Below are 42,847 nucleotides of genomic sequence, written 5' to 3'. Positions count from 1 at the left end.
TAAAACCCTATCCGAACCGGATGGGGTTTTCTGTTTTATATGTCTTTCTAGAAGTATCCTGCTCTTCTGAAATCCCAAAATTAGACCTTATTCAATGCCGCGCTGCGTTAGGGATGCAAACGGCATCTCCCGATTTGGAAAAAACAAGGCTTTTTAGCCGCAGTTTTTGCTAATCGGGAATCAGCGGACAGCCCGGCCCGTAGGGAACGTCATAATTATAAATAGAATGTTTTTGTGTTATTGATAATGAGTTCTTTATGTTTTTTTTTTGTTTAGAATTTTTTACTGTCAACGTCATTAATAAACTGAATTACGCCATTCATAAATACTTTTTGATCGTCCCACATGGCTAAATGACTACCGTTTGGACAGTATAAATAATGCCCGTTTTTTACTAATTTACTTTGTTCTTCCATTGCTTTTGGATCCATAGTGTCATATTTTGCACCTATCATTAGGGTTGGAATTGTAATTTCGTGTAATCTGTTTTTGATATTCCATTTTGCTAAGCGACCGCTGATACCAAATTCACTTGGTCCTTGCATAAGGGTGTAGATTTCTCCGTTTACATGTTTACTTGCTCGGTTCAATCCATCTGGCCATTCTTTTAATCGGCATAAATGCTCTTTATAAAAGTTTGGCAGTAGTAACTCCATATAGCGTGGATTAGCAAAATCTTTTTTGGCTTCTAAATCTCTTATTTCATTTAATACTTCAGGTTTCATTTGTTTAGCCAAAACCTCATCAGCATATTTTCCATACTCTGGCGCGCTTGCCATCATATTCGCGACAAGCAAACCTTTCATATTTTGCTGGTATTTTAGAGCATATTCCATAGCTAGAATTCCGTCCCAAGAGTTTCCTAGAACATAAAAATTATCTTTATCAGCATTGATTGCTTTTCTAACTTGCTCAACCTCATCTACAAATCTGTCGATTGTCCATAGTGAACTGTCTTTTGGCTGATCGCTGTAATAGGAACCAAGCTGATCATATTCATAAAATTCAAATTCTTCTCGTTGAAAAAAGGTTTCGAAACATTCCATGTATTCATGTGTCATTGCTGGTCCTCCATGCAGGAGAAGAACTTTTATTTTTGGATTATTTCCAAAACGTTTGGTCCAAACTTTAAATTCTCCGATTGGCGTTTTTATGGGAATCATTTTAACTCCTCCCGATTCGACACTCTCATTATTATAGGTAAAATAGTTTGAAAGTGTTGATTTTTGATTTTCGTTTTTGCACGAAACCATTAGTAAGAGTATTGCGCAAGCAGTAATAAGTTTCATCTAGTTTACAATTAAGGGTTTAAACTAAATTACAAATTATTATTAAATGGATAGCATGTCTGTTTTTTTAGAACATAAATAACTAGAAGTTTAATTTTTCAAATGCAAAAATCACTATTTATAGTGATGTGTGAATTTTTCTTCAAATATATTTTTGCCACTTATTAAAGGCTTAAAATATATTTGGATGAATAGTTTTAAAAATGCATTAGAAAACAAAACAAAGGTTTTTATTTTTTTCTTTCTGTTTACGGGAATATTTGTTTGTTATGGTCAGGATAAAGGAATTATTGCTGATGCTAGTTTAAAATATTCAATTGAGAAAGGAGTAGTTTATTCTAATACAGAGAAATCTGTTGTTTTAAAACATTTAAATTCGAGTAAAAAAAGCTCGAAGACATTAAAAATGGCGGCTGATATAACGCCTCCTTCGATAACTTGCCTGTCTAATAAGCAGCTCGCATGCGGAAGTTTAGTACCCAATTATTTAGACGAGTTAATTGTTACTGATGATTCGGGTGGAGATATTTATTTGACACAATCGACTGGAGGCACGAAGTTTTATGATGGTATGAGCATTGTCTTTACTGCTAAAGATGAAGCTGGGAACGAAAGCAGCTGTTCTATAATTATTACAGCCTTGACTCCAGATGTTACGCCGCCAACATTTAACTGCCCAACGAATCTGACCTTAAATTGTGGAGATGTATTACCAAACTATGCAACTAATCCAATGATGAATCTTCAGGATGATTGCAGTATCTCGGTTTCTTGGGAAATGACACCTGCTCCCGGAACTCCTTTTTATAATGGAATTCCTGTTCAGATTAAATATACAGACCCATCCGGAAATTCTTCGTTTTGTAATTTTAATGTAACACAGGTAACACCTGATAATATTCCGCCCACATTAACCTGTCCTAGCAATCAAATTCAAAATTGTGGATCTTTTTTGGCAGATTATAGAACTTTAGTAACTGGATACGATAATTGTTTGGGCAATTTAACTGTTTCGCAAAGTCCACTTCCAGGAACTATTTTTACTTCTGGTATGACAGTAACCTTGACTGTAAGAGACGTTTCTAATAATGCTTCAACTTGCAGTTTTATTGTAAATGCTTCGGCAGATACTTCAAATCCTATAATAACTAATTGCCCGGGTAGTCAGACATTAGCAATTGGGGATGCTATTCCTGATTATTCGGGCTTAATTAATGTCACCGATAATTGTGACTTAAATCCTAGTATAGTACAAACACCTGTAGCTGGAACAATTTTTTCAGCAGGATTAACGGTTGTCTTGACTGCTAATGATATTTCTGGAAATACAACATCTTGTACTTTTCCTCTAATTGCTTCTGGAGGAGATCTTCCTCCTGTATTATCTTGTCCGTCAAATATGCAATTGTACGCAAATTCAACATTACCCAATTATGTTTCTTATTTAACGGCTTTGAGTGATGATAATACTGATAATTTTGATTTAGTTTTTACCCAAACTCCCCCCCAAGGAACACTTTTTACAGGAGATACTAATGTTACTATTACTGCCAAAGATGCTTCAGGAAATACAAATTCCTGCACTTTTTTAGTTAAACTAAAAAACATCAAACAAGATATTGATTGTAAATCAACTTCTATTAATGTTAATAATTTATATGGAGGCAATGGATTTTCTATTTATGGTGAAATATTAGCCAGAGAAGCAGGTTCTAGTGTCAAAAATGCTGGAGATGTAAATGGAGACGGAATTCCAGATTTAATAATTGGTGCTCCCGGAAATTATACTACTAATTATGGCTCTTCGATGGTTTATAAAACCATACCCGGTGCTGCTTATGTGGTATTTGGAAAGGCCTCTGGAGTTAGCCCTAACATAGATTTGGGTTTATTGGATGGTACAAATGGTTTTGTAATAAGAAACGATACCCCTTGGACAAATTTTCCTCTTACGGGATATGATGTAAGCAGTGCTGGAGATATAAATGGAGATGGAATAGGAGATTTTATGATTAGTGATCCTTATCGTTCGTCTTCTTATGGACCCGAAGTAGGGCATATTTATGTCATTTTTGGAACTAGTGCTGGTTTTCCGGCTGAATTTAAAATTTCGTCATTAAACGGATCCAATGGCTTTTCTTTCATAGGAAATGAAAATTATGCGGGTATGGGAGTCAGTATCGATATCGTGGGTGATATTAATTCTGATGGTTTTCAGGATATCGGAATTGTGACTAGTGGCTCTGGTGCAGGAAATGGCAAATGCTATGTAATTTATGGTAAGGCAGGTGGATTTCCCGCAATATTAAGAAATTACGAACTTAATGGTGCGAATGGTTTTAAAATTGAAGGTGATGCAACTGTTGGTAAAGTAGGCAGATCGGTTTCAGGGTTGGGAGACGTTAATGGAGATGGAATTCCTGACTTTGCTTTAGGCTCTTATAACGGATCAGATCAAAAGCGCAAGTTTGTTATTTTTGGACGTTCAACTAATTTTCCAGCTAGTTTTAATGTTACTGCTCTAAATGGATCAAACGGATTTATTATAGAAAATTCTTTGGAACCTTTGGACAGTTCCACTACAGTAAAAAAAGCAGGTGATTTGAATGATGATGGCATGAATGATCTTTCTATAACAGGAAGATATGTTTTATTTGGAAGAAATTCTTTCCCTGCTATAGTAGACTTAAAAGACCTTAACGGAAGCAATGGCTTTAAAAATGATACAGGAAGTGAAAATCTTCATGGATATGCCGGTGATTTTAATGGTGATGGTATTGATGATTATTTTGTGCATATTTTTTCGCAAACATGCATTTTTTTTGGGAAAAAGATTTGGCCAGCCAATGTGAGTCAAACTACAGATAAGAATTTGAAAATTGTATCTGATTTTCTTTCTGAATACAGTGCCAGTTATGCGGGAGATCTTAATAATGATGGAGTTAGTGATTTTGGCATCGGAAATTCTTACGATTCTTACGGCTCTAATTTTAAAGTAAATTACAATCCTGGAAAAGCTTATGTTATTTTTGGTAAAAATACCATAGATACTGAAGATCCCGTAATTACCAATTGTCCTGCCGATCAAAAATTAAGTATTGGGGATTTAATTCCTGATTATGCAAAATCTATAACCGTTACAGATAATTGTGATACTAAACCGGTAATTATGCAATCGCCGGCTGCTGGTTCTGTATTTGATGGCACAACCCTAGAAATAGTTTTAAAAGCAACTGATACAAGCGGGAATGCTTCAGAATGTAAATTTAAAATAGAATTGTTGACTACTGGAAGTCCTGTAATTGTTTGTCCGACAAATCAGGAGTTATATGCCAATTCGTTTTTGCCCAATTATGTGCCCTTTTTAGAAGATGTTAGTGATGATGTCACGCCAAGTCATGAATTAACTTTTACGCAGACACCTCCTGTAGGAACCGTATTTACCACAGATACTGATGTTACAATAACCGTTAAAGATAAATCTGGAAACGAAAGTTCCTGCACTTTTTTAGTAAAATTAAAAACTAAAACCTTTGATTTAGATTGTAATACAACCGAAATTGATGTAACAGAATTAAATGGAAGCAACGGCGTAATTATCTACGGAGATAAAGGTGGTAAAAAAGCGGGTTTTACGACTAGTAATGCAGGAGATATTAATGGAGATGGAATTCAGGATTTTCTTATTGGTGCAATAAATGAGGGATGTTATGTCATATTCGGAACTTCGTTGGGATTTCCTCCTAATATAAATTTAGGGAAACTGAATGGGATTGACGGATTCAAAATTTTTGATGATGCCGTTACTCCGCCTTCAGAATTTGCTTATGATGTCAGCTCTACAGGAGATATAAATGGAGACGGCATTGATGATTTGATGCTTAGTGACCGTCAGAAAAGAAACGAAGCGAAGAATTTTACTGGGGCAATCTATGTTATTTACGGAAAAAAGACAGCGTTTTCAGCACAATTCCCTATTTCAGTTATAGATGGAAATAACGGATTTAAAATTCTCGGGGACACTAAAGATGAATTTCTGGGATCAGCTTTAGTTAATATTGGTGATTTCAATAATGATTCATATAGCGATATAGCCATTTTATCTGCCAATGAAGGATCGGGGGGAATTAAAAAATGCTATGTGATTTTTGGGCGCAGTTCTAATTTTCCTGCTTCCGCTACAATTGATCAGCTTATAACTTCTCCTTCCTTTGTAATTGAAGGTGATGTTGGACAAACAGTCGAAGCTTCAGGCGACATCAATGGTGACGGTATAGCCGATCTAATTTTTTCAGGAGATTATACAAAGTATCGTTATGTGGTTTTTGGGTCTTCTAGCTTACCTTCAAAAATAAATACTTCAAGTTTAAACGGATCAAATGGTTTTAGAATAGAAAATTCGGCAACTACACTCAACACAAGTCAGTATTATCAGGTTAAGGCATTAGGAGATTTAAATGGAGATACTTTTAAAGATTTAGCCATCGATAATTATATTTTATTTGGAAAAGCTTCTTTTTCATCGACTGTTGATTTAAAAGATCTAGATGGAACAAATGGTTTTAAAATTGATGCCTTCATGTTAGATTATCTTGATTTCTACACAGGATATGGCGATTTTAATGCAGATGGTTTGGATGATATGGCAGTCGTTTATATTAACAATATTTATATTGTGTATGGTAAAAAAATCTGGAGCCCTAGCATTAAAATTCAAGACTTAAACGCAGCAGAAGCATTAAAAATAAAAATTCGTTATGCAGCAAATTACAGTATAAGCTATTTAAAAGATATAAATAAAGATGGAATTGATGATCTTTTAATTGGAAGTACCAATCAAACCTATACATCTGATCCAAATGAAGAACCTGGCATTTCGTATTTGATTTTTGGAAGTAAATATACAGATCTAACACCTCCGGTAATTAGTAATTGTCCGACCAGTCAAGTTTTGAATTCAGGAGATTTAATTCCGGATTTTACAAAGATTATTACAGTTAAAGACAATTGTGACGTCAAACCTCAAATTACACAAACCCCAGTGGCAGGTTCAGTTTTTGACGCAAGTGATGTAGAAGTGCTTTTAACAGCAGTTGATGCAACAGGAAACCAATCAGAATGTAAGTTCATTATTTCGAGTACAGCAGATACAACACCGCCAGTAATAACTTGTATTGTAGATCAGACAACTGCCTGCAATACAAAAGTAATTCCTGATTTCACAAATCTTATTGCAGTTACTGATGCACAAGATGCAAATCCTTCACTAACACAAAATCCAATTGCGGGAAGTCCGTTCACAGAAGGAATTACTATTTCAGTTACAGCAAAAGACATTTCGAATAACGAATCATCTTGCAGTTTTAAAGTTAACGCTTCCGCGGATGTTACAGCGCCTGTCATAACCTGCATCGGAGATCAGAGTTTATCATGCGGAGCTGTAATTCCAGATTATACCGCTTTAATTACGGTAACGGATAATTGCGATTCTTCGCCAATTCTAACACAAAATCCAATTGCGGGAAGTGCTTTTACAGACGGAATGACCGTAACCATAATAGCAAAAGACATTTCGAATAACGAATCGTCTTGCAGTTTTAAAGTTAACGCTTCCGCGGATGTTACGGCGCCTTTAATAACCTGTATCGGAGATCAGAATTTATCATGCGGAGCTGTAATTCCAGATTATACCGCTTTGATTACGGTAACGGATAATTGCGATTCATCGCCAACTTTAACTCAAAATCCAATTGTGGGAAGTGCTTTTACAGACGGAATGACCGTAACCATAATAGCAAAAGACATTTCGAATAATGAATCATCTTGCAGTTTTAAAGTTAACGCTTCCGCGGATGTTACAGCGCCTGTCATAACCTGCATCGGAGATCAGAGCTTATCATGCGGAGCAGTAATTCCAGATTATAGCACTTTGATTACGGTAACGGATAATTGCGATTCATCACCAATTCTGACACAAAATCCAATTGCGGGAAGTCCGTTCACAGAAGGAATTACTATTACAGTCACAGCAAAAGACATTTCGAATAATGAATCATCTTGCAGTTTTAAAGTCAACGCTTCCGCGGATGTTACAGCGCCTCTAATAACCTGTATCGGAGATCAGAATTTATCATGCGGAGCTGTAATTTCAGATTATACGGCATTAATTACTGTAACAGATAATTGCGATGCATTGCCAATTCTAACACAAAATCCAATTGCGGGAAGTGCTTTCACAGAAGGAATGACCATTACAATTACAGCAAAAGATATTTCAAACAACGAATCGTCTTGCAGTTTTAAAGTTAACGCTTCCGCGGATGTTACAGCGCCCGTCATAACCTGCATCGGAGATCAGAGCTTATCATGCGGATCAGTAATTCCAGATTATAGCACTTTGATTACGGTAACGGATAATTGCGATTCATCACCAATTCTGACACAAAATCCAATTGCGGGAAGTGCGTTCACAGACGGAATGACAATAACCATAACAGCAAAAGATGTTTCCAATAATAGTTCAATTTGTAGTTTTAAAGTAAACACTTCCGCAGATGTAAGCGCGCCAGTAATTACTTGTATCGGAGATCAAACATTATCATGTGGCACTATAATTCCAGATTATACGCCTTTAGTTACAGCAAATGATAATTGCGACACTTCGCCAATAATTACCCAGACACCAGCTGCGGGAAGTGCTTTTACAAACGGAATGGCGATAACCATAACTGCCAAAGACGCATCAAACAACGAGTCGTATTGCACATTTAAAATCAATGTTTCTGCGGATGTTATAGCACCTCAAATGACTTGTATTGAAGATCAAAATGTCAGTCTAGGAGCGGTTTTATCAGATTATCGTTCGCAGATTACTGCAACAGACAATTGTGATTCAAATGTAACGATCACACAAACACCAGTCGCAGGAACAAATGTTACAGATGGAATGAGTGTTACGATGAATGTTTCTGATAACAGTGGAAATTCTGCCTCTTGTTCGTTTAAAATCAACCTAATGCAAGACACAGAAGCACCAGTTTTTGCCTGCATTGAAGATCAAGTTTTTGATTGCAACGTCAGTACAGTTCCAGATTACACCAAAATGATTTTTGCAACAGACAATACCGATCCAAATCCAGTAATTATGCAGACACCAACTCCAGGAAGTGCATTTTCTGATGGAATGTCGATTACTATAAAAGTTTCAGATAAAAGCAATAACAGTTCTAGCTGTTCTTTTCTACTGTATACCAACCCCGTTTTAGTGGATCTTGGAGACGATTTACAAATTAAAGAAGGCGAATCGACTCTGCTTTATGCTTTGGCATTACAAAACGGAACTTTCTCTTGGTCGCCTTCAACGGGTTTGAACAATAGCAAAATAGGAAATCCAATTGCAAAACCTACAGAAACTACAACGTATAAAGTGATTTTTACCAATGAAGACGGCTGTCAGGCAGAAGATTTTATTACCATAACAGTTATTCCAACAGCAAAAGACGAAACAAAATATGGTTTTTCTCCAAACGGAGATGGCATCAATGATTTTTGGGAAATTGACGGTATAACCGATTATCCAGAAAACGAAGTGCTGATTTACAGCCGTTGGGGAGATTTGGTTTTCCAAACTAAAGGTTACGATAATGCAACAAATGTTTTTAGCGGAATCGCCAATAAGAGTAGAAATTTAGGCGCCAGCCAGCTACCAGAGGGAACTTATTTCTTCGAAATCCGCACAGAACAGCCCAATCATTTTAAGAAAACCAAGGGATATCTTGTTTTAAAACGTTAATTCATGAAAAGTAAAATCAATATAATCTTAGCTTTATTTATACTAATCATTTTTTTAGAAAGGGCTTACGGACAGCAAACTCCAGTTTTTTCCAGTTATAATTACAACGCCGTTCTCATCAATCCTGCACACGCTGGCTATTATAATGATATTGATATGGTTATGACTACAAATGGCTATTTTAATTCAGTTGACGGAAGTCCAAAAAACTTTGATCTTTCGGTAAATAAATTAACTTGGGGCGAGAAAATCGGTTTGGCAGCAGGAATTTCATACGACGAGATAGGAGTAACGAATACCACAACTTTCTTCACATCTTATTCCTATAAAATCTATTACGATTCTGAATATAAAAACGGAAAATGGTGGGCGTATGATCCATCTATAATTTCATTTGGAGTTACAGCAGGAGGAATGCTTTACAACGAAAACCTGACAAGACTGGGAATAGAAAACGATCCAGAATTTCAGGAAAATGTAAATAGTTTTACACCCACTTTTGGAGTCGGATTTTTATACAACCGCGATCAAATCTATTTCGGATTATCATCGCCAAATCTATTGAGTTCTGCATTTAATTCAAATAACAATACGAACTTAAAAAACGTGTATTACAGTTATTTCGGTTATAAATTCTTTACCAACCGTTTTGAAGAAATCTTGGTCAACCCAAGCGTTTTGTTCAAATATGTAGAAGGAGCGCCCTTTCAGGCCGATTTGAATCTTTTAATCAATTACAAAAATAAAGTAGAATTTGGCGGCGGTTACAGAACATCGCAAACGTTGAACTTTCTGGCCGGTTTTCATCTTTCAGATAATTTTAGGGTCATCTGCACGTACAATAAATCAATTGACAATGTAGTGATTCCAGACACTTTTGGATTAGTTTTAAATTACAGATTGGGAAAAGGATTTGAGTAATTAATCGACCAAACCATTTTCAACTGCGTATTTTACAAGACCCGCCGTATTTTTAGCATTCAATTTCGATAATAAATTACGGCGGTGCGTATTTACGGTATTCAAACTAATAAAGGTTTTTTCGGCAATCTCAGCCGTATTATATTCTTGGGCAATCAAAACCAAAATCTCTTTTTCACGCGAACTCAATTCAGTCAAATTTGAAACCTGTTTTTCAATTTTTGAACTATTCAAAAGATATTTTTCTTCGAGTTCTTCAGCAAAATAATTCTCACCCGATGCAATTGTATTGATCGCTTTCAGAAGTTCCTCTTTTTCGGCATTTTTCAATAAATAACCATTCACGCCAATTCGAATTAATCTCGAAACAATCATCACATTACTATGTGTGCTTACAATCAGGATTTTTACATCAGGATGCTGTTTTTTTAGAATCTTACTCAATTCAATACCATCCATTTCTGGCATACTGATATCCAAAATAATAAAATCGACAACGCCTTTTTTCACAATTTCAAGCGCCTCGATTCCGTTTACCGCTTTGTCAACAATTGTAATATTCGGTTCTTGTTCCAGCAGTGAAATAATTCCCTGCAAAAACATGGTGTGATCGTCGGCAATAAGTAGGTTAATACTATTCATTCAACAAATATATTAGTTGCTTTTCAATTCGTCAAGCTGATTTTTTAAATCAATTCCTTTTACTTTGGCTTTAATTTTCTGTTCCAAAACCGGGATTTCGATATTCACAATCGTACCGCGTTTCAATTTAGAATCAATTACAAATGAGCCTTTTAATTTATGAATTCGGCTTTCGAGATTGATAAAACCAATTCCTTTCGAATGATTTTCGGTTTCAAAACCAATTCCATTATCTTCAAACAAAAGATTTAAAATATTCTCAATATAATTCAGCTGAATTTCAACTTCAGAAGCTTTGGCGTGTTTAATTGTATTCGTCAAAAGTTCCTGAATCATTTTAAAAACTTCAATTTGAATATCCTCATTCAATTCATTAATTTCCTTTTTTGGATATGGAATAAATGCAATTTTGAGCTGACTCGCTTCGCTGATATTTTTCAAATACGAATCAACCACTTCCAAAAACTTATTTTGGCTGAATTTCTTCGGAAGAAGCGAATGCGAAATACTGCGAACCTGCTGATACGTCTCGTCAAGCTGTAAGCTAATTTTTTGAACATTAGAAAAATCAGAAGCACTTAAATGATTTACTTGCAGTTTTATAGCCGCCAAATTCCCGCCAATACTGTCATGAAGTTCCTGCGAAATGCGCTGTCTTTCATTATCCTGCCCGCTGATCGAAGCTTTTATCAATTCCAATTCCTGTTCTTTTAAAATGCCGTCGATTTTTTGCGAACTAATTTCAGCTTGTTTGATATTCAGCAAACGCTGTGCTTTAAGACGTTTATAATATTGAAATAAAAGTCCCGTAATCGGAATCAGGAAAACTAGAAATCCAGCAATAGTAAAAAATCTAATTTTCTTCTGCTGATCAATTTCCAAAGTTTTCAACTGTTGATCTTTCTTTAAAAGCGAAATCTCATTTCGTTTTTTATTCGATGAATTCTGAAAAGCCAGAATCGTATTTTCATTGTTTTTCTTCGAAATTTCCTCTTGAAGCAACATATTTTCCAAAGCTTCTTCCTGATTCGCCAAAGCTAATTTTTTGGCTTCATTTTCAAATTTCAAAACCTCAATTTCTTTCTGTTTCTGTGCTGTTTTGTATTTGACTTCAAGTTCGTTGATTTCTTTTATTTTTTGAAGATTATAAATCGAATCTTTTACACGGGTTGATTTTTCGAAAAACGAATACGCACTTTTATAATCATCTTGTAGAATGGCAATTTTTCGCAATTCATCATAAATGGAACTCTGATTTTGAAGCAGTCCGAAATGAACCGACTTTTGAAGCGCTTCAGAAAATATCAATTTGGCATCTTGGTATTTTTTCTGCGAAATATAAACATCACCAATACTGCTTCGCGAAACAATCGATAACTGATTTAGTTCACTTTTATCAGCAATGGAAAGCGCTTCTTGAAACATTTTTAACGCTTCCTGGGATTTGTTCTGAAGCTGATAATTCTCGCCAAGTCCCAATAAAACAATAACTCGTCCCTGATTATTATTTGTTTTTTCGCAGAGTATTTTTCCTTTTTTATAAAAAATATTCGCATTTTCATAATCCTTTAGCTTCGAATAAAGATCACCAATATTAATATAACTGCCCAAAATGATTTCGGTATCCGCTTTGTATTCCAGACATTGTTTAAACAATTTCAAAGCATTATTATAATCGCCCAATTCGCTGTACGTTTGCGCTAATCCGTGTGTATGCGTATAGAAAAGATTTTGTTCGTTATACTTTTGCGAAACTTCAATGCCTTTAATATGCCATTTTTTACTTTCGTTAAGCAATCCTCTTTTTTTATAATTGATTGCCAATAAATTATAGCCGAGTGAAAAAAGTCGATTCTTCAAAGAATCATTAATAGCCGTATTGTATTTTAAAGCCTGATTGGTATAAAAAATAGAAGAATCGATTACCGCCCTTTTATTAAAATAATAAGCCAAGAGCAAATTGGTTCGGGCAAGAGCTCGGTTGTCTACTTTCGATTTGAGAATTAAATGCGCTTTTTTATAAGCCTTTTTCTCTTCGCCTTTATTGTACAAATCGTAAAGCGCAAGCGTGTTTTTATCTTCTCTAATGGGAACTGGCTTTTTGGAAACGAAAGCTTTCTTCTTACCTTCAATCTGAGCTTGCAGAGCGAATGATAAAAAGAGGAAGAGCAATAAAAAAAGTCTTCTGAACCAGATTTCCATAACATTTGTTTTCTACTCAAACAGAAGAGATGAGTAATTTAAAGTCTTGTAAATTTGGGATTTATAAGATTAAATCAGTTTTTGAATAAGCGATAAAAGTACTACAAAAGAATTGAAAAATCTTTTCTAAAAATAAAATTTTTGAATGAAGTTGTGATATTATGAATCGTTTTGAAATGATTTCAATTTGCTGTAAATTAAGTAATTATCTGTGTTTCGAAATTCTAAAAGTTTCTTAAATAGATTTGAATGTATTTTTTCTTGTCGTAAATTAGTGAGAGTATACTTAAAAATTTAAACGATGAAAAACAGAATATTTTTAGCCATTGCATTGTTATCGTTAACAATCTCGGCCAGCGCACAAAAGAAAATCGAAGTCACGGAACTGCCAAAACCGGCACAGGAATTTCTGCAAAAACACTTTAGCGATGTTGCTGTAGAAAGTGCTCAAAAAGACGCAGAACATGGAGAAAAAGGATACGAAGTAAAACTAAAAGACGGCACAGAAGTAGAATTCTGGAAAGACGGTTCGTACCGTGAAGTTGATGGAGACGATAAACCAATTCCGACTGCATTTATTCCGAAAGAAGTAAAAGATTATGTGGCGAAAAATTATCCAAACGAAAAAATCACCCACATTGATTACGGACACAAAGATCTCGATGTAGATTTAACCAACGACATCGATTTGGAATTTACCAAAGATGGCAAAATCCTAAAAGACAAGAAAAATAACATTGGTAAAAAATAGTATAAGATTAACTGTTACTATAAAATTTTTAACACATAGATACATAGTTTTTTTGGAGCTTAAGAAAGGCGTTTCACTTTTATTAATTCACATAGCTATGTGTTAGAAACTAGTTTCTTTCAATCATCTTTTTAAATTGGTAAAAAAAATCTATGTTTCTATGTGTTGAAATTATACATTTTGAATAGTTACGCAACGCATTGAAAAAAATAGAAATGTCCTCAATACTTCGTTGAGGACATTTTGTTTTTTTAGCCAATTTTCGAAAAGATCATCTTGAGAGAAAATAGTTTATATTTACATCTTCTATTTATTTGATTTATGGAAGAAAATAAACATGTCACGATTTACGATATAGCCGAAAGACTTAATTTGGCTACGTCTACGATTTCAAGAGCTTTAAAAGACCATCACACCATAAGTGATAAAACCATAAAAAAAGTCAAGAAAACTGCTGAAGAAATGGGATTTGTTCCGAACACTTTAGCGGCAGGATTGCGTGGCAACAAAACCAAAACAATTGGAGTTTTAATTCCGACTGTTACACAGCCTTTTTTGTCATCGCTTATTAGCGGCATCGAAATTACAGCCCAAAAATCAGATTATACGGTAATCATTATGCAGTCGCACGACTCGTATGAAGAAGAAGTGAATATGGCAAAATCCTTGTACAGCAATCGTGTAAGTGGTGTCATTTGTTCGCTGGCAATGGAAACGCGTGATACGTCACATTTTCATCAATTCTCAAATAACAATATTCCATTAGTTTTTGTCGATCGTGTGCCTAAAGATTATAATACTTTTAGAGTCGTAATCGACAATTATACAGCAGGTTACAAAGCCACGAAACACTTGATTGAGCAAGGCTGTATTCGAATTGCACACATTACAGCAGGATCAGAATTAGGAAATTTATATAACGAAAGAAAAAGAGGTTATATAGAAGCTTTAAAAGACCATAACGTTGATATTGACGAAAAACTGATTATCAATTTAAATTCAGTTACCTACGAAGATGGTGTAAAAGCAAGCAATGCTTTGTTTGACTTAGATCCAATTCCCGACGGACTTTTTGCTCCTGGAGATATTCTGGCCGTAAGTGCCGTGCAGACCGCTAAAAAACGCGGTATAAAAGTACCGGAAGAATTTAAAGTAATTGGTTTTAACAACGACCCAATTTCGCAGATCATCGATCCAAATTTATCGACAATCACGCATCCCGCAGAAAAAATGGGGAAAGCTGCGGCAGAAATCATAATCAAAAACCTAAAATCGGCTAAAAATGACGACGCCAAAGAAATTACTTTTTTAAACACAGAAGTACTGGCGAGAGAATCTACGCAGAAGTAAAATCTTATTAACTGTGATAATCGCATAGAGTAGAATCTAAAATCGATACTCAAAAATCTAAAATTGAACCTTACTATAGGCAGGATAGTTTTTATAATTATCCTGCCTTTATTTGTTAAATGGAATTATTTTTTGAAAAAAACAGAGCTAAAATTTTTTTCTTCAATAACAATCCTATATTTTTACGCAACCGATTGCAATTATTGTTTTATTTCGAATAATTTATTTTTTAAATTAAAAATTTATCAAATATTTTTAAATGGAAATAAAACGCTATAGATGTAAAAATGAGAATTAATAAAACCAACATGGCTTCATTACGATTTGTTTTCCTTTTTCTTTTGATTTCCTTTTCAGCTTCGGCACAAAAGGATTATAAACTGTGGTTGCAGTATAATTCTGTTACGAATGCTTCAATGGCAAAAGAATACAAAGACAATCTACAAGGATTGGTAGTTTTAGGAAATTCAGAAACCATAAAAATTGCCGAGAAAGAACTTAAAACAGCATTTTTGGAAATGCTCGGAAATACACCTGAAATTAAACGTGATTTAAAAGAAGAAAATAATCTAATTGTAGGTTCTCAATCTAATTTAAATTCCGAAATCAAAAAACAGTTGGAATCTGATTTTGATAAAGTAAACCATGAAGGTTTTATCATAAAATCGATTTCTCTTCAAAATAAAAAACAAATCATTATTACAGGAAAAAATGACATTGCGGTTTTATACGGCGTTTTCAATTTTATCAGAATTCTACAAACCAATAAATCAATTAAAAATTTAAACGTAACCGATTCTCCAAAAACAAACATTAGAATCCTGAATCATTGGGATAATCTGGACAGAACAGTAGAAAGAGGTTACGCAGGATTTTCGCTTTGGAACTGGCAGAAACTTCCCGATTTTATAGACCAGCGTTATATTGATTACGCTAGAGCGAATGCCTCAATCGGAATTAACGGAACGGTTTTGACGAATGTAAATGCCAATGCACTGATTCTAACCCCGCAATATTTAGAAAAAGTCGAAGCTTTAGCAAATGTTTTCAGACCTTACGGAATCAAAGTGTATTTAACTGCAAGATTTTCTGCGCCAATCGAAATTGGAAACTTAAAAACTGCCGATCCAAAAGATCCAGAAGTGATGAATTGGTGGAAAAATAAAGCAGCAGAAATCTACAAACGTATTCCAGATTTTGGTGGATTTTTGGTGAAAGCCAATTCTGAAGGTCAGCCAGGACCGCAAAATTATGGTCGTGATCATGTCGACGGAGCCAATATGCTGGCCGATGCAGTTGCGCCTTTTAATGGAATTGTAATGTGGAGGGCTTTTGTATATTCGGAGCACGATGCCAACGACCGCGCTAAACAAGCTTATGCCGAATTTCAGCCGTATGACGGAAAATTTAAAGACAATGTAATCGTTCAGGTTAAAAATGGAGCAATCGATTTTCAGCCCCGCGAACCTTTTCATCCGCTATTTGGAGCGATGCCGAAAACACCTCTAATGATGGAATTTCAAATTACTCAAGAATATTTAGGATTCAGCACGCATTTAGTTTTTCTGCCTAAATTATTTCAGGAAGTTTTAGAAGCCGATACCTATCAAAAAGGAAAAGGCTCAACTGTTGCCAAAGTCGTTGACGGTTCTTTATTTCAAAATAAAATTACCGGAATTGCAGGCGTTGCCAATATTGGAAACGACCTCAACTGGACAGGACATCCTTTTGCGCAGGCCAATTGGTATGGCTTCGGAAGACTGGCTTGGAATCCGTATTTGGATTCTGAAATTATTGCAGATGAATGGTTGAGAAGTACTTTTTCAAACGATGAAAATTTCATTAAACCCGTAAAAACTATGATGATGGAATCGCGTGAAGCTGTTGTCAATTATATGACACCGCTTGGTTTGCATCATATTATGGACACGGGACATCATTACGGTCCTGGGCCGTGGGTTTCCGATTTGTCAAGACCAGAATGGAATCCGACGTATTATCATAAAGCAGATAAAAACGGAATTGGTTTCGACCGTTCTAAATCGGGAACAAATGCGATTTCGCAATATGCACCAGAAGTTGCTAAACTCTTTTCTACTTTAGAAACTTGTCCAGAAAAAGACCTTTTATGGTTTCATCACGTTCCGTGGAATTACAAACTAAAAAACGGTCAAACACTTTGGAATGGTTTGGCATTAAAATATCAAGAAGGCGTTAATCAAGTTGAAAACATGCAGAATGTCTGGAAAAAAACCGAAAAATATATAGACGCCGAACGTTTTCACGAAGTCGAAATGTTATTGCAAATTCAGTACAAAGAAGCAAAATGGTGGCGCGATGCCTGCCTGCTGTATTTTCAGCAGTTTTCGGGAAAAGAACTTCCGACGGGAGTCGAAAAACCAACGCAGACTTTAGAGTATTTTAAATCATTAAAATTTCCCTTTGCACCGGGAAATGGATAAATTATTAAAAATTGAACGCAGATGACGCGGATTCGCTTTCGCGAAGACACAGAAAAAGACGGATTTTTTTAATTAATAAAAATAAAAAAATCCGTGTAAATCAGCGCTTTCGCGATAGCGAATCAGTGTCATCCGCGTACCAAAAAACAAATTATGAGCAAAAAAACGGCAATTGTAACCGGAGGAAATTCGGGATTGGGCTTTGCAACCGCAAAAAAACTGTGTGACAACGGAATCACAACCTACATCATCGGAAGATCAAAAGAAAAAACAGAAGATGCCTGTAAAGAAATTGGAGAAAATGCTATTCCAGTAATTTTCGATTTAAATAATCTGAGCGGAATTCCTGCTATGATCGAAAGCATAACGCAAAATGGCTCAATCGATATTTTGGTAAACAATGCAGGAATCAATATGAAAAAAGAGATTCCAGACGTGACCGATGAAGATTTTCTTTCGATTATTCACATCAATTTATTGAGCGTTTTTGCCGTAAGCCGTGAAGTAATCAAAAACATGAAAGCCAACGGAAGCGGCAGTATCATCAACATCAGTTCGATGGCATCTCAATACGGAATTCCGAAAGTGATTGCCTATTCGGCAAGTAAAGGCGCAATCGAATCTATGACGCGAGCCATGGCAACAGAACTGGCTCCAGCGGGAATTCGAGTAAACTGTATCGCTCCAGGATTTATAAAAACCAAAATGTCAGCGGCAGCTTTGGACAATGATCCGGAAAGAAAAAATAAAGTGTTGGGGAGAACGCCAATGGGCTTTTTAGGAGAGCCATCGGATATTGCAGATGCAGTTTATTATTTCGCTTTAAGCGAATCAAAATATACAACGGGTACAGTTCTGCCAGTTGATGGCGGAAACAGTATTGGGTTCTAGGTTATAGCAACGAAGGAGCAAAGGCACAAAGTTTTGTTTCCCCTTTCGATTGCTATTTGGATTGCGGATTAAGTTGACTTAATCTTTATAATCTGTGGCTTTAAAATAGAAACTTAGTGTCTTAGTGCCTTCGTGGCAGAAAAAAAGCCTTCGTGGCAGAAAAAAAAGAATTATGGTAAAAATGCAGCAAACCATGCGTTGGTTCGGTCCAAATGACAACGTAAAGCTTATCGACATAAAACAAGCCGGAGCAACTGGAATTGTAACCGCTTTGCATCAGATTCCAGTGGGTGAAATCTGGTCAGTTGCAGCTATTCAGGAAAGACAGCAGATGATTCGAAATGCAGGTTTGGAGTGGACTGTGGTGGAGAGTCTTCCTGTTCACGAAGAAATCAAACGGGCTTCTAGAAACTATTTGCAATACATCGAAAATTATAAAATTAGCTTACAGAATTTGGCCGATTGCGGGATTAAAATTATAACCTACAATTTTATGCCGATTCTGGATTGGGTTCGCACCAATCATAATTTTATAAATGAAGACGGAAGCAAAGCTTTACTATACAATCAGGATGCGTTTACGTATTTTGATGTTTTTCTTTTAAAAAGACCGAATTCAGAAAACGATTATTCAGATACTGAAAAAGAAAAAGCCTTGCAATTTGGAAATCAATTGTCTGAAGATGAAAAAGCATTGTTGTTTAAAAATGTTTTACTCGGATTACCAGGAAGTAAAATCAATTTTACAGCAGAACAAATTTTATCGCTTTTAGAAAATTATGCTACAATCGACAATCAAAAACTAAGAGAAAATTTGATTTATTTCTTATCTGAAATAACACCAATTGCAGAAAAAAATGAACAGAAATTAGCGATTCATCCCGACGATCCGCCGTTTTCGGTTTTGGGATTGCCGAGAATTGTTTCAACAGAAGAAGATTTAAAATCGATTTTCAGTGCCGTTCCTTCAACTGCCAACGGCTTGTGTTATTGTACAGGTTCACTTAGCGCTGACCCAAAAAATAATCTGGAAAAAATAATCGACGATTACGAAGAGAGAATTCATTTTTTACATCTAAGAAATACCATCCGCGAAAGCGAAACTATTTTTAGAGAATCAGAGCATTTGTACGGAGATGTGAAAATGGAAAAGATTGTAGAAAAGATTTTGCTTGTAATGAATAAAACAAAAGTCAGTTTGCCAATGCGCCCCGATCACGGTTTTTTGCACGAAGTTGATGAAAAAACAGAAACCTATCCTGGTTATTCGTTAACAGGAAGATTAAAAGGTTTGGCTGAATTGCGAGGTCTGGAAATGGGGATTGGGTATAAATTGGGTTTGTAATATTCTTTGGAATTAGACCTGACAGGTTTTAAAAACCTGTCAGGTCTCAGATGAGAAGAGTAAAACGTTCTGTTTGTCATTCCGAGGAACGAGGAATCTTCACAAGAAACTCCTCATAGAATGTCGCCAATCTTTGTAGAGCTACTCGCGAAGATTCCTCGTTCCTCGGAATGACAAAACTTGTGAAAAAACTATGTGCATTTGAATAAGTGAAACGCCTTTATAAGCAAAGAAAAATCTATGATTCTATGTGTTTAAAAATTAAAACATACTACATTATTCTGTCGCTTTTCCTAATTGGATTAAGCACAAAATCGTATGCCATAAATCCAGAAAAATACGTAGTCAATCAGGCTTCTGCAGAAAATTTTCCTTTGGTTTCAAAAGGAAAAGCAGCTTCGATTTTAGTAAGCGATAAAGATTTTTCGGGAGTTTTAAAAGTGACGGGACATTTAGAAAATGACATTTTTAAAGTTTCCGATTTGCATCCGAAAAGAATAAAAAAAATATCTGAAGCAGAAGATTTTGTGGTCATTATCGGAACATTAGGAAAAAGCGAAATCATCGATCAATTAGCCAAAAAAGGAAAAATTGATGGAAGTCAGCTTCAGGGGAAATGGGAAAAATTTACGACTCAAATTGTCGAAAACCCGTTTAAAGGAATCAAAAAAGCATTAGTAATTGCAGGTTCTGACAAAAGAGGAACGATTTACGGAATTTATGATTTATCCAATCAAATAGGAATTTCGCCTTGGTATTTCTGGGGAGATGTTCCGGTGAAAAAACAATCGGAATTGCATGTTTTACCTGGAATTCATTCGCAGGGAGAACCGAAAGTAAAATACCGCGGCATTTTTATAAATGATGAGGCTCCAGCTTTGTCTGGCTGGGCTTTTGAGAAATACGGAGGATTCAATTCGAAATTCTATGATACGGTTTTTGAATTGATTCTCAGAATGAAAGGCAATTATTTATGGCCAGCCATGTGGGGCAGAATGTTTTATGTCGAAGATCCGCAGAATGCTGTTTTGGCTGATGAATACGGAATCGTAATGGGAACTTCGCATCACGAACCTTTGACAAGAGCACACGCCGAATGGGGAAAATCAAACGGAAAATGGGATTTTAATACCAATTCTGAAGCTTTGATTCAATTTTGGAAAGACGGAATTAAAAGAATGGGTAACAAAGAAACCATCGTAACGATTGGAATGCGAGGAGACGGCGACGAACCCATGACGGAAGGAACAGCGATTGATCTTTTAGAAAATATCGTTAAAACCCAACGAAGTATCATTCAGGAAGTTACTAAAAAACCAATTGAAGAAACGCCTCAAGTGTGGGCGCTTTACAAAGAAGTACAGGATTATTACGATAAGGGAATGACGGTACCAGAAGATGTTACGTTTTTATTGTGCGACGACAATTGGGGCAATATTCGCAAACTGCCTGAACTGAACGCCAAGCGAAGAAAAGGAGGTTACGGCATTTATTATCATTACGATTATGTCGGAGGTCCGCGAAATTACAAATGGATCAACACAAACCAAATCGAAAGAGTTTGGGAACAAATGGATTTGGCGTATCAATATGGCGTAGATAAAATCTGGATTGTCAATGTGGGCGACATCAAACCAATGGAATTTCCGATTGAGTTTTTCCTCGATATGGCTTGGAATCCAGAAAAGTTTAATGCAGAAAATTTACAGGATTATTATGTGAATTGGGCAAAGGAGAATTTTGGAAACCAGTTTTCGGAAGAAATCGCTGAAATTTTAAAATTGTATACGAAATACAACGCACGCCGAAAACCTGAATTATTAGATGCTAAAACGTATAGCGTTATGAACTATAATGAAGCAGACCAAGTTGTAACCGATTATCAAAAGCTGATTGAAAAAGCGAATTCGATAAATGATAAATTACAGCCAGAATATAAAGATGCTTTTTATCAGCTGGTTTTGTTTCCGGTTTTGGCGAGTGCAAATTTAAATGAAATGTATGTTGCAACTGCGAAGAATTATATATATGCAGAACAGGGAAGTGCTGTTGCAAATGATTATGCTCAAAAAGTAAAAAAGTTATTTGAAAAGGACAGTCTGCTCACCAATTATTACCATACCAAATTAGCAAACGGAAAATGGAATCACATGATGTCTCAGACGCATATTGGTTATGACAATTGGCAGCAACCCGATAAAAATGTGATTCCGAAAACCAAAAGAATCGAGCCTTCAATTCAAGTTGTGAAGGAAAGAGATATCACGAATCCTCCAAAGAATGAAAAAGCAATTAATAAAAACGCAGATTTAAGCGGTGTGAAAGGTTTTGTAGAAAGCAACGGATATATTTCAATAGAAAGTAAAAACTTCTCAAAAGCAATTAATTCAGATTCCGTAAAATGGACTGTAATTCCGAATTTGGGAAAAACAGATTCTGGAGTAACAATTAAGCCTTCGAATATTCAATCAATTGAAATTTCTGAACAATCGCCAAGATTAGAATACGACGTTCATTTTTTTAGCAAAGGAAAAGTAAAAGTTCATGCCTATTTTTCGCCGACAATCAATTTTAAATTGGGCGACGGTTTAAAATACGGAATTGGTTTTAATCAGGAAAAACCACAAATTATGAATTTAAATGCAGATTCATCAGAAAAGAATTGGGCAGAATCGGTTGCGAACAATATTAAAATTATAACCTCAACGCATCAAATCAAAGACTCAGGAAATCATGTTTTGAAGATTTATGCGGTTGATCCAGCTTTGGTGTTGCAGAAAATTGTAATTGAAACCGAAGAGGGAAAATTATTAGAGTCTTATTTGGGGCCGCCGGAGAGTTTTAAAAAAGAATATTAAGCAGTAACATCACACGTCCTGTTTGTCATTCCGAGGAACGAGGAATCTCCACAAGAAACTCCTCACAGAATGTCGCCAATCTTTGTAGAGCTACTCGCGGAGATTCCTCGTTCCTCGGAATGACAAAATGACGATTAGTCTATAAAAAATACACTAACTAAAAAACCACAATAATATGAAATTAGTAAAACCTTATTTATTAGCCGTCACAGCGATGCTAACGTTAAGCTGCTCATCGCAGAAAGAAACCCTTTCGCTAAAAGACGCTTATAAAAACGATTTTTTAATTGGAACCGCATTAGATGTCAATCAGATTCAGGAAAAAAATAGCAAAGAAGATTCGCTTATTAAAAAAGAATTCAATGCGATTACAGCCGAAAATATCATGAAATCGATGTACACACATCCGCAAAAGGGCAAATATGATTTTGCTCTATCGGATAAATTTGTGGCGTACGGAAAAAAGAATAAAATGTTTATTCACGGGCATACGTTGATATGGCACAGTCAATTAGCACCTTGGATGGAAAAGATTGCAGACAGTACAGAAATGAAAGCTTTTATGCAGGATCATATCAATACCATTGTTTCTAGATATAGAGGCAAAATCGATTCTTGGGATGTGGTAAACGAAGCTTTAAATGAAGATGGAACACTTAGAAAATCGGTTTTTCTAAATACATTGGGCGAAAAATATCTGGTTGACGCATTCAAATTAGCTGCAAAAGCAGATCCTAAAGCCGAATTGTATTACAATGATTATAATATCGAAGAACCAGCGAAAAGAGCGGGAGCGATTGCTTTGATCAAAAAAATAAAAGCCGAAGGCGGAAAAGTCGATGGAGTAGGAATTCAGGGGCATTGGAGATTAGAAAGTCCGTCCTTGGAAGAAATCGAAAAAAGTATTTTAGAATATTCCGCTTTAGGCATTAAAGTAGCATTTACAGAATTGGATATTACCGTTTTGCCCAATCCGTGGGATTTAAAAGGTGCCGATGTAAATCAGAAATTTGAGGGAAATCCGAAAATGAATCCGTATCCTGAGAAATTGCCAGATTCAGTGCAAAACAAACTTACAGAACGTTACGCTTCGATTTTTAAATTATTTTTAAAACACAAAGACAAAATTAGCCGAGTGACTTTCTGGGGCGTTCATGACAAACAATCTTGGTTAAACGACTGGCCGATTAAAGGCAGAACAAATTACCCTTTGCCATTTGATGCCGATTTGAAACATAAAAAAGCGTACGACAGTATTTTAAATCTTAAAGAATCTAAAGAATAACAAAGAAAAAGGCTTTGCTTTGATGAATTAATCAGCAATCGGTTGTGGAATAAAAAATAACTTAAATAAAGCAAACTAAATTTGCATAATATGTTTTTTTGTCTAATTTTACACAACCGATTGTTTAAAATGTAATTCGCATCATTTTATCATTTCGACGTAAGGAGAAATCTTCGCAAGAAACTCGATAAAAGATTTGGATTCTCTTTGTGGAGCTACTCGCTGAGATTTCTCGTTCCTCGAAATGACAAACTAAACTATTAGAAAAATAAAAACCACTTTTGCTTACATAACTAACCGACAAATGACCACAAACCCACCAATGACTAACATTTCACAAAAACTATCCATCAAAGAAAAAATTGGATACAGCTTGGGCGACTTAGCTGCCAATCTCGTTTTTCAAACTTTGATGACGTATCTGGCTTATTTTTATACCGATATCTACGGATTATCGCCAACAGATTCTTCTATTATCATGCTGGTTGTGGGTTTAATTGCCGCCTTCGTTTTCAATCCGATTATTGGGGTTTTGGCAGACAGAACGAGTACCAAATGGGGAAAATTCAGACCGTGGATTTTATTGACTGCAATTCCGTTGGGAGTTGTCGCTTTAATGGCATTTTCAACTCCAAATTTTTCGTATCAAGGAAAAGTAATTTATGCCATTGTAACCTACACTTTATTATTGCTTTTTTATGCTGCAAATAATCTGCCTTATTCCGCTTTAAGTGGTGTAATTACAGGAGATATGGGCGAAAGAAATAGTATGTCGTCGTATCGTTTTGTTGCCGTTATGTTCGCTCAGTTTTTTGTTCAGGTTTTTATGCTTGGCATTATCAAAAGTGCTGGAAATGGCGATAAAGCTGTTGGAATCGAGAAAGTAATGACTGCTCTGGCTATCATCGGAACGATTATGCTTCTGATTACTTTTTTAACTACGAAAGAAAGAATCATTCCTAAACCAGAACAAAAGTCTAGTGTGAAAGAAGATTTAAGCGATTTAATCAAAAACAGGCCTTGGGTGATTATGCTTTCGCTGACAACTTTGGTTTTTGTGACTTTAGCAATGAAAGGCGGTTCTTATGTGTATTATTTTGAGAATTACGTAAACAAAGAACAATTAGCCATTTTTATTCAGCCTATTTTAGATTTTCTAACAAATATCGGACTGAATCATTTTGGGAGCGATCCTGTTTCTGCGGGATTCGGACTTTTTAATGCAGGCGGAATCATCTTTATGATTGTCGGAATTACATTGTCTAAAAACCTAGCAGACAAATACGGAAAACGAAATGTATTCGGACTATTTCTGTTCATTTCGACGCTATTTATTATTGCTTTTTACTTTTTCCCGTCAACCTCTATCGGATTGATATTTTTCTCTCAAATCTTACATGGCTTTTTCTACGGAATCACAATCCCGATTCTATGGGCGATGATTGCCGATGTGGCAGATTATTCAGAATGGCTGAACAACCGTCGTGCAACTGCGATTATCTTTTCTGCGATGATGGTGGGGTTAAAAGCAGGCTTGAGTATTGGAGGAGCGGTAACCACTATGGTTTTAGGAGCATTCCATTATGTGGCCAATGCAGAAGTTCAGACTGAATCTGCTGTAGACGGAATCAAATTATTAGTGAGTATTTTCCCTGCAATTCCTTTTTTAATTGGAGCCGGATTGCTGTTTTTCTATAAAATCAATAAAGAAATGGAAGTGCAGATCGAAACAGACCTTAAACAAAGAAGAACTTAATTACTTAAACAAAATATTACTATGCCTGAAGACAGCATTGAACACATTAATTTTGAGGAAATTAATGACTTGGCGATTTCAAAGCCTTTAGTATCCCATATTTATACAGCCGATCCTTCGGCGCATGTATTTAATGGTAAAATCTATATTTATCCTTCGCACGACATTGATGCGGGAATTCCGTTTAACGACAATGGAGATCATTTCGGAATGGAAGATTATCACGTTTTTTCGATGGAAGACATTTCGTCAGAAGCCGTTGACAATGGCGTTGCTTTACACGTAAATGATGTTGCCTGGGCAGAGAAGCAGATGTGGGCACCAGATGCGGCCTGCAAAGCAGGAAAATATTATTTGTATTTCCCAGCTAAACGTGCTAGCGGTATTTTTCAGCTTGGAGTTGCCATAAGCGATTCGCCAGTTGGACCTTTTGTTCCTGAAAAAGAAGCCATAAAAGGAAGTTACAGTATTGATCCTGCAGTTTTTGAAGATGAAGACGGCAGACATTATATTTATTTTGGAGGAATCTGGGGCGGTCAGCTTCAGAAATATCGAAATAATATTTATGACGAAAATAACGAAGAGCCAACAGCCAATGAAAAAGCCTTGGGGCCAATTGTAGCAAGACTTCGTGAAGATATGCTGGAGTTTGACGAAGATCCGAAAGAAATTAAAATTTTGGATGAAAAAGGAAATGAGATTCTCGCAGGAGATAACGACCGTCGTTTTTTTGAAGCTTCATGGGTTCATAAATACAACGAAAAATATTATTTCTCTTATTCTACAGGCGATACGCATTTTATCTGTTATGCGATTGGCGACAATCCGTATGGGCCATTTACGTATCAGGGAAGGATTCTGAATCCGGTTGTGGGATGGACTTCGCATCATTCGATTTGTGAAGTCGATGGCGAATGGTATCTGTTTTACCACGATTCGAGTTTGTCAAAAGGTGTTACACACTTGCGAAGCATGAAAGTGACCAAAATCGATTATCTGGAAGATGGTTCGATTATCACAATTGATCCGTACGGGATTAGGAGGCTGATTGATTAGGAGCTAATCCCGCTATCCGTTGCAATCTTTTTTATTTTTAAAGGAAAAATAAAAAAGGATTTCCACTTCTATCGGGGCTAGGTATAGGTTTTCATAAGAATTTTTCGTTCAGTCTGTCATCGTGACAAAGGAAGGATCTCCGCAAGTAGCTCGACAAGCTAAATCGCCAATCTTTGCCCCATTCTGAGTGTGATTGCTTCGTTCCTCGCAATGACGATTGTTGTGATGAAACCGTTCGCGTGAGGGATAGCAGTGGAAAGCCCACAGCCTGACGAAGGAAGAGCGAGGACTTGAAACGAATAGCCCGACCCGCTTTTTTCAAGCGGGACACGCCCAAATTCTTTAAATTAAAAACAACAACTAAGGACTTAAAGAAAATAAAAAAATAACAATTTTAATTTGAAAAAGAGTTTTTTGTAAAATATTTTTATCTACTTTAGCATAACAGAACGGAACAGAACGGTATGCCAAAAGAAGACGAAAAATTTGAGTTTATAATTAATCACGAAAGTGATATTCCGAAGTACCAGCAGTTGGTTGACGGAATTACAAATGCGATTGCGGAGAATATTTTGCAAAAGGGCGATTTACTGCCTTCTGTAAATGTGATTTGCAAAACGTACCAGCTTTCGAGAGATACGGTTTTTAAGGCGTATTCGATTTTGAAGGATCAGAATGTGATCGATTCGGTACCGAATAAAGGCTATTATGTGGCGGGAGAAACCAGAAAAGTGCTTTTGGTTTTGGATACGTTTAAGGCTTATAAAGAGGTTTTGTATCATTCGGTTGTGAATAATCTGGCTGATAATGTGATTATTGATGTGCAGTTTCATCATTATAATATTGATGTTTTTAAAACAATCATTAATAACGGAATCGGGAAGTATTATAAATATGTGGTGATGAATTTTGACCACAAAGAAATTCCTCCTGCATTGTCGGCAATTTCGAATGATAAACTGCTTTTGATTGACTGGAATATTCGGGCGGATAAAACGAATAATTATGTTTTTCAGGATTTTGGAAAGGCATTCTATGAGGCGCTGACAGAAGCTTCTGATTTGTTTAAAAAGTATAAAAAAACAGTTTTTATCTATCCTGATTTTACGAATCACCCTTGGGAAACGGTAGAATATTTTAAGAAGTTTTGTATTGATTTTGGTTTTGAAAATGAAATTATTACCGATTCTAAAAAGTTTCAGATTGAGAAAGGAATTGCTTATATCAGTGTAAGTGACCGAATTTTAGGCGAGTTTTTAGAACAGTGCAAAGAGAAAGATTTTGAACCCGGAAAAGATGTAGGTTTCTTATCGTACAACGAAACGCCGATGAAGAAATTTATTTACAAAGGAATTTCGGTTGTATCGACCGACTTTAAAGAAATGGGAACCAAAGCAGCAGCATTTATCACACACGACGAAGAAACGAAGTGTTACGTGCCAACGAAATTAATTTTAAGAGAATCATTATAAAAGTATGTATTATATAGGATATGACATTGGAAGTTCTTCTGTAAAAGCGGCAATCGTTGAGGCAGAAACGGGCAAAAAAGTAATTGTTTTGAATGAGCCTCAAAACGAAATGGAAATTGTTTCCCTGCACGCAGACTGGGCAGAGCAAGATCCTGAAATGTGGTGGGAGTACATTTGTACGGCGACCAAAAGAGCGATTAAAGAATCGAATATTGATGCGTCTAAAATTCAGGGCGTTGGTATTTCGTACCAAATGCACGGATTGGTGATTGTGGATAAAGATAAAAATGCACTTCGTAATTCGATTATCTGGTGTGACAGCCGTGCGGTTGAAATTGGAAATAAAGCGTATGCGGAAATCGGTCAGGAAAAATGTATGGAACATTTACTGAATTCGCCTGGGAATTTTACGGCTTCTAAACTGAAATGGGTAAAAGAAAACGAACCAGAAGTTTACAATAAAATCTACAAATACATGCTTCCGGGAGATTATATCGCTTTGAAATTGACAGGCGAAGTAACGACTACCAAAAATGGTTTGTCTGAAGGAATGCTATGGGATTATAAAGAAAATAAAGTAGCCGATTGGCTTTTAGAATATTACGGAATTGATACTTCGCTGACTCCAAATATTGTAGAGAATTTTACGAATCAAGGTGTTATTAACGAAAAAGGCGCTCAAGAATCTGGACTTCCAGCAGGAATTCCGATTGTATATCGAGCAGGAGATCAGCCAAATAATGCTTTGGCTTTGAATGTTTTGCATCCGGGTGAAGTAGCGGCTACGGGCGGAACTTCGGGAGTTTTTTATGCGGTAAGCGATGCGACTTCTGGAAAAAGTACGAGAGTCAACAATTTCGTTCACGTAAACTATGAATTAGAAACGCCTAGAGTGGGTAAACTTTTGAATATTAACGGAGCTGGAATTCAGTACAGATGGCTTCGTAATAATATGGGTAATGAATCTTACGAAGCAATGAATGAGAAAGCTTCTGAAATCGAAATCGGTTCAGAAGGTGTTGTCGTGATTCCGTTTGGGAATGGTGCTGAGCGTATGTTCAATAACAAAAATATCGGAACTCATTTTCTGAATTTAAACCTCAACATTCACAATAGCGCACACTTATTCAGAGCTTCTTTAGAAGGAATTGCGTTTTCGTTTGTGTACGGAATGGAATGTCTGAAAGAAGATAATGCGGTAATCAATGTCATTAGAGCAGGAAATGACAATCTTTTCCGTTCTGAGATTTTCTCAAATACCGTTGCGACTTTAATTGGTCACGAAATTGAGATTTACAATACAACGGGAGCAGTTGGAGCAGCGAGAGCAGTTGGTTTAAAAGACGGCGATTATGATAAGTTTAGTTCTGGAATTACGACTAACGATCACGTAATGACATTTTTACCACTGAAAAATAAAGAAGAATACGTGAAAGCATACCAGAAATGGAAACAAGGATTAGAATTAGTATTAACAAATAAATAAAAAAAATAAAAATGATAGTTTTAGGAGATAAAGAATACTACAAAGGTATTGGTCAAATTAAATTTGAGGGAAAAGAATCTGACAATCCGTTAGCGTTTAAATATTACAATCCAGACCAAGTTATAGCTGGAAAAACAATGCGTGAGCACTTTAAATTTGCAATCGCTTACTGGCACACATTCTGCGGACAAGGAAGCGACCCGTTCGGACCAGGAACTCAAAATTTTGCTTGGGATGCATCATCAGATCCGTATCAGGCTGCAAAAGATAAGGCAGATGCTGCTTTTGAATTTATCAGCAAAATGGGATTCGATTATTTCTGTTTCCACGATTACGATTTGATTAACGAAGGACCAACTTTCGCAGAATCAGAAAAACGTTTGGCTTTCATTACAGAATACTTAAAACAGAAAAAAGCAGAATCTGGAATTAAATTACTTTGGGGAACTTCAAACTGTTTCTCAAACCCAAGATTCATGAACGGAGCGGCTACAAATCCAGACTTTAATGTGGTAGCTCGCGCGGGCGGACAAGTAAAATTAGCTCTAGATGCAACTATCGCTTTAGGCGGAGAAAACTACGTATTCTGGGGAGGAAGAGAAGGTTATATGTCTCTTTTGAACACCGACATGGGAAGAGAATTAGACCACATGGCACAATTCTTAGCAATGTCTAGAGACTACGCAAGAGCGCAAGGATTTAAAGGAACTTTCTTTATCGAACCAAAACCAATGGAGCCGTCTAAACACCAATACGATTTTGACTCTGCAACTGCAATTGGTTTCTTGAAACAATACGGTTTAGACAAAGATTTCAAAATCAACATCGAGGTAAACCACGCTACTTTGGCGCAACATACTTTCCAACACGAATTAGAAGTTGCTGCAAAAGCAGGAATGTTAGGAAGTATCGACGCAAACAGAGGAGATTACCAAAACGGCTGGGATACAGACCAATTCCCAAATAACATTCAGGAAACAACTGAAGCAATGTTGGTTTTCTTAAAAGCTGGCGGTTTACAAGGTGGTGGAGTTAATTTCGACGCTAAAATCAGAAGAAATTCTACAGACTTAGAGGATGTTTTCTTAGCACACATTGGCGGAGCTGATACTTTTGCAAGAGCATTATTGACTGCTGATAAAATTATTTCTTCTTCTCCATACGAGAAATTAAGAAAAGAAAGATACAGTTCATTCGATTCTGGAAAAGGAAAAGATTTTGCTGATGGAAAATTAGGATTGAAAGATCTTTATACGATCGCTCACGAAAATGGAGAATTAAATCTTCAAAGCGGTAAACAAGAATTGTTTGAAAACATCATCAACCAATATATTTAATAGGTTTTAGATTTTTAGATACCAATTAAACCTGACAGGTTTTAAAAACCTGTCAGGTTTCTAAACTCATTACAGAGACAATTTAAAAATACATTCGAATTTTAATATGATAGTCGTAAATCGTTAAAATTTATTTTTAAATGAAAATTGACAAATGTGTGTGGAGATTATGGCTTGTTTTGAATTTTAGATTTGATGAAAATAGATTGAAGGTTTAGTTACTATTTTAGATAATCTCAAAGAAAAAAATAAGTCAGTTTGATAAAAATTAATAGTGAGTTTATTTTTATTGAAGGTTTTTTGAAGAGCAGAATCAAATCGAAATGCACATTTTTTCCTCATTAGAATTTAAAACGCACTAAATTGCGTTCTACCTTATTTACACAAAGAAACACACAGTCTTGTCATTTCGACGAAGGAGAAATCTTCGTAAGTAGCTCCGCAACGATAAACCAATCTTTGTAGAGTTTCTAGCGAAGATTTATTTCGTCTGTTTGCTATTGCTCGAGTCTCCTTCGTCGATGACAAAACTATACGGACAAACTTTGCGTAGACGCACTGCAGTGCGCTTCTACAATACGGAATGTTTCAAATAACTTCTAATTTGCATTCAATTACTAACCAAAATAAAAACCAAAAACCATGAAATTTTTTATTGATACTGCCAATTTACAAGACATAACAGAAGCTCAGTCTATGGGCGTTTTAGACGGCGTAACCACCAACCCGTCTTTGATGGCAAAAGAAGGCATTACCGGAAAAGACAATATTTTAAAACATTATCTAGACATCTGCAATATCGTTGATGGTGATGTTTCTGCTGAGGTTATTTCTACATACTTTGAAGGAATGATTAGAGAAGGAGAGGAATTGGCCGCTTTACATCCTCAGATTGTGGTAAAACTGCCTATGATTGGTGATGGCGTAAAAGCGTGTAAATATTTTTCTTCTAAAGGAATTCGCACCAATGTAACTTTAGTGTTTTCTGTGGGTCAGGCATTACTTGCTGCGAAAGCCGGAGCTACTTATGTTTCGCCATTTTTAGGACGTTTAGATGATGTTTCGACAGACGGAATGCATTTAATTGAAGAAATCAGACAGGTCTACGATAATTACAATTATCAGACTCAGATTCTTTCGGCTTCAGTTCGTCATACGATGCATATCGTAAACTGTGCAAAAGTAGGATCTGATGTAATGACAGGGCCGCTTTCTGCTATAAAAGGATTGCTGAAACATCCGCTAACCGATATTGGTTTGAAGCAATTTGTTGAAGATGCCAAAAAGATGAATCTATAGTATATTTTTATTTCCATTTTTATAGTTTTCAAACTCTCTTTCAGTTATTTGGAAGGGAGTTTTTTTATGAAATAAAAGCAACCGATTGTCTCTTTTTGGTATTTGTAAGAAATATATGCTTTCAGTTTTAGTGTGCTGGTTTTCAGTTTCTAATAGGTTGCATATCCCATTTTATAAGGGATGAGGAAAGATTTGATTTCGAACGCTTTTTAGAAGTTCAACTACAACGTTTTAGTGTTTTTTAGTAAAAACCGATATTTTAACATTTTATGGTTTTTTTAAGATTTTCAATTAAACGATTTATTATCTCTAACGTTTTCGTTGTAATGAATGCTCTTTTTAATGATTGTTTAATGTTTTGCAAATATAAATATAGATTATTCTTTTTTTTAATGGTATTTTTTTGAAATTGAGAAAAAAAATTAACGCAACCGATTGTGTGTTGTTGTTTTTTGCATATATTTGTTTTGACTATAAGCTGTTATTTGTTGCAAAATGTTAAAATACAAATGCCAATAAAGTCATTAAAAATAAAAACTAACTAAACCATACTATTAACTCATTAAACCAATTATTTATGACTAACTTTTTAATTACTAAAAGCAGATCTAAATACTTCAAGAATTGGGGACTCTTGATCCTGATGCTGGTATTTTCTGCTGCAGTAAATGCACAAATTACCGTTACAGGTACTGTATCTGATGGTGTTGGACCAATACCAGGTGTCAATATCATTGTAAAAGGAACCAAAACCAGTACTGTATCTAATTTTGACGGTACTTATACACTTCAGGCTATTCCAACCAATAGTATTTTGGTCTTCAGTTTTATCGGATATAAACCGTATGAAGTTGCCGTAAACAATAAAACTAAAATTGATGCTTTACTAGAAGAAAACCTAAACGACTTAAAAGAAGTTGTTGTTATTGGATACGGAACATCAAAAAGAGCAGATTTAACAGGAGCGATTTCTTCTATTTCTAGTTCGGCAGTAACCCAATCTGTTTCTACAACTATAGATCAGGTATTGCAAGGGCGAGCTGCGGGAGTGCAAATACAGCAAAACAGTGGTACGCCGGGAGGAAGCTCTTCGGTACGTATTCGTGGTATCAGTTCGATTACCGGTTCAAACGAGCCAATTTATGTAATTGATGGTGTTATTATAGATGGTAATTCAGGTTCTTTAAATTCAAATCCGCTTTCTGGAATTAACCCTAACGATATTGCTTCTATCGATATTTTGAAAGATGCTTCTGCAACTGCCATTTATGGTTCTAGAGCTGCAAACGGTGTCATTATGGTTACTACTAAAACGGGTAGAAAAGGAGATTTGGTTTTAAATTTTGACAGTTATGTAGGATGGCAACAAATGCCAAAAGAATTGCAGGTGCTTAATTTAAGAGAATACGGAGAGTTGAAAAATACGCGTGCAGATTTGGGTATTGTACAAAGAGACCCTTATTTTATTCGTCCTGATTTATTAGGAGAAGGAACAAATTGGCAAGACGAGTTATTTCAGACAGGTTTAATTCAAAGTTATAATTTATCTGCTTCTGGCGGATCTGACACTACTACGTATGCATTAGGAATGTCTTATTTTGATCAGGAAGGAACTATAATTGGGTCTTCTTTTGATCGTATGACTATCAGAGGTGTAATCGATTCTCAGGTAAAGAAATGGATGAAAGTTGGAGTAAACTTAAATGCATACAAAACCAATCAGGTAACTACTGTTAATGATGATTCTGTGATTTTAACGGCTTTAAAGCAAACTCCAAACGTAGCGGCTCGTAATGCAGACGGAACTTTTGACGGACCAGATACAACAGAATTCGTTCAGACGAATCCGCTAGGAATTGCAATGTTGAAAGATAATCATGGAAAAGACTACGGAATTAGAGGAAATGTGTATGCAGAAATTGGTTTTACAAAAGACTTAAAACTGAAAACACAATATTCTATAGATTATGGTTTTGGTAACCGATATACTTTTAATCCATCTTACACTTTTGGAGCGTTATCTAATGAAGTGAGAGAAGGATCAAGAACAAAATCTACCAGCGAAAACTGGATTTGGACTAACACTTTGACGTATAATAAAGTTTTCGGAAAACATAATATTAATGCATTGGTAGCTCAAGAGTTTCAAGAGCAGAATTGGGAAAATCTTTATGGATACCGTTCTGGTTATTTAACAAACGGAGCAACCGATTTAAATGCAGGAGATCCGACAACTGCTAGAAATTCAAATGCAAGTTCTACAAAATCACTTAGTTCTTATTTTGCAAGAGCAGCTTATTCTTTTGATGATAGATATTTTCTAACGGGAACCATCAGAAGAGACGGATCTTCACAGTTTGCTGAAGGCAACAAATGGGATTGGTTTCCATCTGCTTCTTTAGCTTGGAAAATTTCAAATGAATCATTTTTGAAAGACAATCAGGTAGTTAACAATTTAAAACTACGTGCAGGATGGGGAGTAACAGGAAATTCAAGCGTTCCCAATAATGCTTATACTTCTGTTTATGGTACTTCTGCAACCAATTGGGGAAGCGGGCAAATTGCAACCAATACAGCAAATCCAGATTTGAAATGGGAAAAATCAAATCAAGTGAATGTTGGTTTAGACCTTGGATTTTTGGACAACAGAATTGAAATTACAGCAGATTTTTATCACAAGAAAACAGACGATTTATTATTAAGATTATCACTTCCAGCTTACGTAGGAACAACAGGTCAGGGAGCTACATCACCTCCTTTTGCAAATGTGGGATCTCTTGAAAACAAAGGTTTTGAGTTTACCATAAACACAATCAACATGCAGAGAAAAGATTTTCTTTGGAAATCGAATTTCAATTTCTCTATGAATAGATCTAAAGTGTTGAAATTAAATTCAGAATCTGGAGTTTACGACCAGACATTACAGCAAGGTTCAGATGTTACAGTAGTTACTCGTACAGCTGTAGGTCAGCCATTGGGTCAGTTCTACGGTTATAAAGTAATCGGACGTTTTGAAAAAGCAACAGATTTCTATTATAAAGATGCTAACGGAACGGTAACGCCAACAGCATTGCCAGAAGGAATGGTGATTGGTGAAAATGGAGTTTGGATTGGAGATTATATGTTCGAAGATGCTAATAAAGATGGCGTAATAAACGAAAAAGATGCAGGTTATATTGGTAATCCAAACCCAGATTTTACATTTGGTTTTAACAACAGTTTCTCTTTCTTAGGTTTTGATGTGAGCATTTTATTTACAGGTTCTTACGGAAACGAAGTTTTAAACTACCAAAGAAGATGGTTAGAAAATCCACGTGAAAATACGAACTTATTGAAAACGGCTTTAGGATATGCGCAATTAGAATTAATCGACCCGAACGGACCAAACGATTATCGCAACGTGCAGATTGTAGGCGGAGATCCTTACATGCCTAGAATTGGTGCTTCTTCAGCTTCATCTGCATCAAATTATCGTTTGAGCAACAGATTTGTAGAAGACGGCTCGTATGTAAGACTAAAGAACATTTCAATCTCTTACAATCTTCCGAAAGATTTATACGCTAAGTACGGAATCACAAATGTAAAAGTGACTTCAAACATGCAGAACATTTTAACTTTTACAAAGTATAAAGGTTATGATCCTGAAGTTGGAGCAATAAACCAAAACCAGCTTTTAAATGGTATCGATAACGGACGTTATCCTTCGCCAACAATTACTACACTAGGATTAACTGTTAATTTCTAAAAAACGCACAATGAAAACAAAGAAAATATTTTACACGGCTCTAATTATTGCATTGCCATTTGTTTGGACGAGTTGCAGCGACATTTTAGATGTTGAACCAAACGATGTAATCACAAAAGAGAACTTTTATAAAACAGAGTCTGATTTTCAGGCTGCAACGGGACCATTGTACAATAAAGTTTGGTTCGATTTTAATGATAAATTTTATTACGGATTAGGAGACGGACGTGCAGCAAATATGTACGCACCGTTCTCAGATTACGTATACCCATTCACCGATTTAACAGAAACAGGATTAACAGGGCCATTAGTTTCGGCTTGGGCATCTTTGTATAATGTTGTACAGCAGTCCAATAATGTGATTATCGGAATTTCTGGAAGTCCATTAAATGAAACTATTAAAAACAGATATATTGCTGAAGCTCGTTTTATGAGAGGAACCGCTTATTGGTATCTGGCTTCTTTATGGGGAGATGTAATTATCTCTACAGATCCGAGTGAATTGGTTAAAAATCCGCTTGTAAATAAAAATCCAATGAAGGATGTGTACGAATTTTCTATGCGTGATTTAGAATTTGCTGCAAAATACCTTCCAGAAACTGCAGGTCAGGCTGGACGTTTAACAAAGTACAGCGCTTTCGGAATGCTTTCTCGCGTATACTTGTCATTTTCAGGAGTTAGCGATAACCCGAACAGCGGAACTCGTAACCAAGAATATTTGGATTTAGCTAAAAAAGCGGCAGAAAAAGTAATGAGTTCTGGACCTTACAGTTTAATGGCAAATTATGAAGATTTATTCATGATCGACAATAACAACAATACCGAATCGATGTTTGCACTGCAATGGGTTCCAAATGGAGATTTTGGTGTAAACAACACACAGCAAGCTTATTTTGCATTAGGTTCTGATATTACGGGCGACGATGCTGCTTGGGGATATTGGACAAGAGCTTCTTATAATGTTTTACAAGAATACGAGTCAAAAGATCTTCGCCGTAGAGCAACTTGGATGGGAGATGATGATCATTATCCTGAGATTAATAAAGCAAATGGCGGTTATACGGTTGATCACAGTAAAGATTTCTTGACTGTTAAAAAAGGAGTTGTAGGTTCTACAAAAGACAACTCAAAAATTACCCGTATGAATTCGGCGCTGAATACGTACATGTTGCGTTTGGCAGAAGTTTATTTAAATTACGCAGAAGCAGCTTTAGGAAATAATGCTTCAACAGCAGACGCTACGGCAATTTCAGTGGTAAACAGACTTCGCACACGCGCAGGTTTAGATCCTAAAACAATGTTGACTTATGCAGATCTTGCTCACGAAAGAAGGGTAGAATTATGTATGGAAGGCCAGTATTGGTACGACTTAGTTCGCAGAGCCTATTACAAACAGCAAGAAGTAATCAACTATGTAACAGCTCAAAACAGAGGCGTAATTACTCCAATTTTGTACGATACAGCAACAAATACAGTTACAGTTGATGCTTCAAAAAGTACAAGCCCTAGAGCCATTGGTGTAATCGATGCGACCATTTTTACGCTTCCTTATCCAGAATCTGAATTAGTTCAGAATCCGTTATTGAGAGAAAATCCTGTTCCGTATCAGTTTACAGAAGAAAAAATAAAAGACTTATTCTAGTTTCAGAACTAAAAACTAAAAGACATAAATATGAAATATATTTTAAATAAAAAGTATTGGGCATCCATCGCATTGCTTAGCATGATGGTTTTCAGTATGCTGTTTACATCTTGCGACAACAACGATTCAGAAGGCGGCGCAATTACAATCACCAAAGTATTTTTAGAAGATGTAAATTCATCTGTACCAGATAGAGAAGTTACTTTTGCCCGTTTAGGTCAGCTTTTGCGTATTGAAGGTTCAGGATTTGAAGGACTTAAAAAAGTATACATTAACGGATATTCAACTTATTTTAATGTTGTTTTTGTATCTAATAATTCAATGCTGGTAAGCGTTTCCGCAGATACGCCAATTTTAGATGCAGATCCATCAGTACGAAATACCATTCGTTTTGTAAATGATTCCAACGAATTTTCATTTCCGTTTGAAATTCGTTCAGGAAAACCAGCTATTACCAATATTTCAAACACAATACCTAATGCCGGAGAAACAATTACAGTTACTGGGACAGGTTTAACAGAAGTTAGCAAAGTAGTTTTTCCAGGAAATATTGAAGTAACATCTGGAATTACCTCAGATGAAGATGGAGATTCGTTTACAGTTACAGTTCCTACGGGAGTTTCAGATCTAGGAGGTTCATTATTTGTACAGACTTCAAACGGAGGCGTTTATTCTCCTGCTTATTTCAATTGTAAAAGAGGAATTATTTTAGATTTTGATGGAAGAGGACAGCACAGTTTCTGGGGAACTCCTCCAGCTACAGGTATGATTTTAGGAACAGATATAGAATCAACGCCTATTGGTGCAGGAAATATGTCGCAAGGAAAATATGTACCGCATCGTCCATCGCGTCTTGCTTCAATTGCAGCCGCTACAGGTAGAGCAACAGAAGTTTGGACAGGAGGAACAGGTGTAGACAATTGGAGAGCACAATTGACTCCTTTCATTCCCGCAACTACTCCATTGGATAAAGTAGCCTTTCAGTTTGATATCTATGTACCAGATGCGTGGAAAGATTCAGGTTATTTAAAAATATGTACCATCAATAATTTCAATGCAGGAACTTGGTCAGGAGGTGTTTACAACTATATCCCTTGGCTTATTGACGGAAAATCAGTTGCTTTCCAAACTACAGGCTGGGTCACTATTACTATTCCATTAAATAAATTTTATCAATGGTCTAAAGAAGCGGCTACATTTGAAACTGTTTTAGCTTATCGCGAAGCAGCAACGTATCAAAACTTTGGTATTTGGTTCGAAAATGCCGATGTAAAAATGAAAGATGTACTAGGAAATACAAGCGAAGTAGAATTCCCTTCAAAAGCAACTTCTGTAAAAGTGTACACAGACAACTGGAGAATTGTGCCATTAGATACACCAGTTTATAATGATTTCCCTAACTAAAACATGACCAAAATGAAATACATAAAGATATTACCAGTAATTGCTTCATCATTGCTGTTATTCGCATCTTGCGATGACAACTTGATGGAATGGGGAAAAGACCCAGAGCATGGAGAAGTAACTGGAGCAGAACTTCCGCTGGCTTTAGTTGAAAAAATAGGACGCTACGAACCGTTAAAAAACTATTCTGATTTTCCTCTAGGAAACGGAATCGGAATAAGTTTATATATGAGCGATGCCAATTATAGAAAAATAGTAAACGAAAATTTTGATGAGGTAACGCCTGGCTACGAAATGAAACACGCTGCAATGGTAAACTCCAAAGGAGAAATTAATTTTACCAATGTAGATGCTTTTATCGCAGCTACAAAAAGCGCTGGATTAAAAGTTTTCGGACACACGTTGATCTGGCATTCCAACCAAAATGCAAGTTATCTAAACGGTATTATTGCCCCAACAGTAATTCCAGGTTCAAGCGGAACAAATGTTTTGGATCTAACACCTATTAAAAACGGAACTTTTACAGGATGGGCTAGAAATAATCCAGGAAAAGGAATTACAACTGTTGCCAATTCAGGATTAACTAGTACTTCTGCAGCAATTCAATTAGCTTCAAGTGCAAGTTCGTCAGCAGCTTATAGTTTGCAGTTAACTTCGCCAAACGTGCCAATTGTTTCAGGGCATAATTATGAAATTTCATTTTATATCAAATCTGATGTTGCCGGAAAAGGGCGTATTTCATTTAATGCTTCATTAAGCAACCAATATCCATATAAAGATTGGTTTGCTACGGGAGGATCATGGACAGAAGCTTTCGCAACAACTTCATCTTGGCAACAAGTTAAAATTAAATTGGCTCCAGGCGATTTTAAAGCAGGAAGCACAACATTTCAATTTAATATCGATTTAGGATACTTGCCTAACGTAACCTATTTGATAGATGCCAATACATTGGCAGTTGTAGATCTTGACGCAGCTACTGGGCCGGTTAATTTGGTTTCTAACGGAAATTTTAATTCTGGAATAACAGGATGGACTAAAGCCAACGGAGCGGCAGATGCTTTAAGTGCTGCAACAGGAGCTTCAAATGTTTATGAAGGAAACGGTGCAATGAAAGTGGTAAACGCTACATCTGACGCTTCAAACCAATGGAAAACTCAAATTCAAACTACATTTACTTCTCCGTTAGTAGCTGGAAAAAGTTATACAATCTCTTATATGATTCGTTCTGAAGCGGCTGGTTCTGTAAGATGTTCAACTACACCAGGAACAGTGGCAAGTTACCAAGGGGATCAGGCAACTACGACAACTTGGAAGCAAATCGAATGGAAAATCACAGCAAAAGGCGGTGAGACAGGTTTTGGTTTTGATTTAGGTGGAGCAGCAGGAACATATTATATTGATAGTGTTACTGTAACAGACGGTTCAGTTGCTGGCGGTGGCGCAACAGCTCCTGTAACAATTGAAAAAACAGAAGCAGAGAAAACTAAAATTATTACCGATGCAATGACCGATTGGATTTCTAAAATGATGACACACTACAAAACAAGCGTTTTCTCTTGGGATGTTGTAAACGAACCAATGAAAGAAGATGGAACATTAAGAAACGGAACAGAAGGCGATACAGCTACAGATTATTTCTCATGGGTGAAATATCTTGGAAAAGATTATGCTGTAACCGCTTTCAAACTAGCACGCCAATACGGAAACACAACAGATAAATTGTTCATTAACGATTATAATTTAGAGTCTAGATTAGATAAATGCGATGGACTAATCGAATATGTAAAATATATCGAAGGAAAAGGCGCTACCGTAGACGGAATAGGAACGCAAATGCACATTGGTTTAACAACAGACAAAGACAAAATTGTTCAAATGTTCCAAAAATTGGCTGCTACAGGAAAATTGATTAAAATTTCTGAATTAGATATCAGATTAGGAACCGCTACACCAACAGTTGCACAGCAAGCATCTCAGGCGGAAATGTATCAATATGTAATTGATATGTACAAAAAATACATTCCTGCGGCTCAGCAATACGGAATCACGATTTGGGGAGTTTCAGATAATTCTAAAGAGCATGAATACTGGCTTCCAAATGAATCTCCAAATCTTTGGGATGCAAATTATGTTCGCAAACATGCATATAAAGGCACGGCTGATGGATTGGCAGGAAAAGATGTAAGTTTAGAATTTTCTGGAGAATTGCAAAAACCGTAAATAATTCTATTAAGGTTGTTGTTTGCGATTGTCAGGCTGAGCGGAGTCGAAGCGCACAATATTGTAGAACATAGCCCAAGGTTTCAACCTTGGGTACACAATGCATTATCACAATCCATCTGCACAATAAAAGCAAAAGCTTTGTCAAAATTTAAAACTTTGACAAAGCTGCTTTGTTTATTTTTAATGTTAAAAACAAAAAAACATGTTTCCATTTTCAAAAAACAGTTTTCTCCTCGCGGCTTTATTTACAATCCATTTCGGATTTTCTCAAAACATACCTCATCTCCAGAAAATAGGAAATAAGACACAGTTAATTGTAAACCAGAAACCATTTTTAATACGAGGAGGAGAATTAGGAAATTCATCGGCAACAAGTATTGAAAGCATGGAAACCATCTGGACTAAACTGACGGATATGAACCTCAACACGGTTTTAACACCAATTTATTGGGAGTTGATAGAACCGCAAGAAGGTAAATTTGATTTTCAATTGGTTGATGATTTAATTCTTCGCGCACGAAAAGAAAACCTAAGACTCGTTTTTCTTTGGTTTGGATCCTGGAAAAACAGCATGTCAAGTCACGCACCAGAATGGGTAAAACTCAATCAGAAAAAATATCCAAGAGTTAAAGATGATAAAAATAAAAGCCACGAAATTTTAACGCCTTTCAGCGAAAACAATCTACAAGCCGATTTGAATGCGTTCAAAAAACTGATGGCACATATTAAAGATTTCGACCAGAAAGACCAAACCGTAATTATGGTTCAGGTTGAAAATGAAATTGGAATGTTGCCAACCGCAAGAGATTATCATCCTTTAGCGAATGCTGAATTTCAAAAGCCAGTTCCAGATGAGCTGATGAAATATTTAGAAAAAAACAAACAAAAACTAGTTCCCGAATTTTTAGAAATTTGGAAGAAAAATGGATTCAAAACCAAAGGAAATTGGGAAGGAATATTTGGAAAAGGATTGCATACAGACGAAATTTTTATGGCTTGGTATTTTTCAAAATTCACCAATATTGTGGCCAAAGCAGGAAAAGACGCTTATCCAATTCCGATGTTTGTCAATGCAGCTTTAAACGCGCCAGAAAAAAAGCCAGGACAATATCCAAGTGCAGGACCGTTGCCACATATTATGGACGTTTGGAAAGCCGCAGGAAATGCAATAGACTTTTTAGCGCCAGATTTCTACAATCCTTCCTTCAAACAATGGAATGATTTGTTCACACGTCAAGGCGATCCGCTTTTTATTCCAGAACATAAATTTGATGAAACAGCGCCGTTCAAAGGATTATACGCTATCGGGCATTACGAAGCCATTGGTTTTTCGCCATTTTCGATAGAATCTGTTGCCGATACTAAAAAAGAACCTCTAGGCAAAATCTACGATTTGGTAAAACAGTTAACTCCAACAATTGAAAAATATAAAGGACAAGGAAAAATCGATGGGGTTTTATTAGACAAAGAAAATAATACCCAAATTATTAAAATGGGCGATTATGAATTTACTTTCAAACACGATTATACCTTAAATTGGTCGGATGGAGCAAAAGCAGAAACTTGGCCAATGTCAAGTGCGATTATTATAGAAATCGCCAAAGATGAATTTTACATTTCGGGTTCCGGAATTGTG

23 protein-coding genes (1 of these 23 cut by a window edge) are annotated in these 42,847 nt (G+C 36.0%); 20 read left to right on the top strand and 3 right to left on the bottom strand.

The window, feature by feature from the left end; all coding sequences use genetic code 11:
- Positions 1-272: 272 nt before the first annotated feature.
- Entirely contained in the window at positions 273-1,289 is a 1,017-nt protein-coding gene (locus ACWA1F_RS10885) for a proline iminopeptidase-family hydrolase (RefSeq protein WP_456893771.1), read from the bottom strand.
- Between the two features lie 187 nt (positions 1,290-1,476).
- Here ACWA1F_RS10885 and ACWA1F_RS10880 point away from each other — a divergent pair, with 187 nt between their 5' ends.
- Complete coding sequence (locus ACWA1F_RS10880; RefSeq protein WP_456893770.1) at positions 1,477-9,081, top strand: HYR domain-containing protein; 7,605 nt, start codon at positions 1,477-1,479, stop codon at positions 9,079-9,081.
- 3 nt (positions 9,082-9,084) lie between these two features.
- A complete protein-coding gene (locus ACWA1F_RS10875) occupies positions 9,085-10,002 on the top strand; it encodes a PorP/SprF family type IX secretion system membrane protein (protein WP_456893769.1) in 918 nt (305 codons plus the stop codon).
- Here the strand turns inward: ACWA1F_RS10875 and ACWA1F_RS10870 are convergent, their stop codons facing one another.
- Both ACWA1F_RS10870 and ACWA1F_RS10865 read right to left on the bottom strand, forming a co-directional pair.
- Positions 10,003-10,644 (bottom strand): response regulator, encoded by a 642-nt coding sequence (locus ACWA1F_RS10870; protein WP_306161078.1) that lies wholly within the window; start codon positions 10,642-10,644, stop codon positions 10,003-10,005.
- A 12-nt stretch (positions 10,645-10,656) separates the two neighbouring features.
- Positions 10,657-12,846: a tetratricopeptide repeat-containing sensor histidine kinase gene (locus ACWA1F_RS10865; protein WP_456893768.1), complete on the bottom strand. Its 2,190-nt coding sequence runs from the start codon at positions 12,844-12,846 to the stop codon at positions 10,657-10,659.
- Between the two features lie 301 nt (positions 12,847-13,147).
- Here ACWA1F_RS10865 and ACWA1F_RS10860 point away from each other — a divergent pair, with 301 nt between their 5' ends.
- The 18 genes from ACWA1F_RS10860 to ACWA1F_RS10775 all read left to right on the top strand — a co-directional run.
- A complete protein-coding gene (locus tag ACWA1F_RS10860) occupies positions 13,148-13,597 on the top strand; it encodes a PepSY-like domain-containing protein (protein WP_306161074.1) in 450 nt (149 codons plus the stop codon).
- A gap of 321 nt (positions 13,598-13,918) precedes the next feature.
- Positions 13,919-14,947, top strand: a complete 1,029-nt coding sequence (locus ACWA1F_RS10855; RefSeq protein WP_306161072.1) for a LacI family DNA-binding transcriptional regulator — start codon at positions 13,919-13,921, stop codon at positions 14,945-14,947.
- Between the two features lie 308 nt (positions 14,948-15,255).
- Complete coding sequence (locus ACWA1F_RS10850) at positions 15,256-17,409, top strand: alpha-glucuronidase family glycosyl hydrolase (RefSeq protein WP_456893776.1); 2,154 nt, start codon at positions 15,256-15,258, stop codon at positions 17,407-17,409.
- A 153-nt stretch (positions 17,410-17,562) separates the two neighbouring features.
- On the top strand, positions 17,563-18,300 hold the full coding sequence (locus ACWA1F_RS10845; RefSeq protein ID WP_456893767.1) for an SDR family NAD(P)-dependent oxidoreductase: 738 nt from the start codon (positions 17,563-17,565) through the stop codon (positions 18,298-18,300).
- A gap of 181 nt (positions 18,301-18,481) precedes the next feature.
- Positions 18,482-19,645: a mannonate dehydratase gene (gene uxuA, locus ACWA1F_RS10840; RefSeq protein WP_456893775.1), complete on the top strand. Its 1,164-nt coding sequence runs from the start codon at positions 18,482-18,484 to the stop codon at positions 19,643-19,645.
- Positions 19,646-19,893: 248 nt separating this feature from the next.
- Positions 19,894-22,503 (top strand): glycosyl hydrolase 115 family protein, encoded by a 2,610-nt coding sequence (locus tag ACWA1F_RS10835; protein WP_456893766.1) that lies wholly within the window; start codon positions 19,894-19,896, stop codon positions 22,501-22,503.
- Between the two features lie 175 nt (positions 22,504-22,678).
- Positions 22,679-23,788, top strand: a complete 1,110-nt coding sequence (locus ACWA1F_RS10830) for an endo-1,4-beta-xylanase (RefSeq protein WP_456893765.1) — start codon at positions 22,679-22,681, stop codon at positions 23,786-23,788.
- 322 nt (positions 23,789-24,110) lie between these two features.
- The gene (locus ACWA1F_RS10825; protein WP_456893774.1) at positions 24,111-25,544 is read left to right on the top strand and encodes an MFS transporter; all 1,434 of its coding nucleotides are present in this window, start codon (positions 24,111-24,113) and stop codon (positions 25,542-25,544) included.
- A gap of 21 nt (positions 25,545-25,565) precedes the next feature.
- Positions 25,566-26,600: a glycoside hydrolase family 43 protein gene (locus ACWA1F_RS10820; RefSeq protein ID WP_456893764.1), complete on the top strand. Its 1,035-nt coding sequence runs from the start codon at positions 25,566-25,568 to the stop codon at positions 26,598-26,600.
- 464 nt (positions 26,601-27,064) lie between these two features.
- On the top strand, positions 27,065-28,072 hold the full coding sequence (locus ACWA1F_RS10815) for a GntR family transcriptional regulator (RefSeq protein ID WP_456893763.1): 1,008 nt from the start codon (positions 27,065-27,067) through the stop codon (positions 28,070-28,072).
- 4 nt (positions 28,073-28,076) lie between these two features.
- On the top strand, positions 28,077-29,558 hold the full coding sequence (locus tag ACWA1F_RS10810) for a xylulokinase (protein WP_456893762.1): 1,482 nt from the start codon (positions 28,077-28,079) through the stop codon (positions 29,556-29,558).
- A gap of 11 nt (positions 29,559-29,569) precedes the next feature.
- Positions 29,570-30,895: a xylose isomerase gene (xylA, locus tag ACWA1F_RS10805; protein ID WP_456893761.1), complete on the top strand. Its 1,326-nt coding sequence runs from the start codon at positions 29,570-29,572 to the stop codon at positions 30,893-30,895.
- A 642-nt stretch (positions 30,896-31,537) separates the two neighbouring features.
- Positions 31,538-32,194: a fructose-6-phosphate aldolase gene (gene fsa, locus ACWA1F_RS10800; protein WP_456893760.1), complete on the top strand. Its 657-nt coding sequence runs from the start codon at positions 31,538-31,540 to the stop codon at positions 32,192-32,194.
- 577 nt (positions 32,195-32,771) lie between these two features.
- Positions 32,772-35,939 (top strand): SusC/RagA family TonB-linked outer membrane protein, encoded by a 3,168-nt coding sequence (locus ACWA1F_RS10795; protein ID WP_456893759.1) that lies wholly within the window; start codon positions 32,772-32,774, stop codon positions 35,937-35,939.
- Between the two features lie 10 nt (positions 35,940-35,949).
- Positions 35,950-37,581 carry a RagB/SusD family nutrient uptake outer membrane protein gene (locus ACWA1F_RS10790; protein WP_456893758.1) on the top strand — a complete coding sequence of 544 codons (1,632 nt, stop codon included), beginning with the start codon at positions 35,950-35,952 and terminating at the stop codon, positions 37,579-37,581.
- Positions 37,582-37,611: 30 nt separating this feature from the next.
- Positions 37,612-38,985 carry a glycan-binding surface protein gene (locus tag ACWA1F_RS10785; protein ID WP_456893757.1) on the top strand — a complete coding sequence of 458 codons (1,374 nt, stop codon included), beginning with the start codon at positions 37,612-37,614 and terminating at the stop codon, positions 38,983-38,985.
- 12 nt (positions 38,986-38,997) lie between these two features.
- Positions 38,998-41,208, top strand: coding sequence for an endo-1,4-beta-xylanase (locus tag ACWA1F_RS10780; protein WP_456893756.1), 2,211 nt, complete (start codon positions 38,998-39,000; stop codon positions 41,206-41,208).
- A gap of 205 nt (positions 41,209-41,413) precedes the next feature.
- On the top strand, positions 41,414-42,847 hold the 5' portion of the coding sequence (locus ACWA1F_RS10775; protein ID WP_456893755.1) for a GH35 family beta-galactosidase. Its footprint extends 189 nt past the window's final position; 1,434 of the gene's 1,623 nt are visible here — the first part of the coding sequence; it begins with the start codon at positions 41,414-41,416; the stop codon falls past the right edge of the window.

Source organism: Flavobacterium erigeronis (assembly GCF_054075165.1).
This window is presented reverse-complemented; position numbering and strand designations above follow the sequence as displayed.

Coding starts and splice junctions, on each gene's coding strand:
- ACWA1F_RS10885 (WP_456893771.1), bottom strand. CDS start 1,289: ATGAAACTTATTACTGCTTGCGCAATACTCTTACTAATGGTTTCGTGC.
- ACWA1F_RS10880 (WP_456893770.1), top strand. CDS start 1,477: ATGAATAGTTTTAAAAATGCATTAGAAAACAAAACAAAGGTTTTTATT.
- ACWA1F_RS10875 (WP_456893769.1), top strand. CDS start 9,085: ATGAAAAGTAAAATCAATATAATCTTAGCTTTATTTATACTAATCATT.
- ACWA1F_RS10870 (WP_306161078.1), bottom strand. CDS start 10,644: ATGAATAGTATTAACCTACTTATTGCCGACGATCACACCATGTTTTTG.
- ACWA1F_RS10865 (WP_456893768.1), bottom strand. CDS start 12,846: ATGGAAATCTGGTTCAGAAGACTTTTTTTATTGCTCTTCCTCTTTTTA.
- ACWA1F_RS10860 (WP_306161074.1), top strand. CDS start 13,148: ATGAAAAACAGAATATTTTTAGCCATTGCATTGTTATCGTTAACAATC.
- ACWA1F_RS10855 (WP_306161072.1), top strand. CDS start 13,919: ATGGAAGAAAATAAACATGTCACGATTTACGATATAGCCGAAAGACTT.
- ACWA1F_RS10850 (WP_456893776.1), top strand. CDS start 15,256: ATGGCTTCATTACGATTTGTTTTCCTTTTTCTTTTGATTTCCTTTTCA.
- ACWA1F_RS10845 (WP_456893767.1), top strand. CDS start 17,563: ATGAGCAAAAAAACGGCAATTGTAACCGGAGGAAATTCGGGATTGGGC.
- uxuA (WP_456893775.1), top strand. CDS start 18,482: ATGCAGCAAACCATGCGTTGGTTCGGTCCAAATGACAACGTAAAGCTT.
- ACWA1F_RS10835 (WP_456893766.1), top strand. CDS start 19,894: ATGTGTTTAAAAATTAAAACATACTACATTATTCTGTCGCTTTTCCTA.
- ACWA1F_RS10830 (WP_456893765.1), top strand. CDS start 22,679: ATGAAATTAGTAAAACCTTATTTATTAGCCGTCACAGCGATGCTAACG.
- ACWA1F_RS10825 (WP_456893774.1), top strand. CDS start 24,111: ATGACTAACATTTCACAAAAACTATCCATCAAAGAAAAAATTGGATAC.
- ACWA1F_RS10820 (WP_456893764.1), top strand. CDS start 25,566: ATGCCTGAAGACAGCATTGAACACATTAATTTTGAGGAAATTAATGAC.
- ACWA1F_RS10815 (WP_456893763.1), top strand. CDS start 27,065: ATGCCAAAAGAAGACGAAAAATTTGAGTTTATAATTAATCACGAAAGT.
- ACWA1F_RS10810 (WP_456893762.1), top strand. CDS start 28,077: ATGTATTATATAGGATATGACATTGGAAGTTCTTCTGTAAAAGCGGCA.
- xylA (WP_456893761.1), top strand. CDS start 29,570: ATGATAGTTTTAGGAGATAAAGAATACTACAAAGGTATTGGTCAAATT.
- fsa (WP_456893760.1), top strand. CDS start 31,538: ATGAAATTTTTTATTGATACTGCCAATTTACAAGACATAACAGAAGCT.
- ACWA1F_RS10795 (WP_456893759.1), top strand. CDS start 32,772: ATGACTAACTTTTTAATTACTAAAAGCAGATCTAAATACTTCAAGAAT.
- ACWA1F_RS10790 (WP_456893758.1), top strand. CDS start 35,950: ATGAAAACAAAGAAAATATTTTACACGGCTCTAATTATTGCATTGCCA.
- ACWA1F_RS10785 (WP_456893757.1), top strand. CDS start 37,612: ATGAAATATATTTTAAATAAAAAGTATTGGGCATCCATCGCATTGCTT.
- ACWA1F_RS10780 (WP_456893756.1), top strand. CDS start 38,998: ATGAAATACATAAAGATATTACCAGTAATTGCTTCATCATTGCTGTTA.